Raw genomic sequence first — 55542 nt, forward strand, 5'->3', positions numbered from 1 at the left:
AAGAAGAGGCCAAGGCGCGGGAACTGGCGATCTTTGATGAATTGTCCGCGCGGGTATCCACCGCAAGCGCTGACTTGTCCGCAAGCGCCGGGGCGATTGCCAGCCTCGATGTTGCAGCGGCCACGGCAACTTGGGCTCTTGAAGCTGATGCTGTCCGTCCACGGATTGAAGATGCGCCCATTTTCGAAGCAGATGCCCTGCGCCATCCGGTGGTTGAGGCCGCGCTCAAAAAGGAAGGACAGGGCTTTACCGCGAATGCCCTGACGCTCGATGCGAATGGTGCGGAAGCGCCACGTCTCCTGCTTGTGACCGGACCGAACATGGCGGGTAAGTCGACGTATCTGCGCCAATCCGCGCTTGCGGTCATTCTGGCCCAGGCCGGACTTTTCGTTCCGGCGCGCAGCATTCGGGTCGGTCTGGCAGACCGCGTGTTTTCGCGCGTCGGAGCGTCTGACGACCTTGCACGCGGACGCTCGACCTTCATGGTCGAGATGGTCGAAACCGCGGCCATCCTGACCCAGGCGACCAGGCGCAGTTTTGTGATCCTCGACGAAGTCGGCCGGGGCACATCGACCTGGGACGGTCTCGCCATTGCCTGGGCTGCGGTTGAACATCTCCACTCGGCAAATGGTTGCCGGGCGCTGTTCGCGACGCACTATCATGAGCTGACCAATCTTGCAGACGACCTGCCGGGCGCGGCGAACGCATCGCTGCGGGCGAGGGAATGGAAGAACGACCTCGTCTTTCTGCATGAAGTGCAGCCAGGGCCTGCAGACCGATCCTATGGCGTACAGGTCGCGCGGCTGGCTGGCCTGCCGAAAAAGGCCGTCGCCCGGGCAGCCCAGATTCTGAAGCGTCTCGAAACCGATCCTTCATCGGCGGAAACCCTGCCCCTGTTTGCGTCGGCTCCCCTGACCGTCGAAGAAGATGCGGAAGCACCCGTCTTGTCCGGGGCAGGCGAGCGGGTTGCTGCTTTGCTGGACACGGTCGATCCGGACTCCCTGACACCGCGGGAAGCGCTGGACCTGATCTACAGGCTGAAGGATGAAGCCCGGGAAACGGACTGAGCTCAGTTCGATTTCTCAAGCGCTTCGAGAATATGGATCGCCGCCTGAAGGGACCGGTCGTCCTCGATCCGGTCTATCAGCCGTTTGCCATCACGGCGCAGGCCCAGAATTTTCAGGTCCCGCTCGGCTTTCTGGGACGCGGGCAGTTCGATGACGAATGGCTCATAGAAGAAGTCGATTGGCTTGTTCAGCGCGATGGCCACATCCCGCAGGCGTCCGGCGGAGAGGCGGCTCTGACCGGATTCATATTTCTGGATCTGCTGGAAAGTGACCCCCAGCAAGGAAGACAAACTCTCCTGTGTCAGGCCAAGTTCCCGTCTTGCCTGTCGCACTTTCTGGCCCACGAAGCGGTCTGCATCGGTTGGTTTTCGCGCCTCGTGGCCGTTCGGATTGGCCAAGTTGGGCATTTCTGGGCTTCCTGATTCTGTGTCCGGCAATCGAATTGGTATGCAAACACCGGGCCACTGACAACCTAGGCGTGCAAAAATAGGGCGCCATAAATGGAATACTTGTATCAGAAATGGAAAGCCGCAGGCGTGACCTGCGGCTTCATCCGGGAATTTTGTCGAAAGCCTGGGAATGCGATCAGTTGGGATCGAGGCGGATGATATCGTCATCCTCATCCGCTGCAGGCTCATCTTCCTCGCCTATGAAAATGGGGGCGGGCACATCCTTGTTGAAATCCACCGAGCCAAGTTGGTCAGATCCGATCAGTCGCGGCTGATCGGATGCGCCACCGAGGTTCAGGTTCAGGGTGCCGCCTGGAACAGATGTTTCATCGACCGATCCAGGAAGAGAAAGGTTCAGCGTGCCGGAAGGTTCCTGAACCGCTACCTGATCGGTGGTTTCTGAAGCGGTTTTCGCATTCGACTCCGAACAAGCGACGCCGGCAAAAGCGACTGAGGCAACGGCGAGGACGGTCATAAGTTTCATGTTCATGCCCCTGATCTTGTCCCTGAGACTAGCGCCCTGCAAGCCTCTCCTGCACAGAGTCCCAGAAAATGGCAGGGATATCAATGCCGCTGAGTTTCTTGATCGCCTGAACGCCGGTTGGTGACGTGACATTGATCTCGGTCAGGCGTCCGCCGATCACATCGATGCCCGTCAGGACCAGCCCGCGCTTGCGCAGTTCCGGGCCGATCGCGTCGCAAATACGTTTGTCGGCATCGCTGAGATCGGATTTTTCCGCCGTTCCGCCGACCACAAGGTTTGAGCGGACCTGACCGGTTTTCGGGCGCCGGTTGAGCGCGCCGACGGCCTTGCCATCGACCAGCATGATTCGTTTGTCGCCTTCGCTGACTGCCGGCAGGAAGGCCTGCACCATGACGGGCTCGCGGGATTTCGAGAAGAACAGCTCCAGTAGAGAGTCGAGATTGGAATCGTCTTCCTTCAACCGGAATACGCCGGCACCGCCATGACCGTAGATCGGCTTGACGATGATATCCTTGTAGCGATCGCGGAAGTCCTCGATGGCGGCCGGGTCCCGGCTGACCAGGGTTGGGGGCATCAGGTCCGGGAACATGAGTGGCAGGATCTTTTCCGGGCTGGACCGCACGCCGGCCGGATCGTTCAGCACCAGCGTCTCGCCGGAGATGAGTTCCAGCATGTGGCAGGCCGTGATGTAGGAAAGATCGAAGGGCGGGTCCTGGCGCATCAGGACGACGTCGACGTCTTTTGCGAGATCCAGTGTTATCGCTTCGCCGAAAATACCGGGTGCGCCGGGAACCCGCTGGACCTTTGCCGGACGTACCCGTGCGGTCACGCGCATGCCTTCGAGGCTCATGTCCTGCGGGCCGTAGACGAAGATCTCCATGCCGCGGGCCTGTGCCGTTTCGGCAAGGGCAAAAGTGGTATCGCCGTCGATTTTGACGTGCTCAAGCGGATCCATCTGGATCGCGACGCGAAGATTCATGGGGCGCTCCCGGTTGCAGGAACGCGGGCAGGGCGTCCCGTCAGTAACTTGCGCCGATCAGCTCGGCGTCTGACCCATATGAGGTATCGGGGACGTTTTGGTAAGAGGTGGGCTGGCCCTGCAGTTCCGGTTCGGGGTCGCGGACTTCCGGTTCGAGCAGACGGACATAGGAAACGACCTGTTTCACGCCGGAAACGACGCTTGCCTCTTCAGCGGCCTTTTTCAGCTCTTTGGCGGTACGGGCCGTTCCCATGAGGTACACGATGCCGTCATAGGTCTCGATGTTGAAGTTGACACTTTTCACCGTTTTGGAGCCGATCAGCCGGGCCCGGACGCGGCCCGTGATGACTTCGTCGGAAACATTGGCAATGAACCCGCCGGGCGGTTCAATCTTGATCTCGTTCGCCACATCCTTCGTCAGGGCGGCGCTCCAGGCAATGCCCTCCGCCTTGACCCGGTCTTCCGGGAAATTCACCCGTCCGCTCAGCAGGACGAGGCCGTTGGCGACCTCAACATCCACTTCTGAGAATTTTTCTGTGTTCTCCGACAGAAGTTTCGCCTTGATCTGGTTTGACACGTTTGCGTCATCCAGCGCCTGTCCCATCGTTTTGTCCTGCACCGCCGTGATCCCGACGGCACCTGCAGTCCCGACCGCGGCAACCACGCATCCTCCCAGCGGCAACACCAGTGTCATGGACAGGACGAAGGCGGGGATGGGGGATTTCATAGGCAACTCCGGAACGTTCGAACGACGGTAGCGGCTTCTATACGCGCGATAGGGCGAAATTCTGGCAAAATGACCGGTTGCAGCCCGGGAGCTGCAGCAGTCGCACCGGTGACAGACAATACGGGTTTCTTCTGGTTGTGAAGCGTCCATCATGATAATATGTGAAGATCAGCAACCAGAAGGAACGAAAACCCTGACTTCCAGCGCTCCGCGGCTCCACGCCGCAAAGCAGGCCACCGTCGAAGATATCCGCGCCGTGGCCGAGTCTCTCGCAAAGTCCCTTGAAGACGACAAGGCTGAGGATCTCCTCTTCATCGACCTTCAGGGCAAATCCTCGCTTGCCGATTTCATGATCATCGCGTCCGGCCGTTCCGGTCGTCACGTCGCTGCGCTTGCTGATCACATTTCACAGGAAGCGAAGAAGCTCACCGGCCGCCCGGCGAGCGTCGAAGGCATGCCGAATGCAGACTGGGTTCTGATCGACACAGGGGATGTGATCGTCCACCTGTTCAGGCCCGAAGTCCGGGAATTCTACAATCTGGAAAAAATCTGGGCCTCCGATTCTGCGCACATGCGCGACAAGGCCCACTAGGCGCCATGCGCCTGATTTTTCTGGTGGTCGGCAAGATGAAGTCCGGCCCTGAACGTGATCTCGTCGACGAATATGTCAAGCGTGCGCGCCCGGTGGCGCGTGGTCTCGGTTTTCGTGGCATCGAGGAGGTGGAAGTCGCCAGCGGAGGTGGGCTGGATGCTGAAGCCGACCGTATTCTTGAGAAAATTCCTGCAGGTGCGCGCGTATTGCGCCTCGATGAGTTCGGCCCGGCCATGGGCTCGGCCGATTTTGCGGGCAAACTCGCCGCGTGGCGGGATCAGGGCACGCCGGACCTGGTTTTCCTGATTGGCGGGGCAGAGGGGTACGGTGATGCTGTACGCAAGGCAGCCCCTGACACGCTGGCTTTCGGTCCGCAGACTTGGCCGCACCGTTTCGTCCGGGCGATGCTGGCTGAGCAGGTATACCGGGCGATGTCGATCCTCGCCGGCACACCCTATCACAAGGCTTGACGTGATCCGTTCTTCGGGAGCGATTCAGCCTGCGTAGAGCGAAGGCTGCGGGGCGAATGCCATCACGATCAGCGCGCCCGCCAGCGCCGCAAATGTCGCGAGCGTGACCCATCTTGAAATGGCGGTCTGGGCGTTCATCGTTGGCATCCTTCTGGCCGGTTTCCGTGTTGAGCCCGATATGGGGGCGTCTCTCTATGGTGAACACTTTCCAAACGGAATGGGTTCCATGCGCGGCTTGAATAAGGCAATTTGCGGGCCAGCCATGACACCACGTTCATCTTGTTGATCCCGCCCGGATCCCGGCCTAGACCAGAATCAACCATGTAGCCGGTGCGGGAGACGAAGCAGTGTCTGGTTGGCGGGATTTCCTGAAAGTGTACTGGCCGCTGATTGCGGTCGCCGCGATTGGCCTGATTGCGGCCTTGATGCTGATGGACCCGGCACCACCGAAAAAGATCCGCTTTGCGGCAGGTTCGCCCGGCGGCGCCTATCACGCATTTGCCGAACGGTATCAGCGCCTGTTGCAGGAGCAGGGGGTGGAGATCGATCTCGTCGATACAGCCGGTTCGATCGAAAACCTGCGGCTGCTGGACGATGGCGATGTGGATGTCGCGTTGGTCCAGGGCGGGCTTGCCTCAAGACAGGACCGCGAGGCGCTGCATTCGCTGGGCGGCCTGTTCCCGGAACCTTTCTGGGTGTTTGTACGTGCTGGCAACGGCATCAACGCCTTCGGAGACCTGCGCGGTTACCGGTTTGCCATCGGGCCGGACGGATCCGGCACGCGGTCGCTTGCGCTGGCCCTGCAGTCCGAGTTCGGCGGCACCTGGCCCGCCAGCGCCCAGATGACCCAGTCCGGCAGCGATGCGGCAGATGCGCTGCGCGCCGGTGAGGTGGATGCGGTGGCGTTCGCGGCGTCCGTTGAGGCGCCCTATGTACAGGACATGCTGCGCGATCCGGCGGTGGTACTGCTGCCATTCGAGCGCGCGCCTGCGCTTGCCCGGCGGCAGGATGCGCTGACGGCCGTTACGTTGTTGCGCGGCGTTGTCGACATCGGTGCCGACATTCCGGCTTCGGATGTTCCTTTGGTTGCCCCCGTCGCCCAGCTTGCCATCCGTAAGGACGTGCACCCGGCGATCGAGGCGCTTCTGATCGATTCCGCGATGGCCATTCACGGGGATGGCTCCTTGCTATCGGCTGCGGGCAGCTGGCCGGACCCTGACGCGACAGACTTGCCCGTCTCGCGTCAGGCCCGCCGGTATTACAAGGACGGCCCATCTTTCCTGCGGCGGTATTTTTCGTTCGATGTCGCGAACTTCCTGGATCGCGCCTGGGTCCTGGCGATTCCGCTGCTAACGCTTCTCTTCCCGCTGGTGCGCGCAGCGCCGCCGATTTATCGCTGGCGCGTGCGGCGGAAAATCTATGTCTGGTACAAGGACATCCGCGAGCTGGAAGCCCGCGGCCGGGCCTCGCCGGCACCTGAGGAGCGGGCGCAGATCGTCAAGGAATTGCAAGACCTTCAGGAAGAGATCGGCGCCGTGGAAGTGCCGCTGTCCTATACCGACGACCTCTACCGCCTGCGCAGCCATGTGGAGTTCGTCAAACAGCTGGTGATGAACCAGAAAGGCGCCGTTTCGGCGCCTCTTGTGGGCGTCTAGGGCTTACCAGCTCTCACACCAGGGGCGCAGGTCCAGTTCGTGTGTCCAGGCCGAGCGGTGCTGGTTGTGCAGCCAGACATAATTCTTTGCGATCTCATCGGGGATCAATAGCCCGTCCCGCCCGCGCCGTTCGGCCGCGTCCGGCAGATTATCCCGGATGAAGGCGGAATCGATCGCACCGTCGATGACAACGTGCGCCACATGGATGCCCTTCGGGCCGAGCTCTCGCGCCATGGACTGGGCGAGGGCCCGGAGCGCGTGCTTGGCACCGGCAAAGGCAGAGAAGCCGGCGCCGCCGCGCGTCGCGGCCGTCGCGCCGGTGAAGATGATCGTGCCGTGCCCGCGCGGGCTCATCACGCGCGCAGCTTCGCGCCCGGCGAGAAAGCCTGCGAATGTCGCCATTTCCCAGACCTTCTGGTAGACGCGGCTGGTCGTGTCGGTGACCGGAAAGCGGACATTTGCGCCGATATTGAAAACACAGGCCTCGATCGGGCCGACTTCCTTTTCCACCTGATCGAACAGCGCGATGGTTTCCTCTTCGCTGCGGGCATCGACGCCGAAGGCGCGCGCTTTGCCGCCCTCTGCCTCAATCGACCCGACCAGCGCATCAAGGTCTGACAAATTGCGCGGGCGGCGCGTGACGCATGCCGTCAGGCCGTCGCGCGCAAAGGCCTTGGCAATCGCCCCGCCGGTCGCGTCGCCTGCGCCTATGATCAGAGCTGCACCGTTCGCCATATCGAAAGCCTCCGCCAGTGTTTTGAGGACGCTCGCCGATCAAAGTGAGTTTGTAAAGGGAACTCACTTTTCAGCCTGGCTAAACCCGAGCGACTAGCGCTGGCAGGAGGGACAGTAGAAGGTCGAACGCCCTGATTGGACAAGGCGTTTGATCGTGGTGCCGCAGGCCGGGCAGGGCTCACCCTCGCGGTCATAGACGGCGAAACGGTGCTGGAAATAGCCTAGCTCCCCGCTGGCATTGGCAAAGTCCGAGATCGAAGAGCCGCCTGCCTCGATGGCCTCGGCGATCACGTCATTTATGGCCGGGGCGAGCCGCGCGGCACGCTGGCCGGGGATGGTTTGCGACAACCGTTTCGGCGAGATTTTCGCCCGCCAGAGTGCCTCACAGACATAGATGTTTCCAAGGCCCGCAATGACCGACTGGTCCAGCAGCGCGGCCTTGATCGGGGCCTTCTTGCCTTTCAGGGCGGTGTCCAGATAGGCGGCGGAGAAATGGTTGCTCAGCGGCTCCGGCCCCATGGCCATTAACCGTGGATAAGCCTGAAACTGTTCCGCAGGCCAGAGCTCCATGAAGCCAAACCGTCGGGGGTCATTATAGGTGACTATGTCATGACTATCTAAGACTATAACCACATGATCATGGACCGGATCGGTACCTGTATCGTGCTTGTAGTGTGCTGTCGCATGACCACTCACCGTGAAGCGCCCCGTCATGCCGAGATGCATCACCAGCACCTCGCCGGACGAGAGCTCCACCGTCAGGAATTTGGCCCGCCGTCCGAGGCGAAGGATTTTCTGTCCCGAAACCCGCTCCGCGAAGCGTTCGGGGAAGGGGAAGCGCAGGTCCGCCCGGTTCTGCGTCAACGACACGATCGTGCGCCCCTCCATAACGGGGGCGAGGCCGCGGCGAACTGTCTCGACTTCGGGTAATTCAGGCATGGTTATGGCATATAGCCTAGGGCGAACGGGGTAACTATGGTGGCGCGCATGTCTGCAGAACCAGAAACAGAGCGCCCGAACGGGGAGCGCAAAGTCTCCTTCGGTTTCGAAGAGGTGACCGAGAGCGAAAAGGTGGCGCGCGTCAAAACCGTGTTCCGCTCGGTCGCGTCGCGCTACGACCTGATGAACGACCTCATGTCCGCTGGCGTGCACCGCCTGTGGAAGCATGATGCGATGAACCGCGTGAACCCGCAGCCGGGCGAGCGTCACCTGGACGTGGCGGGCGGCACCGGCGAACTGGCGCGGGCGTTCCTGGAACTTGCCGACAAGGCGGGCAAGCGGCGCGGCATCGACAAACCGGCCACCGCCATCGTGTCGGACATCAATGATGCCATGTTGGAAGCCGGCAAGGCACGCGCGGACAATGCGAAATGGGAAGGCCGGCTGGACTGGGTCTGCGCCGACGGCCAGAACCTGCCCTGGGCCGACAACAGTTTCGACGTGGTCACCGTGTCGTTCGGCATCCGCAACTTCGCGGACCGGGTAGCAGGCCTCAAGGAATTCCGCCGCGTGCTGAAGCCGGGCGGCCGGCTCGCTGTGCTGGAGTTCAGTCACATGACGGCGCCCGCCCTTCAGGCGGCATATGACAAATACAGTTTCAACGTGATCCCGCAGCTGGGCAGCCTCGTTGCCGGCGACAAGGAAAGCTACCAGTACCTTGTGGAATCGATCCGGAAGTTTCCTGATCAGGAAACCTTCCGGGCCGAGATTGAAGAGGCGGGGTTCTCGAACGTCTCCATCACGAATTATTCGGGCGGCATCGCGGCCCTGCACTTTGGCTGGGCCGTCTGACGATGGGGCTGATCGGAGACTACAGGCGATTGATGCGCGCTGGCATCGCGCTGGCACGCCATGACGTCATCCTGCCGGCGGATTATCAGTCCCGCCTGCCCATGGCGGCGCGGATAGCTGGCGGCACGTTGCGCCTGGTCACTGGCGGCGCGCGCGGACGCCCGGGTCAGCGCCTGGCTCGTGCGCTCGAAGGGCTGGGGCCGGCCTATATCAAGCTCGGCCAGTTCCTCGCCACGCGGCCGGACGTGTTCGGCACCGAAGTGACATCCGACCTCGATCACCTGAAAGACAAGCTGCCGCCTTTCTCCATGAAAGCGGCCCGCGCCGCACTGGTTGCCGAGTTTGGCAAGGCGGAAGCAGATCGTCTGTTTGCCGATCTTTCCGAGCCGGTTGCAGCGGCGTCGCTGGCGCAGGTGCACCGGATGGACCTGCCGGACGGTGCACGGGCCGTGAAGATCCTGCGTCCGAAGATCGAAGAGCGGCTGTCGAAAGAATTGTCGGCCATGAAGCGGGCGGCCCGGACCATTGAGGGCGTCTCGGCTGAAAGCCGGCGCCTGAAGCCGGTCGCTTTCACCGAAACCATCGCCACCGCCATGATGCGCGAGACCGACCTTCGCCTCGAAGCAGGCGGGGCGGATGAGATGCGCGCGCTCAGCGAGAAGAACGGCTATTTCCATGTGCCGAAGGTGGACTGGGACCGGACAGGCCGCCGTGTGCTGACCATCGACTGGATCGACGGCAAATCCCTGACCGATCCGACCGCGCTGGACCAGCCGGGCATTGACCGCAAGGCGCTCGCGAATGACATCACTCGCGGCTTCCTGACCAATGCCATTGAGCACGGTGTCTTCCATGCCGACATGCATGAAGGCAATCTGATCCTGACACCGGATGGAAAGATTGCCCTCATCGATTTTGGCATCATTGGCCGGATCGGCATGACGGAAAGACGCTTTCTGGCGGAGATCCTCTGGGGCTTCCTGAAGCGCGATTATGTCCGTGTTGCAGAAGTGCATTTCGAGGCGGGCTATGTGCCTGCCTCTCAATCGGTTGGCGAGTTCGCCCAGGCGCTGCGCACCATCGGCGAGCCGATCCATGGCAAGCCGGCCGAGGAAGTCTCGATGGGCCGGGTTCTGCTCCAGTTGTTCGATTATACGCACACATTCGGCATGGCCCTGCGCCCGGAACTCGTCCTGCTGCAGAAAACGATGGTGCAGGTGGAAGGTGTCGCACGCGCCATCGACCCGGCACACAATATCTGGAACGCTTCCGAGCCGGTCGTCGAGAGCTGGATCCGCCGCAGTTTCGGCCCGCAAGGCGCGGCGAAGCTTGTGTCGGACAATGTCCGTGAGGTGACGAACCGTCTGAAGCGTCTGCCGGAAGTCATGGACCGGTTCGAAGCCTTCATGGAACATGAACTGGAAGAGGCGCCGCCGCCGCCGAAAAAGCCGTTTGCGCCCTGGTGGGGCTGGTTCGGGCTTGTCGTGGCGCTGGCAGGTCTGGCAGTGTGGGCCTCCAAATAGGAGGACCTGTTCATGGCGCATACGGGCGGTTGCCAGTGCGGGCGCGTACGCTACGAGATGGATGTGCTGGAATATGCGCATGCCTGTCATTGCCGCATGTGCCAGAAGGCGACCGGCGGCCTGTTCGCCGTGCTGGTGGGTGCGCCTAAGGACAAGATCCGCTGGACCGCCACGCCGCCTGAAGAATTCCAGAGCTCGAACCTCGCAAAGCGGGCTTTCTGCAAGGCCTGCAGCACGCCGCTCGGCTTCACCTACAACCTGCCGGAAGCGCGCCAGTATGTGACCATTGGCAGCCTCGACCATCCGGAAGATGCGCCGATCCAGCACCAGTATGGCCTCGAGTCGAAAGTGCCTTTCGTGTCGTTTTGTGAAGACGTGCCGGGAGAGCGCACGGGCGACACGCCAGCGGTGAGCGAATTTCTCGCGAATATGACGTCCAACCAGACGTGAACTCTCCTTGATGGAGTAAAGTGTTAACGCGCCTTAAGCATCGCCCTAGACTGGTGGCAGCTCCCGATGAAAGGACCTGCCATGAAGGGCTTCATTGCCTCCGCACTACTGGGCGTCTTGCTGGCCTCGCCCGTCGCCGCACAGATCGCCGGGTCCGGACAGCGCACCCCCGAGGCAGAAGCGCAGTTGGCAAAGGTCCGGCAAACGCCGCCAAAACGTGTCTCGTCATCCCGTGCCGAGCCGAAGCTGAGCGGCTCTCCAGCAGGCGGAAACCGCTCAAGTTCCATGGTGTTTGTGGACATTCGCGCCGCAAAAGGCCTCTCGGCAACATCCGGTGTTCGCGTCTTCCGCGGCAGCCGGGTTTCCTTGGTGCAACCGGGTGTGCGGCGGCTGGTGAAAGCGAAGGCGCCGAGTGGTCGGCGCAGCCAGATGAAGCTGATCCGCGTCGGGGCGAGCCCGCGCGCGACCTATACCGCATACGGCATCGACCTGGCGGAGCGGCCAGAGGAAATGCCCGTGCGTCCGCCGACGATCCGCGTAAATCCTTAACGCACACTGCGTTTTCACGCGAATTTCATGGCGGTCGCGCAAGGATTCTGGGTTAAGACAAACCCGTAATGACGACCCGGGACCAATGAGCGACAAAAGTATCCTGCTGATCATTGGCGGCGGCATCGCTGCCTATAAGAGCCTTGAGCTGATCCGTGAGCTTGGCCGGCGCGGCATTGCCTGCCGCTGCATCGTGACCAGAGCCGGCCAGGAATTCGTGACGCCGTTGTCTGTCTCCGCCTTGTCGGGCGAAAAAGTCTTCACCGAACTCTTCGACCTCGATGACGAGGCCGAGATGGGTCATATCCAGCTCTCGCGCTCGGCCGACCTGGTCGTTGTCTGCCCCGCTACGGCGGACCTGATGGCGAAGGCTGTGCACGGGCACGCCAACGACCTCGCCTCCACCACGCTGCTGGCCACCGACACGCCTGTGCTGATGGTCCCCGCCATGAATGTCCGCATGTGGCAGCACGCAGCGACCGTGCGCAATGTTGCCCAGCTGCGCGCCGATGGTGTCTCCGTGATGGAACCCGACGAAGGCGCGATGGCCTGCGGCGAGTTCGGCCCCGGCAGACTGCCGGAAGTACCGGTCATCGTCGCGGAGATCGAACGCCAGCTTTCAGGCCAGACACTGGGGAAGGGCAGCGGCCTGCTGGATGGGACGCATTGCGTCGTCACCGCCGGGCCGACGCGGGAACCGCTCGATCCGGTCCGCTTCCTGTCAAACCATTCTTCCGGCCGTCAGGGCTATGCCATCGCCGGGGCGCTCGCCGCTGAGGGTGCGCGCGTGACGCTGGTCTCCGGCCCCGTTGCGATCGACCCGCCGCGCGGCGTGGACCTGGTAAAGGTCGAGACGGCCCGGCAGATGCTGAAGGCTGTCGAGGACGCTTTACCGGCAGACGTGTTCGTCTCCGTCGCCGCCGTGGCTGACTGGCGCCCGGCGCGCGCCGCGACAAAGAAGCTGAAGATCAAGGGTGCCGGAAGTGCGACGCCGTCCATGGAACTCGCCGAGAACCCCGACATCCTCCGCACCATCTCGAACAAGCGCAAACACCGCCCGGCGCTGGTCGTCGGTTTTGCTGCCGAAACCAATGACGTGGAAGACCACGCCGCTGCCAAGCTGAAGCGCAAGGGCTGTGACTGGATCGTCGCCAATGACGTCTCCGGCGATGTCATGGGCGGCACCGAAAACGAGATTGCGCTCGTCACCCGCGACGGCATCGACCGCTGGCCCCGCATGGGCAAGGACGAGGTCGCCCGCCGCCTCGCGCAGAAGATCGCTGAAGCGCTCGATGGCACAGATGACGATGTGAGGCTGGCAGCCGAATAGGCCGCCGCTGGCCGCTTGACTTGGCCCCGCGACTCCCGCACCGCTGCGGGCATGAACGAGGTTAATGTCGCGGTCCTGCCGCTCCCGCATTTCGAAGGGCTCCAGCTGCCTGCCTATGAAACCGTCGGTTCGGCCGGAATGGATGTGCGCGCCGCTGTGCCGGAAGGTGAGCCCATGGTTCTGGCGCCGGGCGAGCGGGCCATGGTGCCGACGGGTCTCAGTGTGGCGATCCCGCAGGGCTACGAGATCCAGGTGCGTCCGCGTTCCGGACTCGCTGCCAAACATGGCCTGACCTGCCTCAACACGCCCGGCACAATCGACAGTGATTACCGCGGCGAGATCAAGGTGATCCTTGTCAATCTCGGTCAGGACGCTTTCACAATCCAGCGCGGCGAGCGTATTGCCCAGCTGGTACTGGCCCCGGTCACCCGCCTTGCCTGGCAAGCGGTCGACAGTCTCGACGAGACAGAGCGCGGGGCAGGGGGCTTCGGCTCCACGGGGCGCTAGTATCGCGCCCATCCTTCCCGTTTTTCCGATTTCATGCGAATTTCCTTGAACAGGTGTTCAGGGATCACCATATATCGTTTGTCGATATGAATTGGGAGGACGGGGTTTATGGATCCGTTTCAGATGGTTGTCGTCATTGTGGCGATTGTTTTCGGGACGAAAGCCTGGCGCGACCACATGCGCTTCAAGCAAATGCGGGCCAATGAGCGAGCGTCCGATGCCGATTTTGACCGGATGACTCAGGAAGTCGCACGCCTCAAGGAGCGCGTCCGCGTCCTCGAAAAAATCGTCACCGATGGTGACAAGCACCTCAGCGAGGAGATTTCCCGGCTCGCATGAGCCAGCCTTCGCTATCCATCCACCCATTGAACAGGAGATAAGATAATGCCGTTGCTGTATCCTTTTGTGGTCTTCCTCCTGTTGCTGATCCTCGCCACCCTGGTTCGCGGGCCGGAGCGCACGAATGCGGCGAGCCAGAAAGACGAGGAAATCTCGAAGCTTCGCGACCGTGTCGACGCATTGGAACGGGTTGTGCTGGATCAGGACCGTGACCTGCGCCGGAAGTTCGACGGGCTCTGACCCCGCCGCGTGCGATCAGATCAGCACGCTGTCGTCCTTGGCAAATTTGGCCAGCAGATAGGCGTCCGTGTCCTCAATCGTATCAAGCTTGCCGAACGCAAACGCCTCGCGATCAAAGACAAGGTCGCGCGGGCGAAGCGGCCGGCTGATTTCCAGCCCTTCCAGTGTGCGGGCACGCGAGAAGGCAACATAAGTCTGTCCATGTGCGAACATGCCATGGTCGAAATCGATATAGACTTTGTCGAGTGTCAGGCCCTGAGCCTTGTGAATGGTCACGGCGTAAGCGAGCCGTAGCGGCATCTGCTTGAACGTGCCGACCACTTCGCGTTTCACCTTCTTGGTTTCAGGGTCCAGCTCGTAGCGGTATTTTTCCCAGGCTGCGGGCTCGATTTCATAGGCATGCCCGTCGATATCGACGATCACGCTCTTGCTGGTGAACCCCGCGACCACCGCGAGAGACCCATTGACCCAGCGGCCTTCGGGGTCATTGCGGATCAGCATGACCCGCGCGCCTTCCTTCAGTTCCAGCTCCGCTTCTGTCGGATACGCTTTCTCGTCGAACTGCCCCTGCACATCGGCGTAGAAAGGGTGCGGCTTGCCGGGCAGGCCTTCGAGACGTGCCTGGTTGATACGGAAGGCGTTCGCATTGTTCGGTGTCAGGACGACATGGGTTTCGGAGGCATCTGCTGCTGACCGATGAGATACAAGCCCCTGCAGGGTCGCTTCATCCGCCGGAGTCACACGGCCGGTGCGTAGCGCGCCGAGTAGCGCCAGGAAACGCGGGTCTTCCTGGCGGAACACATGTTTCAGGGCCAGCAGCGCAAACTCTGCTTCCCGGAAGGCGTCGCAATTGAAGAAATACTGCCCGCCATGACGCTCCTTCAGGATCGGTGCCTCCTGGCCCGAGACGACCGGTGGCAGCTGATGCAGATCGCCGGACAGGATCATCCGTACCCCGCCGAAGGGCCGCTTGGAGGCCCGGTTCAGTTTCAGGGATTTGTCGATCGCGTCCAGCATGTCGGACCGGACCATCGAAATCTCGTCGATGATCATTGTGTCGATTGCCTTGATGAGGCGGGTGGAGCGCAGGCGTCTGATATCGGCCGGCTCAATCAGGCGTGGCGGGAATTTGAAGAAGGAGTGGATGGTCTGCCCGCCGGCATTCATAGCGGCCACGCCCGTCGGTGCCAGCACGATGGCGCTGTCGCCAGCCTGAGCGAGGAATTTTCGAAGCATCGTTGTTTTGCCGGTGCCGGCTCTGCCCGTCAGGAACAGGTTTCCCTGTGCGCCTGCACCGCTCGCCACCCAACGGGCCGGTGCCGCATAGATATTGTCCGGAGTGTCATTTGCGGGGCCAGCCATGTTCCGGGCTTAGCGGTCTTTGCCGGGGAAGGCGAGGCCTGCAGCGCGCCGCTAATGCGGTTCTTCCAGATAGGCCGCCATGACAGCCTGTTCGACCATGGCGCGCACCTGCCGGGGCAGGAAGGGCTTCGGGATCAGGAAGGTCGGTTCGGAAGATTCTCCGGTCAGCAGCCGTTTCGGGAAGGCGGTGATGAAGATCACCGGTACCGGCCGTGGCAGGCTGGCCTGGATCTCCGCGACAGCCTCTGCGCCAGAGGAGCCATCCGCCAGCGCGATATCCGCAAGGATCAGGCCGAATTTGCCCGATGCGGCGAGGTCCACAGCTTGCTTGTGGGTCGTGGCGATGCCCAGCACGGAGTGGCCGGCTTCGAGCACGATACCGGCCAGCATTTCGGCGATGAGGATCTCGTCTTCGATGACAAGCACGGTCGTGGCGAGGGCTGACTGCAGGGAGGTTTCCGCATTGGTCAGGGCTTCCTCAACGAAACTTGTGGATGTGCCCAGGATCTCGGCGGTTTCGAAAACGCTGAAGCCTTCGACAGCTGTCAGCATCACGGCACGGCGCTCATCGTTCGTCATGGTTCGCAGGATCTTGGCGACTTCCTGATTGAGCTTGCCCTTCGACAGCTCTTCCGTGATCGTTTCATCCAGCGCCCGGAACAGGTCCTTGCGTTGCGCAACAGTCTTTCCCTGGCCCAGCATGATGAGCATTTTGGTTTCGAGCATGGTCTCGACCGCAGCATCGCCAGCGCTGCGGGTCCCCAGAAGGGCCCGGGCGTAACGACGCAAATACGGCAACTCGCCCGAAATCAGATCAGCCAGCAATGAAGTTCCCCCGAACTATTTCAACCGAGAATCACATACTACATAGGGATGTGGTCGCGTAAAATATACTCAATACTATCGTAGTGTTGGGTCTGTTGCTTGTGCAGCAGGCTCAGGCACTGCGAACACCGTATTCGTAGCACGGTTCCCGGTGCTGATCACTTGTTCATTCCTGAAGCGCAAAGCCGGGAGAGTGGCCCGCCAAGATTTAAACAGGTCAGCGGATACGGATGACGATATCGTAGCCGGCAATCGTCCGCCCGTCGGGGGCGGCCGGCAGGGATTCAAGTGCAAGCTGACCGTCAGGAATATCCGTCAGCTCTCCGGTCCGTTCATCGAGAAAATGATGATGGGGCCGGGTGTAGGTGTCGAACACGATATTGTCCTGACCCGCGCCGCGCACGATGTGCAGGGCGCCTGCGTCAGCCAGTCTGTGCAGCGTGTTGTAGATTGTCGCCAATGCGACGGGCTCGCCGTGCTGGCTCACTTCCTCGGCGAGCCATTCCGCCGTGACATGTCGGTTCTGCCCATCGGCAAACAGGATATGCGCAATCGCCTGCCGCGGGCGCGTGGCGCGCAGGCCCAGCTTTTCCAGGTAAGAGGCGGCATTGAATTCGGGCATGGCCTCAAATTAGGTCCCGGGCCGCTTTCCTGCAAGACGGCGGCGCAGCACGAAAAAAAGCCCCCGGAAATCATCCGGGGGCTTTCCGTTCGCCGTCGCGGCCGGGGGCTGATCAGCCTGCGATGCGGCGGACGTAATCGTATTCGCCCCTTTTTGAGTCCCGTTTGCGTGCGGGCTGGAAGGCAACTTTCGCATGTTCGGCGCAGTACGGGCCGCAGTCGGCCTTGCGGCCGCAGAATGCGAATTTCGGATCTGCCGGGTCGCCGATCGGCCATTTGCACATGGAGTCGCGGAGCGTCAGGATCGTTGCGGGTTCGCCATCGGCCATGGTCAGTGGCGGCAAAGGAGCCAGCGGCTCATGGCGTTCGATCGCCGTACGCGGCGCTTCTGCGGGCCGTTCCGGCACCTGCGGGGCTGGCACCTTGACCGAACCGTCTGGCAGCACGCGGGGCTTCGGACGGGCCAGGCGCGGCGGGCGCTTGACCGGCCGGGAAGGTGTTGCGCGGCCTGACAGGCCGAGGCGGTGCACCTTGCCGATAACGGCATTGCGGGTCACGCCACCCAGTTGCTTTGCGATCTGGGAGGCCGAATGGCCCTCAGCCCAGAGTTTCTTCAGCGCACTCACGCGTTCGTCAGTCCAGGACATGTATTCACCTTCCTGCTTGGTACAGACCCTAAACCCAGGTCCGTCAGCCCCTATATGTTGAGATGGCAGTTACGCGCCACCCCGCTCAGCACCTATATATCGTATCCAAGGCGAAACGAAACACAACATGCGGGACGGCCTTTCCACAGGCTTTCTACATATTGTGGTTAAAAAGCCGGCGCCTGTGGAATTCCGCTCGCCGGAAGACTCTGATGGCTGGGTTCAGAAAAACTCCGTAAATCGGCACTCGCACAGGGGCCTGATTGCGCCTACATAGGTCGCCATGACTTCGACCGACTCCTCCGCCGCACCGGCGCCCGCACCGGCCCTTTCCACCTCAGCCAGCCGCAATGTCCGCCAGTATGGGGCGGTCAACGGGCTTGGCCTGTGGACGCTTTTCAAACGGGAAGTGGGCAGATTTATGAAGGTGTGGATGCAGACCATCCTGGCACCTGTGGTCACGACGCTGCTGTTCATGACCGTGTTCAAGCTGGCGTTCGGCGACCGCGGGAACCTGACAGGGGATTTCGAAGGCCTGAATTACAATGACTTCCTGGCGCCGGGCCTGATCGTGATGGCGATCCTGCAGAACGCTTTCCAGAATACCAGCTCCAGCCTGGTGCAGGCCAAATTCAATTCCACCTATGTCGACTTTCTGATGCCGCCGCTGTCGCCTCTGGAGTTGACCGCCGGGTTCCTCGGCGGGGCGATCGTGCGCGGCCTGCTGGTGGCGATCATTTCCGGTATCGGCATCCAGTTGAGCGGCCTGGCGAGCCTGTCGGTGACCCATGTCTGGCCGATCCTCTGGTTCAGCATGACATCTGCCATCGTTCTGGGCGGTCTCGGCGCAATCGGCGGCATCTGGGCCGACAAGTTCGATCATCTGTCCGCCGTGACGAACTTCGTCATTGTGCCTTTGTCCTTCCTGTCGGGCACGTTCTACGACATCAAGGTGATGACACCGCCATTCCAGCTGATGGCCCACCTCGATCCTTTCTTCTACATGATTGACGGGTTCCGTTATGGTTTCCTCGGGGTTTCCAACTCCTCGATCTGGACGGGTGTGACCTATACCGGTGCCTTGTCTGCGATCTCCATTCTGGCCGTCTGGTGGCTCTTCCGGTCGGGCTACAAACTCAAGGCCTGAGACTCGCTTTATCCGCGAGTAAGGTTGACCCCGTAGCCGTCGGAAGCCCAAAGTCTGCCCGAGCTGGACATGACGGAGGCCTAGAATGGCTAAATCAGGACTTTTCGCCGCCGTGGCGCTCGCAGCGGTTACCGCTGCCTGCCAGGGCATTCCGAAGGAACAGACGGTCGCGCAATACTGCGCCGTGCCGGATCATCAGGACGAAGGCGTCTGCAAGCTGAAAGTGGAGATCGACGGTCAATCCGTGGCTCTCGCTGACACAGACATGCGCCTTTCGCAGGCGCGGAACGTTGCCGATGGCGCGGCGACTGCGGCCGCCGAGGCGAAAGACCTCGCCGCCGCTGCCATGGCGCGCGCGGAAGAGGCGGCCAACAAGACAGACGATGTTGTCTGCGAAACCCGCACCATTCAGAATTCTGCCATCGGCACCTGCCGTCCGGGCTTCACGCTGACCAGCTGTACCCAGACGCGCTACACCTATCGCGCTGGCGGCATGTCGATCATGCGCGAAATCAACGACCAGCAATGCCGCTTCAACAGCAAGGTGTTGGAGATGCAGGTGCGTTGCTGCGCGGCGGCCAGCTCCGGCGTGACGCCGGAAGACACGCTGATCAAAGGCACGCCCGATCCGGTGCCGACACCGGAAGAGCCGGCGAAGGAAGAGTCGCCGCTGCGCTACTGATTGCTGCGCCCAGGGGGCTGGGACTGACAGCGGAAGCCGTCTGCGCCGTAGGGGGAGCAGGCGGCTTCTTTGTTTAGGGTTGTCTCAGATATCGGCATGTTCCAAACCTCGTTGAATGACGCATCGGGCATACAATCAGCTTGAGCAGCAGATGTTCGCGAACATCCGGGAACATGGTTGGCATAGCATCCACGTTTTCGATCCGGAGGGAGCTGCGCCGGATTTCACTTACTCCATCGGATTTTCTACAACACTCAACGCGCCGGAATTCATCATTTTCGGACTGTCCTCGAAATTGATGCACTCGATGTTGTGGGAAATGTTCCGCCAGATAAAGAACGGCAAACGGGTCGAACACGGGCAGTATTGGGATGATCTTCTGGAAGGGTTCTCGTGTGTCTCAATGCGGGCAACACACGAAAACCTGTTCACAGAGTATGCGACTTCAGCGGGTTGGTACTGGAAGGAAACCGGGCATGAGGGGCGGCCTGAAGTGTACCAGCTTGTCTGGCCGGGTGCGCAACAGGGACTCTTTCCGTGGGATCCCGGATGCGTCCCGGACGTGATCGAGGCGCAGACTAAACTCTGGGACTAAAAGCCGGAACCGAGTGGCGTTGCTTATTCGGGCTGGAAGTAGAAATCCCCGCCGGTTGTCAGGTCGATATAGTTCGGATGCTGCTGTTCGTTCGTGCGGCGGGCAACGGCGTCTTGCACGCGCTTGAACAGGACGTTTGCCGGTACGCCGGAGGCGGGCAGGCGCTGGGCCAGTTCCTCGGAATAGGCGCCGTCATCGGCGGCCGTCTTGCCGGGCTCGGTCGCATAGGCCTGGAACACGCCGGTTGACCAGGTCACCGGCTGGTAGCTGCGCAGCATGCCCCGGCTTTCATCATCCATCACAGTCCGGCAGGCATCGAACACGATGAAGCTGGTCGAGGCGACCGTCGTCGAGACGATGTTGAATATCTGTTCGAAGCTGACGGCACCGTCCTGGATCTCCCAGGTGCTGGCGCCCGGCAGGTCGACAGGCAGGACATAGTTCGTACCGTCAATATTCACACCGTGTCCGGAGTAATAGAAGAAGGTCGCTGGATGGGCGCCCGCCTGCTTGCGGGCGAGGGACTTGCGGCCAATTTCGCGCATCGCGTTGAGCGTTGCGCTTCGGCCTGTATCGCGGCAGCGCTGGACGCTGAACCCCGTTTCCGTCAGAGCATCGGCGATCCGGTCCCCATCTGCATGGGTCACCGCCAGTCGACTGATCGGCGGATTGTAGGCGAGGTTGGAAAGGACCATTGCGAACCGGTCCGGATCGGTGCCTTCGGTGAAAGTGCATCCGGGTGCGGCCGCCACAGACGTAATCTCGGGCGTGCCATTGTTCGTCGGGGCGACCAGCGTGCTCGCCATGATGGATGTATCGCGCGCCGGGGGCGGGGGATCGTCTTCCAGCAAGTCGTCGATGGTGGAGATATCGACATCCTGCCAGATCGTCTTCACAGAACGTTCGAACCGTTCGCCATCGACTTCCAGGCTCTGCGAGAGATTGTAGCGGAGGGATCCGTAGCCGTCCTCCTTCGGAACAACCCGCCACTTCCACACGGTCGGCGCGTCCGGAAGGACAGCCTGTTGTTCCGGAGTCATGGCGCGAATTTCAAATTCGTCGTCGCCTTCCAGCGTGGCTGACATGATCTTCGACGCCTTTACCGTATCGAACTCAATGGCGAAGGGTGTTTCCGTGCTGCCAGGGGCGAGGCCCGTGCCCAGTGTGCTGGTCAGCATCGTATCGGCCGCTTCGACCGAGATGTTTTGCGTCAGCGGCTGGATGGCGATTTCCAGGAAATAGGCCTGATCGACGACCATTTCATTCGGTGCCTGATGGGCGACGCGGCCGGTGTTGAAATTGCCGGCTCCTGCATCGACCAGCTTGCTGAGTGGTTCCGTCCAGACGCTGCAATTCTCGAAATAATAGTAATCCTCCGCATTCCCGCTATCGGGCATGTTCCAGACGCACAGGGTCGCTTCATGCCTTCCCATTTGCAGGCGTTCCATTCCGCCTGCGACTTCAGCTGCAATACGTCGCAGCGTGGCGTAGGGGTCATCCCCTGCGGGAACCTTGGCGGTTTTGAGTTCACGATTTTGGGTCGCCTGATCGAACATCTCACAGACCAGACTGAACGTCTCCGGGCTTTCCAGTTCGGCCTGACACTCGGACGTGATGCCCGGGCCCGCGGCAGGCGCGATGTCTTCCAGATTGATCGTTTCGAAGAGGAGCGCTTCCAGTTCCTCCTGTGTCGCGCCATCTGGCACGTCCACGCCGCTCATCCGCAGGAAATCGATCAGGTCGTCCTGGTCGGTGGCCGCTTCTTCTTCGATCGGCGGATATTCCGGATCGCCCGCAGCAGCATAATCCTTGTCGTCGGCGTCATATCCGCCGTCGCCGAACGCGCCGTCATAATCGCCGTGGCCGGTATCACTCCGGCTGCCACCTGATGAGCTGCTGCCTCCTAAAGATGAGCCGATCGGTCTCGATGGCTCGCCGGGATAGATCCCGAAATAGCCGAACACGTTTTCCGTTTTCTCCTGCGGCACGCCGTGCGCGACCAGGAAGGCGCGCATGACTTCGCGATTGGCCGGATCGTAGGGGTCCAGACCCGACGATTGCATCACTCCGTACAGCTCAGCCGGAGGAAACCCTGCAACCGTTTCTGTCACCAGAGGCGGAGGTGGAGGAGGCGGAGGAGGCGGAGGAGGAGGTGGAGGTGGAGGAGGAGGAGGAGGAGGAGGAGGAGGAGGAGGAGGAGGTGGTGGTGGGGGCGCTTCCGGCGGGAACATCCAGTGCCAGGCCGCCACAAGCCAGTTTTCGCTCGCGGCGTTTTCGGTGCTGGTCGTAGAGTCTGGCGTACTGGCGCACGCCACGGCGAGAACCAGCGTGCTTGCGGCCAGCAATGCCCTCAAATGGCGTGTCATGCCGTTATCCTCCCTCCACAAATCTGGAGAAAGTTAAGCATAAGCCCGCCCACGCCGCCAGCAATCTCGGCTAAGTTCGGGGCGATAGAACCATTTGCGTGCAACGGAACATCGCCATTCGCTTTCCGGTTTCGCGGTGTGTGACTTCACAGTCCCAGACCTGGGTCGTGCCGCCGAGATGGACCGGTGTTGCAACCCCGTCGACATGGCCTTCGGTTGCGGTCGAGAAAAAATTGGATTTCAGCTCGATGGTCGTGAATCCGGCAGCCTTTGAAGGCAGGCTGGCAGAGCAGGCGATGCCGCACAGCGAGTCCGCCAGGGTCACGAGGCTGCCGGCGTGCAGATACCCATTCGGCGCCATGTGATGGGCCGCAATGGCAAAGCCGCCGGCCGTGCCGTCGCGCCGGACGTCCGTCAGCGTGATGCCCAGGTGTCCTGGCAGCGTGTCGGTATTCCGCTTGTTGATGAATTCGGGCGTCGCGGCTTCATCCGGTATGAGATAGGTCATGAAAAGGCTCCAAAAGTTCTTTTATGGAACTCGCATGCGCTGGAACGGCGCACAAGCCCTGACCGGGCGGCAATGGCATGATGGAGCGCGTGCCCGCAAAGCAAGCGAAATGACGGTACGCTGTCCGGCTCGCGACCCGTGCCTTGCCAGAAGCGCCGGGCCGGGTGAGGTTGACCCAAGCTGATTCAAAGGGGGGCTGAGCCCTGGAAATCCTGACCCTGTTGCCGCCAGTGCTGGCAATCCTCGTCGCTGCCCTGTCGCGGAATGTCTATGTCGCGCTGGGCCTTGGCCTTGTGGCGTCCGAGACGCTGATCGCGGGCGGAAATCCGGTCCTCGGATCGCTGATGTCCGCAGAGCGGTCCGTGCAGGTCATGACCGATGCGGGCAATGCGCGCGTGCTGGTTTTCTGCCTCCTGATCGGCGCGCTGATCGTGTTCATGCGGGAATCCGGCGGGGTGGATGCCACCGTCGGCCTGCTGGACCGCAAGGGCCTGACTTCCACGCCGCGCCGCGCAGGGCTTGCGCCCGCCATCGCCGGAACGCTGGTCTTCGTGGAGACCAATGTCAGCCTGCTCAGCTCCGGCGTGTTGGGGCGGCGCCTGTTCGATACGCACGGCCTGTCCCGTGAGCGGCTTGCCTATGTGATCGACTCCACGTCCGCACCGGTTTCCGCGCTGATCCTGCTGAACGGTTGGGGCGCGTACGTGCTGACGCTGGTGCAACCCTATTACGGCGAGCAGAGCCTTGGCGTCGTCGCCGGCACTGTGATGTGGAACGCCTATGCGCTGCTGACGGTGGCGGGCGTGTTCCTGACCGTCACGCTGAACCGCACCTTTGGCCCTATGCGCACGGCAGATCTGGAGGCGCGTCCGGGCGCGGCGGAGCTGGAAGAGGCGGACCACACGCCAGCCAACCGGGCGATCCATATGTGGCTGCCTTTGCTGGTGATGGTCGCAGGCTCGATCGGCTTCATGGCGTGGACGGGGAAGGGCAACATGCTGGCCGGGAGCGGCAGCCTGTCGATCCTGTGGGGCGTGTGCGTGGCGATTGCGCTGGCTGCCGTGATGCTGTGGGTCAGCAAGGTTTTCACCGGCGCAGAGATCCAGGAACGCTTCTTCCGCGGCATCGGCGAGATGGTGCCGCCGGTCACCGTTTTGCTGCTCGCCATCGCGTTCGGGGCGAGCCTGAAGGCGCTGGGGACAGGGGCCTACATGGCTGGAATTGTTTCGGATTACCTGCCGGCGGCGCTGGTGCCGATGGCGGTTTTCATCGTCGCGGGGATCACAGCGTTCATGACCGGGACGAGCTGGGGCACGTTCGGGATCATGGTGCCCATCGCGATGCCCGTGGCGCAGGCCGTGGGCTTCCCGCCGGAGCTGATGCTGGCGGCGGTGATCGGCGGCGGCGTCTTCGGCGACCACTGCTCGCCCATCTCCGATACGACCGTGATCGCAAGTCTTGCTGCAGGATGCGACCATGTCCGCCATGTCGCGACGCAGCTGCCTTATGCCGTGGCCGCGGGCACGATCACCTCGGTGATCTACCTGTTCGCCGGCCTCGCGCTCAGCTGATCCGTACACACAGCAAGACCACAACAGAAAAAGGCGCCCTCCCGGAGGAGGACGCCTTTCCTGGTGTTTCGAATCGGACTACCGAGACACTGTGCTAGCACTCGTCGCCGGTCATCTCACACCGGGGCAGTTTCGGCCTGCGCTAACAGGCTTCCCGATACCCCTTCAGGACCCGGCCGGTCGCCTGCTCGTCTTGGGAACGAGCTGGCGCGCTCGGCCGTTTCGGGCGGCCTTTTCAGGCAGCCTTCGTCCGCGGTTCCGCAGCATCTCGGGCGATGCCATCGTCACCTGTACGCCGCTGATTTCCTTCAGCTTTCTCTCCGGGTTGCCCCGTTGGGAACTGTCGTGCTTCAGCTTTGCCACCATGCTTCGGATCGCGCTCCGGTCATGGCCTACAGCCTTTCCTTCAGGGGCCTGACACCCCTCTGGAATACGCCGCCTGCTTTGTCCCTTCATCCCGCCGGGCCCTTTGCGCCGCTGCTCTCACAGCCTTGCTCCTGACCCGGATTGATCCGGGGGCGACGTGCTCTGCCTTCGTCCGTTGGCGGGTCTGCTCCCGCCGGGTTTCGTTGGCTTAACGAAACGATCTCATCAAAGCTCGCCTGAGTCGAGTCCCTGTCAAAAAATTTTCGTACTTCACGCGAAGAATTCCACAGCTTCCGTTTTGCCTGTGAAATTGTTGCACTGCACACGGATCATGCCCAATTCAGGGATGGTGGACAGATCGTCTCCCGGCACCGTGCAAAATACCGTTTAAACACCGTGTAAACGCCATGTATGGCGCCCGCCGGAAAAGTGAATTCGTCTGATTGGCGTCTGTGTCAGTCTCTGCCGCATGACAGAGCAAACCACGACCAGATCAGAAAAGACGCGTTCCCGCCGCCCGCAGGCGGAGGCCGACGCCCTGCGCCTTCTCGCGCGGGCAGCGGCCCTTGGCGGCGAAAGCCTCGCCAGCATCCGCGCCCGCCTCCAGATTCCGGAGCCGACCCTCACCGCCTGGGCCCGGCAGGACGGCTACCGGCAGGCAGACCTGAAAGCCCGCGAAGACGCCCGGAAGGAACAAGAGGCTGCGCGAGGGGAGGGGGCGGAAGAGATCGAGGCCGTCCGCCAGCAAGCCGATGAGCTGTGGGAGATGTGCGAGGAGATGCAGGACCGGCCTTCAACGGGCGCCCGGCGGCAGGTGGACCTTGCCCGCGCCCGCACGCTCGCCCTGGCAGAGGCGGGCTTCCTCGACGCGGCGGAGGAAGAGATGGCCGCCATCCGCCGCCTCGCCCGCCTGCTGTCCTTTGGCCGCGCGGGCTCGGGCGAGATGGAGCGGTTCCAGAACCAGGCGGCCGTGATCGTGCGCCAGAAAGGCCTCGAACGAGCGATGGAATATGCCCGGCGCATCAATGAGGAGGCCGAAGCCGAACGCGCCGCCCGGGACGCCGCCGGCCTGCCGCCGCTGCCCCCGCCAGAGCCCAGGCCCTGGTCAAAGGACGAGGCCGACGCCTTCTACGCCGAGCTCCGCGAAAAGGACCGCAATCGCGACTATTGGAGTGAACTGGCGGAGATTAGGCGGCGGGAGCGGGAGGAGGGTAGACTGATAGACCCCTAGCTATCTTTGATGGAGTTTTGTCCTCTTAATAAAATGCGCGTGGTCACGAAACCTAAGATCCATGCGATTCCAGCAAATACTCCAAATACGGCACCCTGAACAATCGATACAAAATACTCCAATCTTTTGTTTGGCTCGATTGTGTTTTCCGGTTCCAAAGAGTCGATCGTGTTCCGAAAATATCGATACGTGTCCGCGATGCGAGTATACGCCATTACTCCCAGAGTATCGATACGCTGTTCCAATCGCTTCCGCTCTGCAGTTTCGCGTGACAAAGCAGCCTCGATAGAATTGATTTTTGCAAGTTGGTCCTGAACTAATGTAGCGAGAGCTTTGTTTTCCGAAGCAATATCCGCAACTTTTTTGCTAGGATCGTCTGTGTCGTTTTGTTTTTTGCTTTGGTTGGCAATGATAACATTCAAACGCTTTATCTCATCTTGGTATGCAATTAGTTTCTGGTCGGAGTTGTTTTTGTCCGCCTCAAGACGATCTAGTTGCGCTTGCAATTTGGATATACTGGGAGGCTCCAAATTATGGGAATCTTGATTCAATAATGAGCCAAGCAATATTGATGACGTAGCAAAAGCGCACCACGCAAAAAACAAAGTGCCCACAATGAAGGCAAAAATTTGCTGCGCTGGAGAGAAGCTTATGAAGCGTATAGTGCCACCGCTTCTATGATAAACTTGACGCTCTGGGAAATAGCGTTCCAGAAACGATTGTTCTGTAGCGGGATCAGAATCCGGTTTATTTGTCATTCGTCAGTTTCTCTTCCAGGAATCAAGAAGGGCTTTGGTTCTTCCCGGTACCGAGTGAATACGTTCACCGTAAACTTGGCTATTTCCCGTAAGCGCCGATTCAACGATACTTTGGACTTCAACAGACGCGGAGTTCAGTTTTTCCAGTTGCTCAATAAGCTCGACGCTTCGAGCATAACTTCCACTATCTTCGAAAGCTCGTGCTAGAGATATCGATAGTCGGGGAGCAGTCTCTTTATGATTTAAAAGTCTATCAAATATCTCATTTGCGAGGGCTGATGCGTCTTTTCCTCGTCCATTGAATGCTTGGAAGCGACCGATGAACCCATAAGGTGCTTCTCCAAGAGAAACAGTAAATGCTGGTCTATTGCGCCCCATTACAAAGCCGATTTCCTGATCGGTCCATTTGCTCTCATGAAAGCCCGGATGTAGGAGTGCGACAAGCACATCGCAAGTTCGTAGCGATTTCTCTATCGCGTCTTGCCATTCTGTAGTCGGTTCCACGTCATTGTGGGCTACGAAACTGGAGATGCCAAATTTCTTGAATCCATTTTGCAGGTCTGCAGCAAACTTCTGTTGGGATGACAAGTGTGAGATGAATATGTTGAATCTACTGTTTACAGATAAATGACCTACTGCTTCTTGGGTATTGCTTTCCTGAAGCCCTGCGGCTTCAGCAATAGTGGTCAGAGTGGCGTCTGTGGCGGTCTTTATCATACTCATGATGTACGATTTCCTGTTGCCTCCCTCCCATTCATCTGTGGTATTGGCGCCGCAACTTTCCAAGACAAGATCAATGTAATTCCAATCTTCTGAAGACAATTCTTCGCTGATTTGCTTAATCAACTTGATGCGCTCAGGGATGTTCAATTCTACCTCCAAAATGGAATCGTAGTCTCTATCCGGGACAAACTCTCAATACCTTGATACGTAAATAATTTTCTATTGAAGGTGGCAAGTATTTTATTGCTCTTTATTCCTAGTTCTGCCCGAAGGTGGGGTTGATTATGCGGGCGTCGCCTATGATCGAGTTGGCCGGTGTTACCCATCGCGGTGCTTGAGCATTGGTTTTTGTCCAATACCACGGTCCTAATAGCTAAAAGCTCGATAGCCCCAGCTCTTCCTCCCGTAGCCGCTTCACCTCGTCCCTCAGACGCGCAGCTTCTTCGAACTCCAGGTTCGCGGCGGCTTCGCGCATCTGCTTCTCATAGTCGGCGATGACGGCCTTGAGATTGTGGCCGCTGCCGCCCTCGAGGGCGGGGGCCTTGTCCTCTGCCACGGCGCGGGTGCGGCCGCGGGACTTGCCGCCATCCTTGCCGCGGCCCCGGCCTTTGGCCGAGACGTCCTTCTTCTCGCCGAGCTCGCTGAGGATGTCGGCGACGTCGCGGCGGATCGTGGTCGGCGTGATGCCGTGTTCCTCATTATAGGCCTGCTGCTTGGCGCGGCGGCGGTCCGTCTCGTCCATGGCGCGCTGCATGGAGCCGGTCACCTTGTCCGCATAGAGAACAACGCGCGCCTCGGCGTTGCGCGCCGCGCGGCCGATGGTCTGCACGAGGCTGGTCTCCGAGCGCAGGAAGCCTTCCTTGTCCGCATCGAGGATGCCGACAAAGCCGCACTCCGGAATGTCGAGCCCCTCGCGCAGCAAATTGATGCCGACCAGCACGTCGAACACGCCAAGGCGCAGGTCGCGGATGATCTCGATCCGCTCGATCGTGTCGACGTCGGAGTGCATGTAGCGCACGCGCACGCCGTTCTCGTGCAGGAAGTCCGTCAGGTCTTCCGCCATCTTCTTGGTCAGCGTCGTGATGAGGGAGCGCATGCCGTTTGCGGCGACGGCCTTCACCTCGGCCATGACATCGTCCACCTGGTTGGCGCCGTCGTTCGAGACGGGGCGGACCTCGACCGGCGGGTCGAGCAGGCCGGTGGGGCGGATGACCTGTTCGGTGAACACGCCGCCGGTGCGCTCCAGCTCCCACGGGCCGGGGGTGGCGGAGACGTGCACCGTCTGCGGGCGCATGGCGTCCCATTCCTCGAACTTCAGCGGACGGTTGTCCATGCAGGAGGGCAGGCGGAAGCCGTATTCGGCCAGCGTCGATTTGCGGCTGAAGTCGCCTTTGAACATGGCGCCGATCTGGGGGATCGTCTGGTGGCTCTCATCGGCGAAGACGAGGGCGTTGTCGGGCAGGTATTCGAACATGGTCGGCGGCGGCTCGCCCGGCTTGCGGCCGGTGAGGTAGCGGGAATAGTTCTCGATGCCGTTGCAGCTGCCCGTGGCGGCCAGCATCTCGATGTCATACTGCACGCGCTGTTCGATGCGCTGGGCCTCCAGCAGTTTCCCGTGCTTCTGGAAGTGCGCGATGGTGGATTTCAGCTCCGACTTGATCTGCTCGATGGCCTGGTTGAGCGTCGGGCGCGGCGTGACGTAGTGGCTGTTGGCGTAGATCTTGATCGCGGGCAGCTTCTGCTGCGTGCGGCCGGTGAGGGGGTCGAACTCGGTGATGCTCTCCAGCTCGTCGCCGAAGAAGGAGAGCTTCCAGGCGCGGTCCTCATAGTGGGCGGGGAAGATGTCCATCACGTCGCCCTTGATGCGGAACGAGCCGCGGACGAAGTTGATGTCGTTGCGCACATACTGGTTCGCCACGAGGCGCTCTGCCACCGCGCGCGGGTCGATGCGCTGGCCCTCCTCCAGCTTGAAGGTCATCGACGTATAGGTCTCGACCGAGCCGATGCCGTAGATGCACGAGACCGAGGCGACGATGATCACGTCGTCGCGCTCCAGGATCGCGCGGGTGGCCGAGTGGCGCATCCGGTCGATGGCCTCGTTGATGGAGGATTCCTTCTCGATATAGAGGTCCGACCGCGGCACATAGGCCTCCGGCTGGTAATAGTCGTAGTAGGAGACGAAATACTCCACCGCATTGTCGGGGAAGAAGGATTTGAACTCGCCATAGAGCTGCGCGGCGAGCGTCTTGTTGGGGGCGAGGATCAGGGCCGGGCGCTGGGTCGCCTCGATGATCTTGGCCATGGTGAAGGTCTTGCCCGTGCCCGTCGCGCCGAGGAGGACCTGGTCGCGTTCGCCGGCCTGGATGCCCTCGACGAGCTCCGGAATGGCCGTGCGCTGGTCGCCCGCCGGCTCATACGGGGAGGCGACCCGCAGCGGCCGGGAATCGTCGACGCTGACCCAGTTGCGGTCCGGCCGGTGGGGCGTCCAGTTGTCCGACGGCAGCGCCCCCGCCGCATCACGCGCGAAGCCGTCCGCCCCGAACATCATGGGCATTTCAGATACGCCTTTGGAGGGAGACCGGGCCATGCCCCGAGATATGGAGCGGGGGAGGGAGCGTGTCTAGGGTGTTCTTGTTGTGTTCGGTGCTGAGTGCACGCCTCGGACGCGGCGGCCGCAGGGCCCGGTTTGCCCACAGGGCCGCTAAGAGGTAAAATCTAAAGAAAAACAGGGAGAGGTAGGAAATGACTCAATCATTGTTTGAGCGGCTGGGTGGGGAATCCGGCATCACGCAACTCGCCAGCGACCTTGTCGACATTCATCTCGCCAACCCGGCGATCAACCAGCGCTATGTCGATTCCGACGTTGCAGCAGTGAAGAAAGGCGCGGCGGAGTTCTTCATCACCGGCACAGGCGGCCCCGCCGTCTACAAGGGCAAGGACATGATCGGCACGCATCGCGGCATGAACATTTCCAATGACGAGTTCATGGCCGTGCTCGACGACGTGCTCCAGGCGCTCGACAAGAACAATGTTGGCCAGCGCGAAAAGGAAGAAGTCCTGTTCACCTTCTTCAGTATGAAGAACGAAGTGGTCGGCCAGTAGCCGCTATTTCGCCTTTCCAGGTCTGCCAGTGGGGTGTGCGGTGTTCCCATCGTGGCGCCCCCGCCATATCGCGCGCGAAGCCATCCCCCTCGAAGATCGCCGGAGCTCCCGAAGCAGTTTTGGAGGGAGACCGAGCCATGCCCTGAGATATGGAGCGGCACTGTCTAGGGTGTTCTTGTTGTGTTCGATCGGGGTGACTGAGACGGAAAAGCCCCCGCGCCAACAAGCTGCAATACCACCGTAAAATAAATGACATACAACACATAAAAAAGTGTCATAAAACCGATATAGGGGACCCAGAAAATTGTAGGATTGAGGGGCAGGATGCGCACTTGTTGCAAGTTTCTGGCAGGCAGCTGCCTGGCCATTTTCTCGTGCTTTGCTCCTTCCGCAGCGGCGGAAGAAGGCTGGGAGATCAAGCCGTCTTTTCGTGGCCAGGTCGACTACACCTGGGCAGACGCATCCCGGTCCGATTTTACGGTGGATAGCGCGGAACTTCGACAATTCCGCGCTGGAATTACAGCAAAGAAGAGCGGCGCCGAATGGAAAGCCGAACTTGTCACGGACGATGATGGCAATGTCGCCGTCACAGATGTCTATTTCAAAAAGGCGCTCGCGGCGCCCGGGTGGTCCGTCCGTCTCGGGCATTTCAAGACAGCGAACTCCCTAGACGAGCAGACTTCGGAATGGGTCTCCGGAGATTTTGAACGTGCCGCTTTCACTGACGCATTCGAGTTCGAGCGGCGGTTGGGCGTCCAACTGGAGCGGATCGGCGACGTCCATTCATTTTACGCAGGTGTGTTCGCATCCAATGTGAACGATGAGGCCTTTTCCGAGGGGCATGCAATTGCGGGGCGTTATGTGTTCACGCCAAAGCGCCCGGAAGGTGAAGTTTTGCACATCGGTTTGTCCGCGCGCTGGCGGGAAGCGGGAGGCAGTCTTCCGGATTTCCGCTATCGGCAACGTCCGTTTACGCATAATGCGGGCCGCGTTGTTGCCACGCCTCGATTAGGGGGCAAAGACCTGTTTGCGGGAGCGGAGTTTGCCTGGCTGAAAGGTCCGGCATGGATTGCAGCAGAAGCCGCTATTCTTTCAGACGACATGACGGGAGGCGGCAACGCCACCTTTACCGGCGGGTACCTGGAGGCTGGGTACATGCTGGGCGGGCGGCGCACCTACAAGGGGCACAAATTCGACCGCCCCAAAATCGACAGGCCCGTCACGGAGGGAGGGCCGGGGGCTCTGCTGACAGCGGTCCGCTACGATACGCTGGACCTTGAAGACGGCGATGTGAACGGCGGCAAACTGGACACGCTGATACTGGCACTCGACTGGTACCTCACCTCGCGCATCCATGCCGGGATTAACTTTTTCCGCAGCGAACCGGAATTCGGTTCGGTGGATGGGGGGATCGATCCGGCCTTCGCGGCAGCATGGCTGGCTGGCGAAACGGGGGATACGATCACTGGCGCGACGTTCAGGATTCAGTTTGAATACTGAGCCGGTTTCCAGGCTGCCTTATGGACTCATTTCCCATTCCACGGATACTCCGGGGAAAACCAGAATGAGGAAACGCCGTGACCCCACTCACCGAAGCCCGCATCGCGAATGTTCGCAATCATATGGCGCTGGAGGTGACGCATGATTGGGATGCGGTGATCGCGACGTTTGAGCATCCGCGTTACGAGATGCATGGCGGCGGGCAGGTGTTCGATGGGGAGGCGGCGGTGCGGCGCTATTTCGAACTTTCGCGCACGCCCTTCCCGGACCAGGACAATGAGATCATCTCCATCGCGGCGGACGAGGCCAGGGACACGGTTCTGGTCGAGTTCTGGCTGACCGGTACGCATACCGGGCCGCTGCGAGTGGGCGACAAGGTGATCGAGCCGACGGGGCGGAGCTTCCGGGTAAGGATGGCGGCGACGTTCGAGTTCGCGCCGAACAGCGACCGCATCATCTGCGAGCGGCCCTATTTCGATCAGGGCGCCGTGCTGCGGGCGCTGGATCTAGCCTGACGGCCTCAGATCACGCGGAAGAGGTGTTCCAGGGCGAAGAAGATGATCGCGGCTAGCACGGCTGAGGCCGGGACGGTGATCAACCAGGCAGCGGCGACCGTGTTGACGTGAGCGCGGCGTACGAGCTTGCGGGCAGCATTGCGGCGCTGGACGCCGGCATATTGTGTCTTCGATGCGTTCGGCGCGGTGGCATGGATGTAGCGCAGGCGCGTCCGCGAGTTCGCGGTGAACCATTCCCGGAAGAAGCCGACGCCGAACACGGCGCCCACGGCGATATGCGTGGACGAGACCGGCAGGCCCAGCCAGCTGGCGATGATCACGGTGACGGCAGCGGCCAGCGCGACGCAATAGGCGCGCATCGGGTTCAGCTTGGTGATCGACTCGCCGACCATGCGGATCAGTTTCGGCCCGAACAGGACGAGGCCGAAGGAGATGCCTGCGGCGCCGATCAGCATGACCCAGAGCGGGATGTGGACTTTGGAGGCAACTTCGCCCGCCTCGACGGCATGGACGATGGCGGCCAGCGGGCCGATGGCGTTGGCGACGTCGTTGGCGCCATGCGCAAATGACAGCAGCGCGGCGGAGAAGATCAGCGGCCACACGAAGAGCTGACGCAGCGACTGGTTGCGGTTCGGCATGCCGCGCGACTGGCGCTTGATCAACGGATGCGTGACCAGCCAGGCGAGTACCGCAATGCCGGCGCCGATCATCAGCGCGTGCGGCATGTCGATGGAGATCAGTTTCTTGACGCCTTTCAGCGACATGTAGGTACCGAAGGCGCCGGCCATTAGTGCAATCAGGACCGGCACCCAGCGGCGCGCGGCAGCGATCTTGTCTTCCCGGTAGATGATGAAGATCTTGATGAAGGCCAGCACGCTGGCCGCGATGATGCCGCCGAGGACGGGCGAGATCACCCAGCTGGCGGCGATGGAGGCCATGGTGGGCCAGTGCACCGCACCGAAACCTGCCGCGGCGATGCCAGCGCCCATCACGCCGCCGACGACGGCATGGGTGGTGGAAACCGGCGCGTTCAGCACGGTGGCGAGGTTCACCCAGAGCGCCGAGGAGATCAGCGCGGCCATCATCAGCCAGACGAACGTCTCAGTCGTGGCCACCTTTGAGGGGTCGATGATGCCCTTGGAGATCGTCGAGACGACGTCGCCGCCGGCGAGCAGGGCACCAGCGCTTTCGCAGATGGCGGCAATGACCAGCGCGCCTCCGATGGTGAGCGCCTTAGATCCGACCGCGGGGCCGACATTATTCGCTACGTCATTGGCGCCGATATTGAGCGCCATATAGCCGCCGATAGCGGCTGCGGCGACGATAATGAGACCATTGTCGTGGCCACCCATAAGGGCGCCGCCGATGACGATAATAGCCGCCAGGAACAGGAAGCCGAGTCCCGGCGCGACGACGCTTCGCGCGGTGGCCTGGACGGCGGCTTCTGCCCTGCCAAGTTTGGCAAGGTCCTTGTCCAGGGTTTTCTTGGCGAGTGTCGGTTCCTTGCCTTCGGTCATGAGAGCCCCTTCACATGCAGGCGTTGAGCCGCATCAGCCGCATGCCGCAGAAATTTTCAACCGAATTCGAAAGATCAGGCTGCAGATGTCATAAGACTGTCATGAAACTCATGATTTGAGCGCGAAGATGACGGCTTGGAAGTTCCGGCCGATCATGTTCGCGCGGTCGTAGAAGAAGTCCGCGGCGGCGGGATTCGGCATCAGCTCGTCCACGGTCTGGCGGAACAGGCCCAGCCAGCGCGTGAAATGCGCCTCGTTGATGCGGTCGGACAGGCGCAGATGCGGCGGCATCGGGCGGCCGTCATAGCGCCGCGTGCCGAGCGCAACGGCGGACCAGAAATCCTTCAGCTTCGCCAGGTGCGGGCCCCAGTCCTCGCCCAGCGCGCCCTGGAAGATCGGGCCGAGCAGATCGTCCTCGCGCACACGGCCATAGAAGGTCTCGACGAGCTGCGAGACCAGCGCCTCGTCAATGCCGAGGGCTGCCGCATTGCGTTCCATCGCAGCCTGGCGTTCTTCGCCGGAGCGGCGGAGGGTGTCGGTCATGGGATGCGTTCTGTTCCGATTCTATTCCTGGGGCGGCTCGACCTGTGGCGGCGTCACCGGCGCGCTGAACGCCTTGCGCACGACCCAAGCCGTGATGCCCACCATGATCACGATGAGGCAGCCAAACCCGATCAGGGCGTAGATTGCGAGATTGTCGACCGTCAGATTCCCCATGATAGCCTCCTGCGCGGTTGCGATTTCTGTCGGGAGGGTCGGGCCTGACCCCAGAAAAATCAATACGTAACCTTACAGAGTGACCGGACGCGCCACCGTGCGCGCCGCTTGCGCCGGCGGGCAGACCTGCGGCATAGGCCGGGCATGCCTGCGGCCCAGCCCCTCTCTTATGATGCGATCGTGCTCGGTGCCGGGGCGGCGGGCCTGTTCTGCGCCGCGCGGATGGGGCAGGCGGGCCAGCGCGTCATCGTGCTGGACCATGCCGCCAAGCCCGCAGAGAAAGTGCGCATCTCTGGCGGGGGCCGGTGTAATTTCACCAATCTCGAAACCGCCGCGAACCGCTTCATCAGCCAGAACCCGCATTTCGCGAAGTCGGCGCTCGCCCGCTACACACCGTGGGACTTCACCAGCCTCATGGCCGCCCACGGCCTGACCTGGCACGAGAAGACGCTGGGACAGCTGTTCTGCGACCAGAAATCCGGCGCGATCATCCAGATGCTACTGGACGAACTGGCCGCCGGGCAGGGGGACCTTCGCCTCGAGACTTCGATCAAGGCGGTGACCCATGCCGATGGCCGGTTCCGGGTGGAGACTTCCAGCGGCGACTACACCGCGCCGAAACTGGTGGTGGCGACCGGCGGGCTTTCCATCCCGAAGATGGGCGCGACGGGCCTCGCCTATGACATCGCGCGCCAGTTCGGGCACGAGATCGTGCCGACGCGGGCGGCGCTCGTGCCGTTCGTGTTCACCGGCGCAGACCATGAAGACTTCGCTTCGATCTCCGGCGTCGCCTGCGACGTGCGCGCGGCGGCAGGCGGGGCGGCCTTCGAGGAGGCGATGCTGTTTACGCACCGTGGCCTTTCCGGTCCGGCCATCCTGCAGGTGTCGTCTTATTGGTCTCCGGGGGAGGCGGTGACGCTGACCCTGCTGCCGGGCACCGACATTGCCGGGCAGCTGAAAGACGTGAAGCATGACCGCCCGATGCAGACGCTGGGCACGGCACTCGAAAGCCTGTTCGCGAAACGGCTGGCAGAGCTGGTGCTGCGCCGGCAAGGCCTGGACCCCGCCGCGCGGCTGGCCGACCTCTCGCATGCCAAACTGGATGACTTCGCCGCCGCGCTCACCAACTGGCAGGCGCGCCCGGCAGGCACGGAAGGCTATCGCACAGCGGAAGTGACGGCCGGCGGCGTCGATACCGCCGGGCTTTCCTCCCGCACCTTGGAGAGCCGCCTTGTGCCGGGCCTCCACTTCATTGGCGAATGCGTGGATGTCACCGGCTGGCTCGGCGGCTACAATTTCCAATGGGCCTGGGCGAGCGCCGCCGCTGCCGCCGAACGCCCTAGCTGAGCTTGTAGCGGATCGGCAGGCTTTTCAGGCCGGAGACGAAGTTCGCCCGCGTGCTTTTCGGCTCGCCCGCCAGTTCGATCGACTCAAGGCGCGGCAGAAGCTCGTTCAGCAGCGCTTTGATCTCCATCCGGGCGAGGTGCATGCCGAGGCAGACATGAACGCCATAGCCGAAAGCGACCTGCTTCTTCACATCCCGGTCGACCCGGAATTCGAACGGATCGTCGAAGACCTCCTCGTCACGGTTTCCTGACCAGTAGAAGATGCAGAGACCGTCACCTTTTTTGATGGTCTTTCCACGGAGCGTGTAATCCTCGGTCGCCGTGCGCATGAAATGTTTCACCGGCGTCGTCCAGCGGATCATCTCCTCGATGGCGTTCGGCAGCAGGGAGAGGTCGTTCTTCAGTTTTGCCAGCTGGTCCGGGTTTTTGATCAGTTCGAGCATGCCGCCGGAGACAGTCGAGCTGGTCGTGTCATGCCCGGCCGTGGCGACGATGATGTAATAGCTCATCGCCTCGCGCTCACCGATCGGCTGGCCGTCGATCTGGCCATTGGCGATAACGGTCGAGACGTCGTCACGCGGATTGGCGCGGCGGTCTTCGGTGATGGCGCCGAAATACTGGAACAGTTCCTGCGCCGTCTTGAGGAGGTCGACGCCCTCGTCGCTGGTGACAGTCTGGCCGCTGTCCGACTTGTTGTCGCTTTCGCCCGCCACGTCCGGATCGCTGGGACCGAAGATTTCCTGCGTCATCTTCAGCATGAATTTTTCGTCCGATCTCGGTACGCCGAGAATCTCCATGATCACGCGGAGCGGATACCAGAGGGCAACTTCCTTCACGAAGTCGCACTCGCCGCCGAGGCTGGCCATGTGGTCGACATGTTCCTTCGCGATTTCGGCGACACGGGCCTCCAGCTTGCGCAAATTCGGCGGCATGAACCAAGCCTGCGTCAGCGCGCGCAGCTTCATGTGAACGGGATCGTCGAGATCCACCAGCGTGCGGAAGAGGTGGCTGTCGCCGGTCATCGACATGATCCATTCCTCGCCCGACTTTGGGCTCAGATAGGTGCGGTCATGGTTGATGAAGATCTTGTTGTTCTTCTCGACTTCCAGAATGTCGGCATGCTTGGTGACCGACCAGAAAGGGCGGAAGCCATCCGGCTCCGTCCAGTGCAGCGGGTCGTCCTGTCTCAGCTTTGTGTAGACGTCGTGGATTTCCCAACTGGCATAAAGGTCCGGATGGACGATCTCGTCATCCAGCGTGTCGCGCTTGAAGCCCGGAAAAACGGTGGGTGTTCCGTCGGCCATGAATTCCTCCCTTTTCTTTTGGGGAAGCAGACGACGTCCGGCGGCGCGCCGTCAAGCCGTGCCGCCGGGAAAATGCCGGGTTCCCAAAGGCTGGCGGGGCTGTGGCGGCAGTCTGGCGGGCGCGTGGCGTCCACGTGGCGTGGCGGGAAGGTAAATTTCAGGCTCTTTCTGGTGGACAGAAACGAACCTTGCTATCGGAGCTTATCATGCAGTTTCACGCCGACACCGCCAAAATCAAACGCTGGCGCGAGGAGCGCCATTGGTCCCAGGAGCACCTGGCGGACCTCGCCGGAATCGGCTTGCGCACCATCCAGCGGATCGAGCACGGGGAGAAAGCCTCCCGGGATACGCTGACGGCGCTGGCGGCGGCCTTCAATGTCGACGTCATGGCGCTGACTGTGGATGCCCAATCCGAAGCCCGGGCCAAGGAGAAGCAGAAAATCGCCCGCGGCCGCGCTGCGCTGCGGCTGTCCTTCTGGATCAGCTTTGCGAGCTACGTCTTTGGCATGATCCTGTTCACCGGCATTAATATCACCACCGGAAGCTATACGATGTTGCCAGCCATGATCTGGTGGACCGTCGGCACAGCCGGTCACGGCCTCGCCGTGGTCCTGTTTGAACTGGTCGCCCGCCACAAGGAAATGATGAGCGCGGCCGAGTAAATTCAGGCTGCCTCATTCCGGACACCAGTTCCGCCGTGGGTTGTCGCTTGACGAAAGGGGCGGGCGAGATCAAACGCTGCGCACATGAACGACACCGTCCAGCCCCCTCAGCAAGCAGACACGCCAGCACGCAGGGCGATGCTGCTCGGCGGCGTGTTGCTGGCGGTGGTGCTGCTCGTGTTTGGCCTCGGAAAGCTGGGCATTCTGCCGAGCGGGGAGGCGATGACCGCCTGGATGGATGGCATGGCCGACAGCCCCTGGGGCTTACCGGCGCTGATCATTGTCTTCTGCGTTGCGGCCTTCCTGGGGGTACCTCAGTTTGCGCTGATCGCCGCGGCCGTGGCTGTCTTCGGTCCCTGGGCCGGCGGGGCGTATTCCTGGATCGCGACCATGGTGTCGGGGGCGCTGACGTTTTATGTCGGGCGTCTGACAGGGGAGCAGGCCTTCCGCCGCTATGCCGGCAAGACCGCGAACCGGCTGGCCGGCTTCATCGGGCGCAATGCCTTTGTCGCCAGCGCCGTCGTGCGCAACGTCCCGACCGGGCCGCTTCTGCTGGTCAACATGGCATTCGGCGTTAGCCATGCGCGCTTCCTGCCTTACTGGGCGGGCATGGGCGTCGGCACGATCCCGAAGATCATCCTGGTTGCCTTTGCCGGGCGCAGCCTGCTGGCCGCGCTGCAGGGCAATCCGGTGACCGCCATCCTTGCCGCGCTGGCCGCAGTTGCCGTTTATGCGGTCATCGCCCTTTGGGTGCGCCAGCGCGTGCGAAAATCGGGGCAATCTGTTGCCCTGATCGGTTCAGGCGCGGTTGACAATTCGGACGATCTGCCGGAATAACCGCACCATGCGCAAGAATATGCCCCTACTCCTGCTTCTTACCGGCCCCTGGCCGGTACCGACTGCTCCGCACTAAGTCCGGGGCAGGCGTACGGTCAGGGGATCTTCAGCCAATCCTTTTCCGAATTCCCCAGATCCAGGCAGCCTGCCATGACCAAGCCAGAACATATCCGCATCTTCGACACCACTTTGCGTGACGGCGAACAATCGCCGGGCGCGTCCATGACCCATGGCGAGAAACTCGAACTCGCCGCCTTGATGGAAGACATGGGCGTCGACGTGATCGAAGCCGGTTTCCCCGCCGCTTCGGAAGGCGACTTCGCTTCCGTCAGCGAAATTGCCCGCCGCTCGAAAGAGGCCATCATTTGCGGCCTGTCCCGCTCGACCGAGAAAGACATCGAGCGCTGCGGCGAAGCCGTACGCAACGCCGCGCGCCCGCGCATCCACACCTTCATCTCCACCAGCCCCGTGCACATGAAGCACAAGCTGCAGATGGGTCCGAATGCCGTGCTCGAAGCCGTCGGCCGCTCGGTCAGCCAGGCCCGGAACCTGGTCGACGATGTCGAGTGGAGCGCCGAAGACGCGACCCGCACGGAGTTTGACTTCCTGTGCAAATGTATCGACGTCGCCATCCAGAGCGGTGCGACCACGATCAATATTCCGGACACGGTCGGCTATTCCCACCCGGACGAATATGGCCGCCTGTTCAAGCGGCTGATCGAGAATGTCGCCAATTCGGATAAAGTGATCTGGTCGGCGCACTGCCATAATGACCTCGGCCTCGCGGTCGCCAACTCCATCAGCGCTGTCGCCAATGGCGCCCGTCAGGTGGAATGCGCGATCAACGGTCTGGGCGAGCGGGCTGGCAATGCCGCGCTGGAAGAAGTCGTCATGGCGCTGCGCGTCCGTCAGGATACGCTGCCTTTCACGACGAATGTGAAAAGCGAATACCTGTCGCGCGCCTCCGCCATGCTGAGCCGCATTACGGGTTTCCCGGTGCAGTACAACAAGGCCATCGTCGGCAAGAACGCGTTCGCGCACGAGAGCGGCATCCACCAGGATGGCATGCTGAAGAACTCCGAGACCTATGAGATCATGAAGCCGGAAGATGTCGGCGTGGCCAAGACGTCTCTGGTCATGGGCAAGCTGTCCGGCCGCCACGCCTTCCGCGACAAGCTGGAATCGTTGGGTTACGTGCTGGAGCAGGACGCGCTCAACGATGCGTTCAAACGCTTCAAGGCGCTGGCCGACAAGAAGAAGCACGTCTTCGATGATGATATCGTGGCGCTGGTCGACGATCAGCTGGCGGAAGATGGCGAACGTGCCATGTTCAAGCGCCTGCGCGTTGTGGCCGGCACCGAAGGCCCGCAGACGGCCGAGATCGATCTCGTCATGGATGGCGAGGACAAGTTTGCGATCGCCCGCGGCAATGGCCCGGTGGATGCGGTCTTCAACGCGATCCGCTCGCTGATCCCGCATTCCGGCAAGCTGGACCTCTACCAGGTGCATGCCGTGACCGGCGGAACGGATGCGCAGGCAACCGTGTCCGTGCGCCTGAACGATGCCGATGGCTTCATGGCAACCGGCCGGGCCTCCGATCCGGACACGCTGGTGGCGAGCGCCAAGGCTTACCTCCACGCGGTCAACAAGCTGGAAACCCGCAAGGCAAAGCGCCAGGCGGCCTGATCATTCCCTTGAAAACAGCCCCTTTCTCTCGTGCATCTCGCGCGGGAGAGAGGTCTGCTGTGTGCTGACGAGACCGTTTCATGGAACTCTGGATCCCGGTCACCCTTGCGGCGGCTTTCTCCCAGAATTTGCGCAACGCGCTGCAGAAGACGCTGAAAGGCCGCCTCAGCACCTGGGGCGCGACGGCCAGCCGGTTTGTCTTCGCCGCGCCGCTGGCTGTGCTGTTCTTCTTTGTCTTGCGCGGTGCCACAGGGCAGGGCGTGGGCGTGCCGCCGGGCAGCTTCTATGCCTGGGGCATGGTGGGCGGTCTTGCGCAGATCGTGGCGACGGGCCTGCTGATCCATCTGTTTTCGTATACGAACTTTGCGGTCGCCACGGCTTTCACCAAGACAGAGCCGCTGCAGACGGCTCTGTTCGGTATTGTCCTTCTGGGAGACCAGCTGACGGGCGGCGCCGCCATCGCGATCCTGATCAGCCTGCTTGGCGTGATCCTCGTCTCCATGCCGGGCGGTGAGGGAAAGGCGCGTTTCCGGATCGACAGCAAGGTCTGGATCGGCGTGTTGTCCGGTGGCTTGTTCGGTCTCTCAGCCGTCGCCTATCGCGGGGCCTCCCTGTCCTTGCCCGAAGGCGGCGTGGTGCTGCGAGCGTCAGCCGCGCTCGCTTTCGTGACAGTGTTCCAGGCGATCGCCATTCTCCTCTGGCTGGCCGTGCGGGAGCGCGGGCAGGTGGCCCATCTCGTGCGGGCCTGGCGCGTGGCCTCGCTGGTGGGCGTGACCGGCATGCTGGGCTCGCTCGGCTGGTTCACGGCCTTCACGCTGGAAAATGCCGCCCATGTGCGGGCCGTCGGGCAGGTGGAGGTGATCTTCACGCTGGCCATCTCGATCCTGTTTTTCCGGGAGAAAGTCACCCCGCGGGAGATCGCAGGTGTGTTGCTTGTGGCCGCCGGTGTTGTCGCGCTGGTGCTTCTGGCGCATTGAGGGCGCTGAATTCCGGAAGACAGGAGACAGGCATGGCGGAAGGCTGTTCAGTGCCCATCATGGATCGTACCTGGGTGCGCGAGGCGGTGCAGAAGATCAATGCGGACTTCAACCGCTCTGCCGACACCCACCTGATCAAGGTGGATCTGCCGGGCTTTCCGGATCAGACGCTCTACCTGAAGGACGAGTCCATCCACCCATCCGGCAGCCTGAAGCACCGGCTGGCGCGGTCGCTTTATCTTTATGGCCTGTGCAATGGCCATATTGGTCCGGACACGGTGATCGTGGAATGCTCGTCCGGATCGACCGCCGTGTCAGAAGCCTATTTCGCGCGCCTGCTGGGCCTGCGCTTCATCGCTGTCATGCCGAAGGGGACGGCGCCGTCGAAGATCGAGAAGATCACCTTTTATGGCGGCGAACCGCATGAAGTGGAGCCCGGCGAGATCTATGCCGAGGCCGAGCGGATTGCCTGCGAGCAGGGTGGCCATTTCATGGACCAGTTCACCTTTGCCGAGCGCGTCACGGACTGGCGCGGCAACAACTCCATCGCCGACAGCCTGTTCGCGCAGCTGGCGCTTGAAGACCATGCCATTCCAGACTGGGTTGTGATGAGCGCCGGTACCGGCGGCACATCGGCCACGATCGGGCGCTATATCCGCTATCGCTGTGACCTCGCCGCGAAGACGCAGCTGTGCGTCGCTGATCCGGAAAACTCCGTATTCTACGATCACTACCGCACCGGCGATCCGTCGCTGAAGATCAAGACCAAGTCACGGATCGAAGGCATCGGCCGGCCGCGGGTCGAGGCGTCGTTCCAGCCGCGCGTGATCGACCGGATGATGCAGGTGCCGGATGCGGCCTCGATTGCGACGATCCATTGGCTCGAAAAGGTGCTGGGCCGCAAATGCGGAGGGTCGACCGGAACGAATGTCTGGGCCGCGCTGCACCTGATGAACGAGATGCGCACGGCAGGGCAGGCGGGATCTGTGGCAACGCTGATCTGCGATGGCGGCGAGCGCTATCTCGACACGTGCTACAATCCGGACTGGATTGCGCGGGAAGGCCTGGAGCTTGCTCCGCATAAGCACTGGTTGGCGGTAACGGCAGGCGTCTGATTTTCAGGGTTGCGTCATTCAGGGACGAACCGCCTGTAACTTTTCTGGCTCGATCCGGGGCAATCGCGTGCGATTTTGAGACGAGGCGCGCATCATGGCGCCAGAAAAGCAATCAGCTTTCCTCGTTGTCCGGCTTTTCAGCCTTGCGGGCTTCTGCCTCGCGAATGCGTGCAATCAGCGCTTCGAACTTCTCCGGAACCGGTTCCTGAAGCAGGGATTCGAAGGTTTTTTGCAGGGCAGAACTCAGGGCCTGTGAGGCGCCGCCGGGAAGTTCCTCCGGAGGCCCGACGGGCTGGTCCTTGTCCTGAGAATTGTCCTTCATGAGATATCTTTCTGGATATGCCAAACTGATTGCTTCCCTTTTGGGCATATCAAGCGAGATGAATATCAGGCGGCTTGGTGATCGCAACCAGAATCTGTCCACCTGCGGCGCTGTGGCCGGATCCGTGATTTGGCAACGCCGCGACTTACATTTCCCAGACTCTTTCTGGAAATCCGGGATCTGTAATAAATAAAACACAAGGGAGGTTCCGCCCGGGCATATATTATCGGATAAGATATATAGATTACATTTGTGGGAGAGTGCTTTTGTATATCATAAATGATGCGCTGATCTGGCCGGTTTTCAGATGGAGCGAGCCAATAATGGCAGTCTTTGTGCCGAATTCGAATCTGTTTGCGGGCGTTTCATCCGGTTCAATTCAAGGAAAAAAGTCTGTCCGCATGTCGCGATAATTGTCGGGAAGAACAAGGCGGAGCTGGAACGCCTGTTCTCAGGCCAGGGTGGGCAGCCGGGCCAGTGGATCAGCCGAAGCAATCGCGGGCCAGAGCAAATTTTGGCGATTTGGCGCGCGATCCGGCAGATCGGGTAAATTTCATCTATTCCTTCAACCGTAACTCCATCCCCCTGTGTCAGAACGGGCCGTAACGATGTGGCACGCCAAATGTGCCGGATTGAAAAACGACCTTGCCTGAGCGGGCGCAAAGACCCGCCTGGCAACCAACAGGGTGATGAAAACATGGCAAAGACGGTCCTCGTTATCGATGACGATCCGACGCAACGCCGCCTGCTTCAGGCGGCTGTGGAAAAGGCGGGCTTTGCCTGCCGCACGGCGCCGGATGGCGAAGCTGGCATTGCGCTGGCGGCGGACCCGAAAGACGGCATTGATGTCGTCCTTCTGGACCTGACCATGCCAGGCCTGTCAGGGATGGAAACGCTGGAGCGTCTTGCAGCCAAGCGGCAGGATCTGCCGGTCATCATGCTGACGGCAACCAGCGGCATTGATACGATTGTCCAGTCCATGCGCGGTGGCGCTGTCGACTTTATCGTGAAGCCGGCCAATCCGGAACGCGTGGTCGTCAGTATCCGGAACGCCCTGAAGATGCAGTCGCTGACGGGCGAAGTGAAACGTCTCGCCCGCAAGGTCGAAGGCGGCATGTCGTTCGACGACATGATCGCGTCTGCTGCGCCGATGCGGCAAGTGATCCGCCTCGCTGAGCGTGCGGCGGTCTCCGATATCCCGGTCCTGATCCTCGGTGAAAGCGGTGTCGGTAAGGAAGTTGTCGCCCGGTGTATCCAGGGCGCTTCGACCCGTGTCGGTAAGCCGTTCGTCACCGTGAACTGCGGTGCCATCCCGGAAAACCTCGTCGAGTCGATCCTGTTCGGCCATGAGAAGGGTGCGTTCACTGGCGCTGTTTCCAAGGCGCTCGGCAAGTTTGTCGAGGCCGATGGCGGCACGCTGTTCCTGGACGAGGTGGGCGAACTGCCGCTCGATGCGCAGGTGAAGCTGCTCCGCGCGCTGCAGGAAGGTGAGGTCGACGCGGTCGGCTCGCGTCGCCCGACGAAAGTGGATGTGCGGATCATCTCCGCCACGAACCGTGACCTCTCGCAGCAAGTTGCTGACGGCACGTTCCGCGAAGACCTGTTCTACCGCCTCAACGTGTTCCCGATCGACATGCCGAGCCTGCGCGAACGCCGCGACGACATTCCGGCGCTGGTCGACCACTTCGTCGCCCGCTTCAATGCGAGCGAAGGCACGAAGGTCTCCGGCGTGGCCGACGACACAATGAAGATGCTCTATGCGTTCGACTGGCCGGGTAACGTCCGCCAGCTGGAGAATGCCGTCTTCCGTGCCGTGGTTCTGTGCGAAGGCGACAAGCTGCGCCCGCAGGACTTCCCGCAGATTTCCGGACAGATGCCGGACATCGCCAGCCTGCCGGCCGCTCCGGCGGCGACGGCAACCGAAGGTGCGGCTCCGGCGGTCGCCGGTGTGGCTGCTGTTGGTGACGGCCCGGTCCCGATCATGGACGCCGATGGTGAGATGCGCGCCCTGCAGGATATAGAACGCGACATCCTTCAGTATGCCATCGACTTCTATCAGGGCCATATGAGCGAAGTCTCCCGCCGCCTCGGCATCGGCCGCTCGACACTTTACCGCAAGGTGCGCGAGTACGATCTCGACATGCACGAGCGCGAAGCAAGCTAAATCTCATTCAGACTGTTTGAGGCCGTCTCAGCCCTGAGGCGGTCTCGACAGGTCGAATGACATCGCCACATCGCAGCGTGCATAGCGTTTGCCGTAGCGCTTCATGATGTTCGCATCATGGACGAAGCCGGCCTTTTCATAGAGGTGGATGGCCGCGGCGCACTTCCGGTTGGTCAGCAGGAACAGGCTGCCGATGGGCAACTGCCGCGCCCGCTCGATCGTCCGTTGCAGGAGGAAATCTCCGGCTTTCAGGCCGCGGGCACTGGCGCGTACACCCATCTTCGTCAGCTCGAACGTGTCGCCATCGACCGGCATCAGGGCACAGGTGCCGATGATGCCGAGCCCGGTGGCCTCCACAAACAGGATGACGCCGCCCCGATCGATGATCATCTCGCGCGGGTGCTCGATGATCTCAATGTCCTTTTCCTCCAGCGTGAACATGTCCTCCACCCATTCACGGGTGATGGCGTCGAACTCGGGCGCGAGGCGGTCGTCATATTCGACCAGTCGCAGGGCTGGGCCTGCGCCTTCGTCGAGGATCCGGTCGTGCAGGGAACGCGCCTGCAGGGCCGCCTCGACCCGGCCGATCTGGGTCAGGAAATCGGCATCAGGGCCTTCGCAGAGGCGCTGCGCCGCGCGGCGCACCTGGGGCCAGAGATCCCGCTTCAGCTCGTTCACCAGTGCTTCGCCCTCCGGCGTCAGGCGGATCTGCTTCTGGCGGCTGTCGCTTTCGACCGGCGAGACCGTGGTCAGGCCCATTTTCTGAAGGGCGTTATGAATGCGCGTGACGGCGGGCTGGCTGATGCCGACGGCCTCCACCGCCTCGCTGACGCTGAGCGGGCCATAGGTGGCGAGCGCCGCCAGCAGCGGGAAATGTGTGCCCTGAATGGGCAGGCCGCGGTCAGCAAACACTTTCGTCGCATCCGCCTGCATCCGCTCTGCCAGACGTTTCAATCGGCTGCCAAGGGCAAGCGGTCCCATCTCCGCCAGAACGTCTCGTGGCATGCCAGCCTCCATCAAATTAGCATGATATATAACATGTAATATAATTGGATCTGTCAAGCGGCTTCCGGTTGCCACGGTGCGATCAGGCTTCGTCTTCGATGGAGCTGGCGACTGTCGCGGGCGTGGGCCGGGACAAAGCGGCGACAGCAAGGCCTGCGCCCGCAGCCAGCACCATCAGCCAGTAGATGTGCGTCTGCGCCTCTGCGCCGCCGGGCGCCAGGGCATCATAAGCAAGGCCGGACAGGAAGGTGGAGAGCGCCAGAATCGGCCCGAAGACGAGCGCGCCGTTGACGGCATAGGCGAGCGGCAGGCGCTCGTCCGGCAGGGCCTGCTGAAGGAAGCGCATGGTCGCCAGGTGGGTGAGCGCGAAAGAGGCGGCATGCAGCGTCTGGAATACAGCGGCGAGGCCAATCGGCAGGACGAAACCTGCCGCCGTCCAGCGCACGATCGCCCCCAGTCCGCCCAGCCACAGCAGACCAACGGCGCTGAATCCGCGAAGCAGCCGCCCCGAGAGCAGCAGGAGCCCGATCTCGGTCACTACACCAACCGCCCAGAGCGCCCCGATGCTGGAGCCGGAAATGCCCTGCGATACCCAGATCACGGAGGAAAAGGCGTAATAGACGCCATGGCTGGCCTGGATCAGTGCGGCGGCGAGGATGAAGGCGAACAGGGCGGGCAGCCGGTACAGCGAGAAGCCCTCGGTAAAGGTGCTGAGAATGGTGCGTTTCGGCAGCACTTTGCGGGCGCCCTGCCGTGTGAACAGTGGGGCGATCGTCGCCAGCAGGGCGGCGATGAGGAGATAGGTCAGGATGCCGTGCGGCCCGAAGGCTGACAGGGCGGCGCCGCCGGCAAGGTTTGCGAAGACGAAGGCGAGCGAGGCGATGGCGCGGCCCTGCCCGTAATCCGGCCGGGCATTCCGCGTGCCGTAGATCAGCACCGCTTCGAACAGGGGCCCGGACACATTGGTGGCGCTGTAGATCGCGACACAGACGAGGAAGGCGGCGGCCTGCGGCAGATCAGGGAAGATCAGCGCATAACCGGCAAGGCAGACGGCCATCGTCCCTGCCAGCGTGGCGCGCAGCCCGTGCGACTGGGCCCGGCCCGCGGCGAGCGGTCCGGCGAAAATGCGGATCAGCGCGGCGAGTGTGCCTGCCCCGGCGATTTCCGCGCCTGACATGCCGCCAGCCTTCTCCATCCAGACCGGCAGGTATGGCAGGTTCGCGCCGAGCACGAGGTTGACGGCACCGGCCGAAAGCGAGGCCCGCCAGGCATCGTTCACGCCCATCTGTCAGGCCTGCAGGAAAGAAACGGGCCGGTTTGCATTTTCGGGGGTCCGCGGACTGGGTGGAAGATCGAATCCGCACTACTCCGGTTAAGGCGGCCGGGATAGCGGAATTTGACCGTGTCCGGAAAAATCTACAGCGCCCTCAGGCGGGCGTTGCGGCCAGCTGTTCCTTGATCACCTCGCCCACCTTTCTGGCGTCGGCTTCGCGCGGGCTGCCGGCGCGCCAAGCGATGCCGATCCGGCGGCCGATGACCGGGCGCACAAACTCCCGCACGGCGACGTCGCTGCCGACATTCAGGCCGTGGTCCACGGCGAGTTTCGGCAGGAGGGACACGCCAAGCCCACCGGCAATCATGTTGACCAAAGTGCCGAGCGAGGTCGCGGCGACCTGATCCTTCCGCGCGCCCGTCCGCATGCGGCAGATGGAAAGGGCATGGTCGCGCAAGCAGTGACCGTCCTCCAGAAGCAGCAGGCTTTCGTCGGCAAGGTCTTCCGGGGCGAGCCCGTTCTTCGTGGCCAGCGGGTGATTGGCTGGGGCGGCGAACAGGAACTCGTCGTCGAAGAGGGTCATGGTTTCAATGCCGGGCGTGTCCCAGGGCAGCGCGATCAGGGCGGCGTCCAGTGTGCGGGTGCGCAGCTGGTCGATCAGGCGGCCGGTCTTGTCTTCGTGCAGGTAGAGTTTGAGGTCCGGATAGGCAGTGTTCAGCGCGCGCACGGTCTGCGGCAACACGAAAGGGGCGATGGTCGGAATGGCGCCGAGGTGGAAGGGGCCGGTCAGCAGGGCGCCGGCGCTCTGCACCGCCTGCACGAGCGCATGGGCATCGTTCATCAGGGCCGAGGCCCTAGCCAGGGCAATCTCGCCGGCATGGGTGAGGCTGGCGCCGCGGGCTTCCCGTTCGGCCAGTTTGACGCCCAGGAGATCCTCCAGCTCCCGGATTCCGGCAGAAAGGGTCGGCTGGGTGACATGGCAGGCTTCAGCCGCGCGCGAAAAGGAGCCGGTTTCGCCAAGGGCGACCAGGAACTGCAACTGGCGGAGTGTCGGGATGATCATAGGATTAGTCTATGGTCTAACCGGCAACCATCAAAAATTCTTTTTGTCGCATGCAGAAATTTATCTCGGCGGAATTATTTCAAAAATACAGCAAAATCAGCGCACTGGATGGTTCGAAGATCTGTTCTGGACGTCGAAATATTCCCTGGGTGTCTCTGAGCGAAAAAAACTTCAGCCGGGAGGGGAAAAAATTGGAACCGTTTCGCGTCCCCAGACATATCCCTCTTGAACCGTTCGGGGCGGGACATCTCAACTCCCCACCCAAGACCCTCGTTTCGAACGGCGAAAATGGCCCGGCAAGCCGGAACACAGCGTCCGCCACCCATCTGGACGCTCGGCACCGTCCCCCTCCCAAGCCAGATGGCTTGTCGGGCCTATTTTCCTCCCTCAGCGGACTTTGCCATGATCATAGCGGACCTTGAGCGGTCCATACATGGCCTGTGCTTGCTACAGGAAATGCGCCGGAATGTTTGCTGGGTGCCCAAGTCGAATCCCTGACTGTGCAAAGAAAAATCAAGTTGCCGGAAGACCAATTCCGAGCTGGTGCGCAAAACGCAGGCCCCGAATGTTAAAAACTCAGTAACTTTTAATCTGGCTGTGGATAACCGAGTCTGTTTCGGCATCGAGCTGATTCAAAAAGGAAATTCGGTGTCCGCCCACGTGATCCCACCGCATTGTTCCGGTTTGTTCACCATTCGAACGCATAGTGTTCCTGTGTGGGGCTGTTGTGGATATTTCGATTCACGTGTCTCGCCCATTGAGGCCCATGCCTGCCCATGATACTCCAAATTAAGACATGGTTTACCCATGCGGGGTTTAGGCAAACGAAGAACGGGCTGGCGGGTGTTCGTATCCACCTACGAAAGTGCAATTGACGCAAAAGGGCGGGTCTCCATCCCGGCACCCTTTCGCGCGGCGCTGGGCGGTGGAAACCGGATTTTCCTGTGGCCTGCCCTCGACGGATCCGGCTGCCTGGAAGGCGGCGGCGAAGCCCTGATGGCCATGTACCGCGCCACGCTGACCCGCCTGCCCCCGCAATCCCCGGTCCGCAAGGCGCTCGTGGCGTCGATCATTGCCGGCTCGGCAGACCTGAAGATGGACGATACGGGGCGCATCAAGCTCACCGACGAACTGATCGAGGCAGCTGGTCTCGACGGCCGCGTGAAATTCGCCGGCAATATCGACAGCTTCCAGATCTGGAACCCCGAAAAGCATGCCGCATTTACCACGGCCATGGCCGAAACGGCTGCGAAACCGGAGACCCTGGAAGCGCTCGGCCAAGCCTACAATGAAGTGCTGCGCCAGCACGAGATGGGTCTCTACCCCGACCTGAAGCTTGTTGAGGGAGGGGATGGATGATGACCACCAAACCCCGGCCTGATACCGCCGCTTCCGGGCACAAGCCCGTCATGCTGGACGAGGTGCTCGCTGCCCTCGATCTGAAGGATGGCGACCAGATTGTTGACGGCACGTTCGGCGGCGGCGGCTATACCCGCGCTATACTGGCGGCCGCAAAGTGCTCCGTCTTCGCGATCGACCGGGACCTCGATGCCATCGTGCGTGCCGAGGCCCTCGCCGCCCAGACCGACCGCATCACCCCGCTGCTGGGACGGTTTGGCGAGATGGATGCGCTGGTCGAGGCCACCGGCTGCGATGCGGTCGACGGTGTGGTGCTCGATATCGGCGTCTCCAGCTTCCAGATCGACGAGGGTCATCGCGGCTTTTCCTTCAACAAGGACGGCCCGCTGGACATGCGTATGGGCGCGGCCGGCCCGACGGCGGCCGATGTCGTGAACCATATGGAGGAAGGCGACCTCGCCAATGTCATCTTCCGCCTCGGCGAGGAGAAGCAGGCGCGCCGGATCGCCCGGCAGATCGTCCAGCGCCGCAAGGAGCAGAAGTTCGAAACCACGCTCGATCTCGCCGAAACGGTGGAGACCGCCGTGGGCGGGCGCAAAGGCAGCCGGATTCACCCCGCCACGCTGACCTTCCAGGCGATCCGCATGTATGTGAACGACGAGCTGGGCGAGCTGGCCCGGGCGCTGGTGGCGTCGGAAAGGCTGCTGAAGCCCGGCGGGCGGCTGGTCATCGTCACCTTCCATTCGCTGGAAGACCGGATGGTGAAGCAATGGCTGCGCGACCGGTCCGGCAAGAACACCGGCGGATCCCGGCATATGCCCCTGATGGCCAAAGGCCCGGAACCGACCTTCGAACTGCGTCCAAACAAGCCGATCCTGCCGCAGGATAAGGAAGTGGAAGGCAATCCGCGTGCACGATCTGCGAAATTGCGGGCCGCGATCCGGACTGAAGCGCCTGCAATCGATGAAGAGGCGGATGACGGCATGAACCTGCCCCCGCTTTCGAAACTGGAGGACGTGTCATGAGCCGCCGCGTATTCATACTGGGTCTCGTCATTGTCGGCCTGCTGGTATTCAGCCTCTACCGGGCGAAATATGGCGCCAAGGATACCGCTGCCGAACTGATGGCCGTGGAGGCCCAGATCGAGGAAGCCCATCACGAGAAGGCGCTGCTGGAGACCGAACTCTCCCATATGAGCCGCCGGGAATGGATCGAGGAATATGCCCGCAACGAGCTGGGCATGGCGCCGCCGCGTCCGGAGCAGATGGCAAACGAGCGCGATCTGGATGCGCTGGTCGGCCTGCCTGTCGACCCGGCTGCGGATGCAGGCAATTCCTCCGCGGAGGCGCCTGAATGACGGAAGCGTCGCGCCACCGGACACGGCTGGTCGGCCTCGGCCTCAGCGGACTGTTTGTGGTGCTGGCCGGCAAGGCCGGCTACCTTGCGCTTTCGCCTGAGCGCGATTCCAGCGTGCTGGCCGCGCGGGCTGGCGAGCAGGTGAAGCGCGCCGACATTGTCGACCGGAACGGTGAGCAACTCGCGACCTCCGTCACTGTCTATTCGCTTGTCGCCAATCCGCAGCTGATCTGGGACCCGCGCGAAGTGGCAACCCGCATTGCCGGTGTGCTTCCCGACATCGACGCCGACAGCCTGACGGCCCGCCTGTCCGATCAGTCGCGGGAATTTGTCTGGGTGAAGCGGGGCCTCACGCCCCGCCAGCGGCAGACCGTGTTCGATCTCGGCCTCGAAGGCCTGTGGTTCAAGGAAGAGATCAGCCGCGCCTATCCGCGCGGCACGCTCGCCGGGCAGGTGCTGGGCTTCGTGAATGTCGACGGCGTAGGTGCCGGCGGTGTCGAGTTCAGCCAGAACGACCGTCTTACTGCGGGCGGGGAGCCGCTGCGCCTGACCATCGACAATGGTGTGCAGGCCGCTGTCGAAGCCGAGCTTGCTGCCTCCGCCGCCGCTGACGGGTTCGAGGGCGCCGCTGTCATCCTGATGGAAGCGCGCACGGGCGAGGTTCGCGCCATGGCGAGCTGGCCGCCCTTCAATCCGAACCGCTCCTCCGACATTGCCATTGATGACCCGTCCCGCATGAACCGGGCGACGGGCGCGCTCTATGAGCTGGGGTCGGTGTTCAAGCCGCTGACCGTGGCGGCGGCCCTGGAAGCTGGCGCGATCCGCCCGACCGACATGTTCGATGTCCACGATCCGATCGAGATGCGCGGCTACACGATTTCGGACCTTCACCCGATCGGGACGCGAGCGACTGTCACGACGATCATTGCCGAAAGCTCGAACATCGGCACCGTCCACATCAACCAGAAGCTCGGCCCGCGCCGCCAGCAGGACTTCCTGAAAACGGCAGGCTTGCTTGACCGCTCGCCGGTGGAACTCTCCGGCAGTGCCGCGCCAATCCTGCCGGAACGCATGGATGACCTGACCGCCGCCACAATGGCCTATGGCCACGGCATCGCGGTGACGCCGATGGCGTTCCTCTCGGCCTTTGCCGCCTTCGCCAATGGCGGAGAGCGTGTGACGCCGACCCTGATCGTCGACGAGACCCGCAAGCCGAATCCGGTGCGCGTGATGTCGGCGATCACCACAGACCTCGTGAACGCCATGATGCGAGAAGCGGTGCTGACCGGAACCGGCAAGAATGCCGAAGTGGCGGGCTATCGCGTGGCAGGGAAGACGGGCACGGCGGAGAAGCCTGTGCCGGGCGGTTATGATGACGGGCGCAATATCTCCAGCTTTGCGGCGATATTTCCCTATGACAGCCCGCAGTACGCCATGATTGTGACACTGGATGATCCCAAAGCCGGACCGGGAGGCTCTGTGGCTTCCCAGAATGCGGCGCCGACCGCAGGTCGCATCATAGAACGTGTCGCGCCGTTGCTCGGCATCGCCCCACGCTTTGAAGATTTCCGTCCTGCAGGAGATGCGTACCGCTCCGGAGATGAGAGGACTTCGCTGTGACCTGTAAACTTAAAGACCTGTTCCCGGACGCCCCGCACGGCGACATCGAAATCACCGGCATGACGGCGGACAGCCGCCGCGTGCAGCCGGGATACCTGTTCGCAGCCCTGAAGGGCAGCGTCACCGATGGCCGCAAGTTCATTGCGGACGCGATCGAAAAAGGGGCCGTGGCGGTCCTCTCCGGCGATGCCGGCGATGAGGTATCTGTCGCGCATGTCGTCGATGAGGAACCGCGCCGCGCGCTCGCGCTGGCTGCGAAGCGTTTCTACAATTCCCAGCCGGGCACAGTGGTGGCGGTCACCGGCACGAACGGCAAATCCTCGACGGTCGACTTCTGCCGCCAGATCTGGGCACGCGCCGGATTGAAGTCTGCCTCCATGGGCACACTCGGCGCTATCGGCCCGGAAGGCCATATCGATGTCGGCCACACGACGCCGGACCCGGTGACCATTCACGAGACATTGGCCGAACTTACCCGGCAGGGCGTCTCCCATTGCGCCATGGAAGCCTCTAGCCATGGCCTGGAGCAGCACCGCCTCGATGGCGTGGAGCTGTCGGCGGTCGCCTTCCTGAACTTCACGCAGGACCATCTCGACTATCATTCCACGATGGAGGAATACCTCTCCGCCAAGCTGCGCCTCTTCCGCGAACTTGGCCGGCCGGGTGTGCCCGCCATCGTCAATGCCGACTCCGACCAGTGCAATGATTTCGAGGCAGCCGCCCTTGGCCATCTCATGCCCATCGTCTCCTTCGGCTGGCGTGGGGAAGACCTCTGGATCGACGAAATCATGCCGCGGGCAACCGGGCAGGTGCTGCATCTCTTTTGGCGCGATGTGGAACAGAAGCCGCTGGAGCTGCCGCTGATTGGAGAGTTCCAGGCACTGAACGCACTGGCGGCGGCTGCGATCTGCCTGTCCCTCGGCATGGATATCGACCAGGTCGTTGACGGCCTGACGCATCTGGAGCCTGTCAAAGGCCGGATGGAATTCATCGGCAAGACCGAGTCCGGTGCCGCCGTGTTCGTCGACTATGCCCACACACCGGACGGACTGGACGTGCTGTTGCGTGCCGTGCGCCCGCATACGGCCGGAGACCTGAAAGTCATCTTCGGCTGCGGCGGCGACCGCGATGCGCGCAAGCGCCCGCTCATGGGCGAGATCGCGGCGCGGCAGGCCGATGACGTGATCGTCACCGACGACAATCCGCGCACGGAAGACGCCGCAGAGATCCGCAAGCAGGTACTGGTTGGATGTCCGGACGCGCGCGAGATCGGTGACCGGGGCGAAGCAATCCGCACGGTCATCGCAGAACTCAAGAAAGGCGATACGCTCGTCATCGCCGGCAAGGGCCACGAGACCGGCCAGATCATCGGCAAGGAAGTCCATCCCTTCTCCGACCAGGATACGGCGCGCGACGCGCTGGGGGCGGCGCTTGCATGACGAAACCCCTCTGGACTTCCGACGACATCACCCTTGCCACCGGCGGCGTCGCAACTGCGCCGTTCACGGTGACGGGGACGGTGTCGATCGACACACGGTCGCTGCAGCCGGGTGACCTGTTCGTTGCGCTGAAGGACCAGCGTGATGGTCATGACTTCGTCGAAGCCGCCTTCGAAGCCGGAGCAGCCGGCGCGCTCGTCTCCCGCAAAAAGGGGGAAGGGCCGCAGGTCATCGCCGACGATGTGCAGACCGCGCTGGAGCAGCTGGGCGTTGCCGCCCGCGCCCGTTGCGGCGCGCACCGCACGGCGATCACCGGATCGGCCGGCAAGACAAGCGTCAAGGAAATGCTGGCGCGCATCTACCGCGCGCTCGGCCCGGCGCACTGGAGCCAGAAAAGTTTCAACAATCACTGGGGCGTACCGCTGACGCTGGCCCGCATGCCGGAAGAGACCGAACGCGCCGTCTTCGAAATCGGCATGTCGACGCCGGGTGAGATTGCCCCGCGCAGCCGCATGGTCCGTCCGCATACGGGGCTGGTCACCTGCATTGCCGGGGCCCATCTGGAAGGTCTCGGCAGCCTTGAAGCAGTCGCACGCGAGAAAGCCGATATCTTTGAAGGGCTTGAGGCGGGCGGTACGTTCATCCTGCCGGCGGACGATACCTTCTTCGAATATCTCGCAGACCGGGCGCGGACGCTCTGTCCGACGGGGAACATGGAATCCTTCGGCCGCGGGCCGGATGCGACCGCACGGGTTGTCGGCTACGAAACCGATGGCGTGACCAGCCGGGTCCAGGTCGATGTCGTCGGCAAGCCGGTGCTCGTCACGCTCGAAGCCGTTGGTGAACATTGGGCAATGAATGTGGCCGCCGCCCTGCTGGCCGCCACACAGACTGGTGCGTCCGTTGCCGACTGTGCCGAGGCGTTGTCAGGTTACGCACCGCCACCCGGACGCGGCACGGCCGAGCGCCTCGCCCTGCCCTCCGGCGGCAGCTTCACGCTGATCGACGATGCCTACAATGCCAATCCGGGCTCGATGCGGGCAGCACTTTCCTCATTGAAACAACGCGGTGCAGGCCGCCGGCTGGTTGCGCTGGGTGAGATGCTGGAAATCGGCGAAAGGTCGGATGCGGAACATGCGGGTCTGGCAGGACCTGTCGTGGAAACGGGCACGGTGGGAGTCTTCCTTGCGGGGGACAAAATGACTCACCTGGCAGAGGCCTTGCCGACAGACTTGCAGAAAGTGTGGGCGCCGAAGGCCGACGAACTTTTCAATGCACTGGAAAATACACTTCGGGATGGCGACGTGGTCTTGATCAAAGGCTCGAATGCATCCGGGATGGGACGATTAGCAGACCGTTTGCGCCAATGGAGCG

Annotated in this window: 56 protein-coding genes (2 of these 56 cut by a window edge); 33 read left to right on the forward strand and 23 right to left on the reverse strand. The window is 62.0% G+C overall.

Annotation, left to right across the window (positions count from 1 at the left end; translation table 11 throughout):
* A protein-coding gene (gene mutS / locus R3C98_RS05865; protein ID WP_371313179.1) for a DNA mismatch repair protein MutS crosses the window boundary here: on the forward strand, positions 1-1067 show its end. The gene continues 1642 nt to the left of window position 1, outside the view; the window shows 1067 of its 2709 coding nt (coding positions 1643-2709); its start codon lies off the left edge, out of view; the stop codon is at positions 1065-1067.
* Between the two features lie 2 nt (positions 1068-1069).
* On the opposite strand, the gene R3C98_RS05870 is transcribed toward mutS, so the two are convergent.
* The 4 genes from R3C98_RS05870 to R3C98_RS05885 all read right to left on the reverse strand — a co-directional run bounded on the left by R3C98_RS05870 (position 1070) and on the right by R3C98_RS05885 (position 3706).
* Positions 1070-1474 (reverse strand): helix-turn-helix domain-containing protein, encoded by a 405-nt coding sequence (locus R3C98_RS05870; protein ID WP_371313180.1) that lies wholly within the window; start codon positions 1472-1474, stop codon positions 1070-1072.
* A 178-nt stretch (positions 1475-1652) separates the two neighbouring features.
* The gene (locus R3C98_RS05875) at positions 1653-2000 is read right to left on the reverse strand and encodes a hypothetical protein (protein WP_371313181.1); all 348 of its coding nucleotides are present in this window, start codon (positions 1998-2000) and stop codon (positions 1653-1655) included.
* Between the two features lie 28 nt (positions 2001-2028).
* The gene (gene gshB / locus R3C98_RS05880) at positions 2029-2979 is read right to left on the reverse strand and encodes a glutathione synthase (RefSeq protein WP_371313182.1); all 951 of its coding nucleotides are present in this window, start codon (positions 2977-2979) and stop codon (positions 2029-2031) included.
* 40 nt (positions 2980-3019) lie between these two features.
* Positions 3020-3706 (reverse strand): BON domain-containing protein, encoded by a 687-nt coding sequence (locus R3C98_RS05885; protein ID WP_371313183.1) that lies wholly within the window; start codon positions 3704-3706, stop codon positions 3020-3022.
* 256 nt (positions 3707-3962) lie between these two features.
* On the opposite strand from R3C98_RS05885, the gene rsfS reads away from it, so the two are divergent.
* The 3 genes from rsfS (at position 3963) to R3C98_RS05900 (ending at position 6423) form a co-directional block, all read left to right on the forward strand.
* A complete protein-coding gene (gene rsfS / locus R3C98_RS05890) occupies positions 3963-4298 on the forward strand; it encodes a ribosome silencing factor (protein WP_371313184.1) in 336 nt (111 codons plus the stop codon).
* A 5-nt stretch (positions 4299-4303) separates the two neighbouring features.
* On the forward strand, positions 4304-4768 hold the full coding sequence (locus R3C98_RS05895; protein ID WP_371313185.1) for a 23S rRNA (pseudouridine(1915)-N(3))-methyltransferase RlmH: 465 nt from the start codon (positions 4304-4306) through the stop codon (positions 4766-4768).
* 347 nt (positions 4769-5115) lie between these two features.
* A complete protein-coding gene (locus R3C98_RS05900; RefSeq protein WP_371313186.1) occupies positions 5116-6423 on the forward strand; it encodes a TAXI family TRAP transporter solute-binding subunit in 1308 nt (435 codons plus the stop codon).
* A 3-nt stretch (positions 6424-6426) separates the two neighbouring features.
* Here the strand turns inward: R3C98_RS05900 and R3C98_RS05905 are convergent, their stop codons facing one another.
* Together R3C98_RS05905 and mutM are read right to left on the reverse strand one after the other, a co-directional pair.
* On the reverse strand, positions 6427-7158 hold the full coding sequence (locus R3C98_RS05905) for an SDR family oxidoreductase (RefSeq protein WP_371313187.1): 732 nt from the start codon (positions 7156-7158) through the stop codon (positions 6427-6429).
* Between the two features lie 93 nt (positions 7159-7251).
* Entirely contained in the window at positions 7252-8097 is an 846-nt protein-coding gene (mutM, locus tag R3C98_RS05910; protein ID WP_371313188.1) for a bifunctional DNA-formamidopyrimidine glycosylase/DNA-(apurinic or apyrimidinic site) lyase, read from the reverse strand.
* A 48-nt stretch (positions 8098-8145) separates the two neighbouring features.
* Here mutM and ubiE point away from each other — a divergent pair, with 48 nt between their 5' ends.
* The 8 genes from ubiE to R3C98_RS05950 all read left to right on the forward strand — a co-directional run bounded on the left by ubiE (position 8146) and on the right by R3C98_RS05950 (position 13887).
* Positions 8146-8949, forward strand: coding sequence for a bifunctional demethylmenaquinone methyltransferase/2-methoxy-6-polyprenyl-1,4-benzoquinol methylase UbiE (ubiE, locus tag R3C98_RS05915; RefSeq protein WP_371313189.1), 804 nt, complete (start codon positions 8146-8148; stop codon positions 8947-8949).
* Positions 8950-8951: 2 nt separating this feature from the next.
* The gene (ubiB, locus tag R3C98_RS05920) at positions 8952-10472 is read left to right on the forward strand and encodes a 2-polyprenylphenol 6-hydroxylase (protein WP_371313190.1); all 1521 of its coding nucleotides are present in this window, start codon (positions 8952-8954) and stop codon (positions 10470-10472) included.
* Between the two features lie 12 nt (positions 10473-10484).
* Positions 10485-10922, forward strand: a complete 438-nt coding sequence (locus R3C98_RS05925; protein WP_371313191.1) for a GFA family protein — start codon at positions 10485-10487, stop codon at positions 10920-10922.
* 66 nt (positions 10923-10988) lie between these two features.
* Complete coding sequence (locus R3C98_RS05930) at positions 10989-11471, forward strand: hypothetical protein (RefSeq protein ID WP_371313192.1); 483 nt, start codon at positions 10989-10991, stop codon at positions 11469-11471.
* An 85-nt stretch (positions 11472-11556) separates the two neighbouring features.
* Positions 11557-12801, forward strand: a complete 1245-nt coding sequence (gene coaBC / locus R3C98_RS05935; RefSeq protein ID WP_371313193.1) for a bifunctional phosphopantothenoylcysteine decarboxylase/phosphopantothenate--cysteine ligase CoaBC — start codon at positions 11557-11559, stop codon at positions 12799-12801.
* A 51-nt stretch (positions 12802-12852) separates the two neighbouring features.
* A complete protein-coding gene (gene dut / locus R3C98_RS05940) occupies positions 12853-13308 on the forward strand; it encodes a dUTP diphosphatase (protein ID WP_371313336.1) in 456 nt (151 codons plus the stop codon).
* Between the two features lie 108 nt (positions 13309-13416).
* Complete coding sequence (locus R3C98_RS05945) at positions 13417-13647, forward strand: hypothetical protein (RefSeq protein WP_371313194.1); 231 nt, start codon at positions 13417-13419, stop codon at positions 13645-13647.
* A 45-nt stretch (positions 13648-13692) separates the two neighbouring features.
* Positions 13693-13887 (forward strand): hypothetical protein, encoded by a 195-nt coding sequence (locus R3C98_RS05950; protein ID WP_371313195.1) that lies wholly within the window; start codon positions 13693-13695, stop codon positions 13885-13887.
* 15 nt (positions 13888-13902) lie between these two features.
* Here the strand turns inward: R3C98_RS05950 and R3C98_RS05955 are convergent, their stop codons facing one another.
* The 4 genes from R3C98_RS05955 to R3C98_RS05970 form a co-directional block, all read right to left on the reverse strand.
* Complete coding sequence (locus tag R3C98_RS05955; protein WP_371313196.1) at positions 13903-15249, reverse strand: ATP-dependent RecD-like DNA helicase; 1347 nt, start codon at positions 15247-15249, stop codon at positions 13903-13905.
* A 51-nt stretch (positions 15250-15300) separates the two neighbouring features.
* A complete protein-coding gene (locus R3C98_RS05960; protein ID WP_371313197.1) occupies positions 15301-16074 on the reverse strand; it encodes a PhyR family response regulator anti-anti-sigma factor in 774 nt (257 codons plus the stop codon).
* A 217-nt stretch (positions 16075-16291) separates the two neighbouring features.
* Positions 16292-16696: a Fur family transcriptional regulator gene (locus R3C98_RS05965; RefSeq protein WP_371313198.1), complete on the reverse strand. Its 405-nt coding sequence runs from the start codon at positions 16694-16696 to the stop codon at positions 16292-16294.
* 112 nt (positions 16697-16808) lie between these two features.
* Complete coding sequence (locus tag R3C98_RS05970) at positions 16809-17342, reverse strand: GcrA family cell cycle regulator (protein ID WP_371313199.1); 534 nt, start codon at positions 17340-17342, stop codon at positions 16809-16811.
* Between the two features lie 283 nt (positions 17343-17625).
* Here R3C98_RS05970 and R3C98_RS05975 point away from each other — a divergent pair, with 283 nt between their 5' ends.
* The 3 genes from R3C98_RS05975 to R3C98_RS05985 all read left to right on the forward strand — a co-directional run bounded on the left by R3C98_RS05975 (position 17626) and on the right by R3C98_RS05985 (position 19766).
* Positions 17626-18489, forward strand: coding sequence for an ABC transporter permease (locus tag R3C98_RS05975; protein WP_371313200.1), 864 nt, complete (start codon positions 17626-17628; stop codon positions 18487-18489).
* An 85-nt stretch (positions 18490-18574) separates the two neighbouring features.
* Complete coding sequence (locus R3C98_RS05980) at positions 18575-19171, forward strand: hypothetical protein (RefSeq protein ID WP_371313201.1); 597 nt, start codon at positions 18575-18577, stop codon at positions 19169-19171.
* Between the two features lie 151 nt (positions 19172-19322).
* Positions 19323-19766 carry a DUF4262 domain-containing protein gene (locus R3C98_RS05985; protein WP_371313202.1) on the forward strand — a complete coding sequence of 148 codons (444 nt, stop codon included), beginning with the start codon at positions 19323-19325 and terminating at the stop codon, positions 19764-19766.
* A 23-nt stretch (positions 19767-19789) separates the two neighbouring features.
* Here the strand turns inward: R3C98_RS05985 and R3C98_RS05990 are convergent, their stop codons facing one another.
* Positions 19790-21829 (reverse strand): caspase domain-containing protein, encoded by a 2040-nt coding sequence (locus R3C98_RS05990; protein WP_371313203.1) that lies wholly within the window; start codon positions 21827-21829, stop codon positions 19790-19792.
* A gap of 373 nt (positions 21830-22202) precedes the next feature.
* Entirely contained in the window at positions 22203-22640 is a 438-nt protein-coding gene (locus R3C98_RS05995; protein WP_371313204.1) for a PaaI family thioesterase, read from the reverse strand.
* A 230-nt stretch (positions 22641-22870) separates the two neighbouring features.
* Here R3C98_RS05995 and R3C98_RS06000 point away from each other — a divergent pair, with 230 nt between their 5' ends.
* Positions 22871-24211, forward strand: a complete 1341-nt coding sequence (locus R3C98_RS06000) for a Na+/H+ antiporter NhaC family protein (RefSeq protein WP_371313337.1) — start codon at positions 22871-22873, stop codon at positions 24209-24211.
* Positions 24212-25046: 835 nt separating this feature from the next.
* The gene (locus R3C98_RS06005) at positions 25047-25808 is read left to right on the forward strand and encodes a hypothetical protein (RefSeq protein WP_371313205.1); all 762 of its coding nucleotides are present in this window, start codon (positions 25047-25049) and stop codon (positions 25806-25808) included.
* On the opposite strand, the gene R3C98_RS06010 is transcribed toward R3C98_RS06005, so the two are convergent.
* The 3 genes from R3C98_RS06010 to uvrB all read right to left on the reverse strand — a co-directional run bounded on the left by R3C98_RS06010 (position 25805) and on the right by uvrB (position 29876).
* Positions 25805-26566: a DUF5930 domain-containing protein gene (locus tag R3C98_RS06010; RefSeq protein WP_371313206.1), complete on the reverse strand. Its 762-nt coding sequence runs from the start codon at positions 26564-26566 to the stop codon at positions 25805-25807. The two genes, R3C98_RS06005 and R3C98_RS06010, sit on opposite strands and share 4 nt — an antisense overlap.
* A 3-nt stretch (positions 26567-26569) precedes the next feature.
* Positions 26570-27436, reverse strand: coding sequence for a toll/interleukin-1 receptor domain-containing protein (locus R3C98_RS06015; protein ID WP_371313207.1), 867 nt, complete (start codon positions 27434-27436; stop codon positions 26570-26572).
* Positions 27437-27662: 226 nt separating this feature from the next.
* Positions 27663-29876, reverse strand: a complete 2214-nt coding sequence (gene uvrB, locus R3C98_RS06020) for an excinuclease ABC subunit UvrB (protein ID WP_371313208.1) — start codon at positions 29874-29876, stop codon at positions 27663-27665.
* Positions 29877-30031: 155 nt separating this feature from the next.
* On the opposite strand from uvrB, the gene R3C98_RS06025 reads away from it, so the two are divergent.
* From R3C98_RS06025 to R3C98_RS06035, 3 genes are all read left to right on the forward strand, one after another.
* Positions 30032-30391, forward strand: a complete 360-nt coding sequence (locus tag R3C98_RS06025; RefSeq protein WP_371313209.1) for a group 1 truncated hemoglobin — start codon at positions 30032-30034, stop codon at positions 30389-30391.
* A gap of 324 nt (positions 30392-30715) precedes the next feature.
* Complete coding sequence (locus tag R3C98_RS06030; RefSeq protein ID WP_371313210.1) at positions 30716-31891, forward strand: OprO/OprP family phosphate-selective porin; 1176 nt, start codon at positions 30716-30718, stop codon at positions 31889-31891.
* Positions 31892-31968: 77 nt separating this feature from the next.
* Positions 31969-32406, forward strand: coding sequence for an ester cyclase (locus R3C98_RS06035; RefSeq protein WP_371313211.1), 438 nt, complete (start codon positions 31969-31971; stop codon positions 32404-32406).
* A gap of 5 nt (positions 32407-32411) precedes the next feature.
* Here the strand turns inward: R3C98_RS06035 and R3C98_RS06040 are convergent, their stop codons facing one another.
* The 3 genes from R3C98_RS06040 to R3C98_RS06050 all read right to left on the reverse strand — a co-directional run bounded on the left by R3C98_RS06040 (position 32412) and on the right by R3C98_RS06050 (position 34640).
* Positions 32412-33923: an inorganic phosphate transporter gene (locus R3C98_RS06040; RefSeq protein ID WP_371313212.1), complete on the reverse strand. Its 1512-nt coding sequence runs from the start codon at positions 33921-33923 to the stop codon at positions 32412-32414.
* A 108-nt stretch (positions 33924-34031) separates the two neighbouring features.
* A complete protein-coding gene (locus R3C98_RS06045) occupies positions 34032-34466 on the reverse strand; it encodes a group III truncated hemoglobin (RefSeq protein ID WP_371313213.1) in 435 nt (144 codons plus the stop codon).
* A gap of 21 nt (positions 34467-34487) precedes the next feature.
* The gene (locus tag R3C98_RS06050) at positions 34488-34640 is read right to left on the reverse strand and encodes a hypothetical protein (protein ID WP_371313214.1); all 153 of its coding nucleotides are present in this window, start codon (positions 34638-34640) and stop codon (positions 34488-34490) included.
* A gap of 144 nt (positions 34641-34784) precedes the next feature.
* Between R3C98_RS06050 and R3C98_RS06055 the strand changes: the two genes are divergently transcribed.
* Positions 34785-35987 carry an NAD(P)/FAD-dependent oxidoreductase gene (locus R3C98_RS06055; protein WP_371313215.1) on the forward strand — a complete coding sequence of 401 codons (1203 nt, stop codon included), beginning with the start codon at positions 34785-34787 and terminating at the stop codon, positions 35985-35987.
* Here the strand turns inward: R3C98_RS06055 and R3C98_RS06060 are convergent.
* Complete coding sequence (locus R3C98_RS06060; RefSeq protein ID WP_371313216.1) at positions 35980-37290, reverse strand: cytochrome P450; 1311 nt, start codon at positions 37288-37290, stop codon at positions 35980-35982. The two genes, R3C98_RS06055 and R3C98_RS06060, sit on opposite strands and share 8 nt — an antisense overlap.
* Positions 37291-37496: 206 nt before the next feature.
* On the opposite strand from R3C98_RS06060, the gene R3C98_RS06065 reads away from it, so the two are divergent.
* The 5 genes from R3C98_RS06065 (at position 37497) to R3C98_RS06085 (ending at position 42567) form a co-directional block, all read left to right on the forward strand.
* A complete protein-coding gene (locus R3C98_RS06065) occupies positions 37497-37952 on the forward strand; it encodes a helix-turn-helix domain-containing protein (protein ID WP_371313217.1) in 456 nt (151 codons plus the stop codon).
* Positions 37953-38036: 84 nt separating this feature from the next.
* Positions 38037-38789, forward strand: a complete 753-nt coding sequence (locus R3C98_RS06070; RefSeq protein ID WP_371313218.1) for a TVP38/TMEM64 family protein — start codon at positions 38037-38039, stop codon at positions 38787-38789.
* A 150-nt stretch (positions 38790-38939) separates the two neighbouring features.
* Positions 38940-40475 (forward strand): 2-isopropylmalate synthase, encoded by a 1536-nt coding sequence (locus tag R3C98_RS06075; protein ID WP_371313219.1) that lies wholly within the window; start codon positions 38940-38942, stop codon positions 40473-40475.
* Positions 40476-40555: 80 nt separating this feature from the next.
* Positions 40556-41452: a DMT family transporter gene (locus R3C98_RS06080; protein WP_371313220.1), complete on the forward strand. Its 897-nt coding sequence runs from the start codon at positions 40556-40558 to the stop codon at positions 41450-41452.
* A gap of 32 nt (positions 41453-41484) precedes the next feature.
* Positions 41485-42567, forward strand: coding sequence for a PLP-dependent cysteine synthase family protein (locus tag R3C98_RS06085; protein WP_371313221.1), 1083 nt, complete (start codon positions 41485-41487; stop codon positions 42565-42567).
* Between the two features lie 112 nt (positions 42568-42679).
* Here R3C98_RS06085 and R3C98_RS06090 read toward each other — a convergent pair whose 3' ends face one another.
* Positions 42680-42889, reverse strand: coding sequence for a NepR family anti-sigma factor (locus R3C98_RS06090; protein WP_371313222.1), 210 nt, complete (start codon positions 42887-42889; stop codon positions 42680-42682).
* Positions 42890-43586: 697 nt separating this feature from the next.
* Between R3C98_RS06090 and R3C98_RS06095 the strand changes: the two genes are divergently transcribed.
* Positions 43587-45053, forward strand: coding sequence for a sigma-54-dependent transcriptional regulator (locus R3C98_RS06095; protein ID WP_371313223.1), 1467 nt, complete (start codon positions 43587-43589; stop codon positions 45051-45053).
* Between the two features lie 27 nt (positions 45054-45080).
* On the opposite strand, the gene R3C98_RS06100 is transcribed toward R3C98_RS06095, so the two are convergent.
* The 3 genes from R3C98_RS06100 to R3C98_RS06110 all read right to left on the reverse strand — a co-directional run bounded on the left by R3C98_RS06100 (position 45081) and on the right by R3C98_RS06110 (position 48394).
* Positions 45081-46058 carry a GNAT family N-acetyltransferase gene (locus R3C98_RS06100; RefSeq protein ID WP_371313224.1) on the reverse strand — a complete coding sequence of 326 codons (978 nt, stop codon included), beginning with the start codon at positions 46056-46058 and terminating at the stop codon, positions 45081-45083.
* A gap of 82 nt (positions 46059-46140) precedes the next feature.
* Positions 46141-47343: an MFS transporter gene (locus R3C98_RS06105; RefSeq protein ID WP_371313225.1), complete on the reverse strand. Its 1203-nt coding sequence runs from the start codon at positions 47341-47343 to the stop codon at positions 46141-46143.
* A 142-nt stretch (positions 47344-47485) separates the two neighbouring features.
* Positions 47486-48394 (reverse strand): hydrogen peroxide-inducible genes activator, encoded by a 909-nt coding sequence (locus R3C98_RS06110; protein ID WP_371313226.1) that lies wholly within the window; start codon positions 48392-48394, stop codon positions 47486-47488.
* A gap of 843 nt (positions 48395-49237) precedes the next feature.
* On the opposite strand from R3C98_RS06110, the gene R3C98_RS06115 reads away from it, so the two are divergent.
* The 6 genes in view from R3C98_RS06115 to murF are tightly spaced (each overlapping or abutting the next) and all read left to right on the forward strand, a layout consistent with a single transcriptional unit that may run on beyond the window.
* Positions 49238-49753: a division/cell wall cluster transcriptional repressor MraZ gene (locus R3C98_RS06115; protein WP_371313227.1), complete on the forward strand. Its 516-nt coding sequence runs from the start codon at positions 49238-49240 to the stop codon at positions 49751-49753.
* A complete protein-coding gene (gene rsmH, locus R3C98_RS06120; protein WP_371313228.1) occupies positions 49750-50778 on the forward strand; it encodes a 16S rRNA (cytosine(1402)-N(4))-methyltransferase RsmH in 1029 nt (342 codons plus the stop codon). Before R3C98_RS06115 ends, rsmH begins: the two co-directional genes overlap by 4 nt.
* Entirely contained in the window at positions 50775-51110 is a 336-nt protein-coding gene (locus tag R3C98_RS06125; protein ID WP_371313229.1) for a septum formation initiator family protein, read from the forward strand. Before rsmH ends, R3C98_RS06125 begins: the two co-directional genes overlap by 4 nt.
* Positions 51107-52729 carry a peptidoglycan D,D-transpeptidase FtsI family protein gene (locus R3C98_RS06130; protein ID WP_371313230.1) on the forward strand — a complete coding sequence of 541 codons (1623 nt, stop codon included), beginning with the start codon at positions 51107-51109 and terminating at the stop codon, positions 52727-52729. The genes R3C98_RS06125 and R3C98_RS06130 overlap by 4 nt, the downstream gene beginning before the upstream one ends.
* Positions 52726-54168 (forward strand): UDP-N-acetylmuramoyl-L-alanyl-D-glutamate--2,6-diaminopimelate ligase, encoded by a 1443-nt coding sequence (locus R3C98_RS06135; protein ID WP_371313231.1) that lies wholly within the window; start codon positions 52726-52728, stop codon positions 54166-54168. The genes R3C98_RS06130 and R3C98_RS06135 overlap by 4 nt, the downstream gene beginning before the upstream one ends.
* A protein-coding gene (murF, locus tag R3C98_RS06140; RefSeq protein ID WP_371313232.1) for a UDP-N-acetylmuramoyl-tripeptide--D-alanyl-D-alanine ligase crosses the window boundary here: on the forward strand, positions 54165-55542 show its 5' portion. Its footprint extends 59 nt past the window's final position; the window shows 1378 of its 1437 coding nt (coding positions 1-1378); its start codon is at positions 54165-54167; its stop codon lies off the right edge, out of view. Before R3C98_RS06135 ends, murF begins: the two co-directional genes overlap by 4 nt.

This window comes from Hyphomonas sp. (genome assembly GCF_041398465.1).
Lineage (GTDB): Bacteria > Pseudomonadota > Alphaproteobacteria > Caulobacterales > Hyphomonadaceae > Hyphomonas.

Bases quoted from the DNA above. Each gene is read 5' to 3' on its own strand.
- R3C98_RS05985 (WP_371313202.1), top strand. From the start codon at position 19,323: ATGTTCGCGAACATCCGGGAACATGGTTGGCATAGCATCCACGTTTTC.
- ubiE (WP_371313189.1), top strand. From the start codon at position 8,146: ATGTCTGCAGAACCAGAAACAGAGCGCCCGAACGGGGAGCGCAAAGTC.
- R3C98_RS06030 (WP_371313210.1), top strand. From the start codon at position 30,716: ATGCGCACTTGTTGCAAGTTTCTGGCAGGCAGCTGCCTGGCCATTTTC.
- coaBC (WP_371313193.1), top strand. From the start codon at position 11,557: ATGAGCGACAAAAGTATCCTGCTGATCATTGGCGGCGGCATCGCTGCC.
- R3C98_RS06025 (WP_371313209.1), top strand. From the start codon at position 30,032: ATGACTCAATCATTGTTTGAGCGGCTGGGTGGGGAATCCGGCATCACG.
- R3C98_RS06010 (WP_371313206.1), bottom strand. From the start codon at position 26,566: ATGACAAATAAACCGGATTCTGATCCCGCTACAGAACAATCGTTTCTG.
- R3C98_RS05970 (WP_371313199.1), bottom strand. From the start codon at position 17,342: ATGTCCTGGACTGACGAACGCGTGAGTGCGCTGAAGAAACTCTGGGCT.
- dut (WP_371313336.1), top strand. From the start codon at position 12,853: ATGAACGAGGTTAATGTCGCGGTCCTGCCGCTCCCGCATTTCGAAGGG.
- ubiB (WP_371313190.1), top strand. From the start codon at position 8,952: ATGGGGCTGATCGGAGACTACAGGCGATTGATGCGCGCTGGCATCGCG.
- R3C98_RS06060 (WP_371313216.1), bottom strand. From the start codon at position 37,290: ATGGCCGACGGAACACCCACCGTTTTTCCGGGCTTCAAGCGCGACACG.
- R3C98_RS06080 (WP_371313220.1), top strand. From the start codon at position 40,556: ATGGAACTCTGGATCCCGGTCACCCTTGCGGCGGCTTTCTCCCAGAAT.
- R3C98_RS05995 (WP_371313204.1), bottom strand. From the start codon at position 22,640: ATGACCTATCTCATACCGGATGAAGCCGCGACGCCCGAATTCATCAAC.
- R3C98_RS05895 (WP_371313185.1), top strand. From the start codon at position 4,304: ATGCGCCTGATTTTTCTGGTGGTCGGCAAGATGAAGTCCGGCCCTGAA.
- R3C98_RS06075 (WP_371313219.1), top strand. From the start codon at position 38,940: ATGACCAAGCCAGAACATATCCGCATCTTCGACACCACTTTGCGTGAC.
- R3C98_RS05925 (WP_371313191.1), top strand. From the start codon at position 10,485: ATGGCGCATACGGGCGGTTGCCAGTGCGGGCGCGTACGCTACGAGATG.
- R3C98_RS06095 (WP_371313223.1), top strand. From the start codon at position 43,587: ATGGCAAAGACGGTCCTCGTTATCGATGACGATCCGACGCAACGCCGC.
- R3C98_RS06100 (WP_371313224.1), bottom strand. From the start codon at position 46,058: ATGCCACGAGACGTTCTGGCGGAGATGGGACCGCTTGCCCTTGGCAGC.
- R3C98_RS06050 (WP_371313214.1), bottom strand. From the start codon at position 34,640: ATGGGGAATCTGACGGTCGACAATCTCGCAATCTACGCCCTGATCGGG.
- R3C98_RS06130 (WP_371313230.1), top strand. From the start codon at position 51,107: ATGACGGAAGCGTCGCGCCACCGGACACGGCTGGTCGGCCTCGGCCTC.
- R3C98_RS06065 (WP_371313217.1), top strand. From the start codon at position 37,497: ATGCAGTTTCACGCCGACACCGCCAAAATCAAACGCTGGCGCGAGGAG.
- R3C98_RS05870 (WP_371313180.1), bottom strand. From the start codon at position 1,474: ATGCCCAACTTGGCCAATCCGAACGGCCACGAGGCGCGAAAACCAACC.
- R3C98_RS06110 (WP_371313226.1), bottom strand. From the start codon at position 48,394: ATGATCATCCCGACACTCCGCCAGTTGCAGTTCCTGGTCGCCCTTGGC.
- R3C98_RS05955 (WP_371313196.1), bottom strand. From the start codon at position 15,249: ATGGCTGGCCCCGCAAATGACACTCCGGACAATATCTATGCGGCACCG.
- R3C98_RS05885 (WP_371313183.1), bottom strand. From the start codon at position 3,706: ATGAAATCCCCCATCCCCGCCTTCGTCCTGTCCATGACACTGGTGTTG.
- gshB (WP_371313182.1), bottom strand. From the start codon at position 2,979: ATGAATCTTCGCGTCGCGATCCAGATGGATCCGCTTGAGCACGTCAAA.
- R3C98_RS05975 (WP_371313200.1), top strand. From the start codon at position 17,626: ATGACTTCGACCGACTCCTCCGCCGCACCGGCGCCCGCACCGGCCCTT.
- R3C98_RS05950 (WP_371313195.1), top strand. From the start codon at position 13,693: ATGCCGTTGCTGTATCCTTTTGTGGTCTTCCTCCTGTTGCTGATCCTC.
- R3C98_RS05965 (WP_371313198.1), bottom strand. From the start codon at position 16,696: ATGCCCGAATTCAATGCCGCCTCTTACCTGGAAAAGCTGGGCCTGCGC.
- R3C98_RS05980 (WP_371313201.1), top strand. From the start codon at position 18,575: ATGGCTAAATCAGGACTTTTCGCCGCCGTGGCGCTCGCAGCGGTTACC.
- R3C98_RS05905 (WP_371313187.1), bottom strand. From the start codon at position 7,158: ATGGCGAACGGTGCAGCTCTGATCATAGGCGCAGGCGACGCGACCGGC.
- R3C98_RS06045 (WP_371313213.1), bottom strand. From the start codon at position 34,466: ATGACCGACACCCTCCGCCGCTCCGGCGAAGAACGCCAGGCTGCGATG.
- R3C98_RS05945 (WP_371313194.1), top strand. From the start codon at position 13,417: ATGGATCCGTTTCAGATGGTTGTCGTCATTGTGGCGATTGTTTTCGGG.
- R3C98_RS05930 (WP_371313192.1), top strand. From the start codon at position 10,989: ATGAAAGGACCTGCCATGAAGGGCTTCATTGCCTCCGCACTACTGGGC.
- mutM (WP_371313188.1), bottom strand. From the start codon at position 8,097: ATGCCTGAATTACCCGAAGTCGAGACAGTTCGCCGCGGCCTCGCCCCC.
- R3C98_RS06040 (WP_371313212.1), bottom strand. From the start codon at position 33,923: ATGACCGAAGGCAAGGAACCGACACTCGCCAAGAAAACCCTGGACAAG.
- R3C98_RS06085 (WP_371313221.1), top strand. From the start codon at position 41,485: ATGGCGGAAGGCTGTTCAGTGCCCATCATGGATCGTACCTGGGTGCGC.
- R3C98_RS06005 (WP_371313205.1), top strand. From the start codon at position 25,047: ATGACAGAGCAAACCACGACCAGATCAGAAAAGACGCGTTCCCGCCGC.
- R3C98_RS06105 (WP_371313225.1), bottom strand. From the start codon at position 47,343: ATGGGCGTGAACGATGCCTGGCGGGCCTCGCTTTCGGCCGGTGCCGTC.
- R3C98_RS06090 (WP_371313222.1), bottom strand. From the start codon at position 42,889: ATGAAGGACAATTCTCAGGACAAGGACCAGCCCGTCGGGCCTCCGGAG.
- uvrB (WP_371313208.1), bottom strand. From the start codon at position 29,876: ATGGCCCGGTCTCCCTCCAAAGGCGTATCTGAAATGCCCATGATGTTC.
- R3C98_RS06055 (WP_371313215.1), top strand. From the start codon at position 34,785: ATGCCTGCGGCCCAGCCCCTCTCTTATGATGCGATCGTGCTCGGTGCC.
- R3C98_RS05990 (WP_371313203.1), bottom strand. From the start codon at position 21,829: ATGCAATCGTCGGGTCTGGACCCCTACGATCCGGCCAATCGCGAAGTC.
- R3C98_RS06070 (WP_371313218.1), top strand. From the start codon at position 38,037: ATGAACGACACCGTCCAGCCCCCTCAGCAAGCAGACACGCCAGCACGC.
- R3C98_RS05875 (WP_371313181.1), bottom strand. From the start codon at position 2,000: ATGAAACTTATGACCGTCCTCGCCGTTGCCTCAGTCGCTTTTGCCGGC.
- R3C98_RS06125 (WP_371313229.1), top strand. From the start codon at position 50,775: ATGAGCCGCCGCGTATTCATACTGGGTCTCGTCATTGTCGGCCTGCTG.
- rsmH (WP_371313228.1), top strand. From the start codon at position 49,750: ATGATGACCACCAAACCCCGGCCTGATACCGCCGCTTCCGGGCACAAG.